Source organism: Desulfosporosinus sp. BICA1-9 (assembly GCF_000802135.1).
In genome coordinates this window covers 57672-100790 of the sequence record NZ_JUEE01000046.1, presented here as the reverse complement: position 1 = coordinate 100790, position 43119 = coordinate 57672, and the positions used below count along the sequence as shown (strand labels likewise).

Below are 43119 nucleotides of genomic sequence, written 5' to 3'. Positions count from 1 at the left end.
GCTTCCCGAATTTTATCTAGATCCCCTTCCTGAAAAGCATAAGCGTCCTCCTGACCTGCCACGACGGGCTCTACCGAGATCTGTTTAATCCCAATATCCGCCATGTGTAAAACATCGCGATCAAAATCCAAATTGAAATGTGTATAGGTGCCGCGAACGTAATAATACGTTCCTAACGCATAGGGAGAACTATCTGGCCGCTTGCTTACAAACTGTTGGATGCGTTGTGTAACGTTAGCATAACTTCCCTGACCACCGGCATAGGGCCGCATCCGATCATGCACTTCCGGGCGGCCATCAAGACTCAAGACCACACTGATCTCCTCTTGTTCGAGAAAACTTTGGACTTTCTCATCCAGTAATACTCCGTTCGTGGTCAGGGTAAATTTAATAGTTTTATCGAGAACCGCCGCTGCCTTTTTACCGTATTCGACTAAGTCCTTTACGACTCCAAAATTAAGTAATGGTTCTCCCCCAAAGAAATCAACTTCACAATGGTCCCTATGCCCCGACGACTCTAAAACAAAATCAATACCCTTTTTACCCGTCTCAAGATTCATCAAAGTTCTACTTCCACCAAAGGCCCCTGTTCCCGCAAAACAATACTTGCAGCGCAAATTGCAGTCATGGGCTACATGAAGGCAGATTGCTTTGACGATCGGCTTCTCAGGGTAATTGGGCTTGATCCCCTCTACCTCGTGTGAAAAAAGGGTCCCCTCCTTATAGAGTTCTTCCAGTTCCTTAAGGATCTCAGCGAGTTCTTCCTTCGTAAGAAGCGACGTTGCAGATTGATCTAGGACCCGGTAAACCTCCTCCGGAGTAATAAGTTCAGCTTTCTCTTGCAAGTTTTCAATAGCCTTTAGAACACGATATGTCCCCTCATCAAGCAAATGTAATGATCCGGAATTGACGTCATGAGCGATAAAAATATCCCCCTGACAATAACTATGAACATTTTTCTTAAGAGAATATCCCTCATGATTTAATAAATTCAGCATCTAGATCCAGACCCTCTCTTTCTTCTCTTCCCAAGCAAATAGAAATAGAACCCAACCCCAACTACGGGGTGGGTTCTGATATCCTATGTTTAACACAATGAATTAACCTTATTTAACACACACTTGGTTACCAACCGTGCAAGAAGTCTTACAGGCAGATTGGCAAGAGGTCTGACATTTGCCACACCCTCCAGTTTTTACGGTAGAACCTAGGTTAGCCTTCACAATAGTCTGAATGTGTTTTGCCATTCAAACACCCTCCTCTCAATACTCACACATTTAATTCAATCACGATTATAACACAAGGACAACGAGAAAGGCAAAGCCTAAGCTTTGCTAAAACCTTCTTATTCCTCTACAAATTTTAATAATTACAACCCCTAGTTTACCTTCAACTACTCTTATGCCAGAAAATACTTTAATTATGTAGCTCTAGGCGGAATTATCATACTAATACATACAGAAAGTAGCGAAATTCTTACGCAAAATGTTGACGAATTTGCTAGATTATACATATAATGAAGTGTCCAAGAAATCTAATCTCCGTTAGGTGAGGCTCCTGCATAAACATAGGCCACTGCCCAGAAATGTCGAGAGACGCCAATTGGGTAGAACAGGTATTGCCGACATAAGGTTTTACTTAAGGTGGCTGAGAAAACTCTACGCTATGCAGTGCTAAAGCTCAACGAGTAGGGAGGTCCAAACATTTGTTGATTGACCTTCTATTTTGTCATAGAGGTCTTTTTATTTTTACCCCTAATGATGTACCTTTGGGTGGTTAAAGGAGGTGGTTCTATGGATTCTGGCCCATATCATTTATGCAAAAACCTAAATTCTATAACGGGCGGAGTCACCTTATCTGCTGGCGCCAGACTCCGTCACTCTAAGGAGGGAAGTAAATGGCCGATCTGAGAGTTTTAGGGGAATTTTATTTTAGTCAACTGCTTAATAAACCAATTCGTGACGCCAAAGGACATCGTGTTGGGAAATTGCTGGATATTGCAATTCGCTGGGACAGTGTCTCTCCACATGTTACAGGTATTCGATACACCAAAGGGCTACATGACCTAATTCCTATTGGATTGGTGACTTCTTGGGATCATGATGGGCTGCGTCTTGATACCAATTTTGATCTCCAACTGACCTGCCCGCTGCACGAAGAAGAAACATTTATAGGCAAATGGCTATTAGATAAACAAATTATTGACTTAGAAGGCTCAAGGTTAGTGCGAGTTAATGATATTTCATTGTCTTGGGTCTCTCATGAAGATCATCAATATCTTGTTTTAGTTGCGGTGGATATCGGTGTACGCGGGCTTTTTCGCCGCTTAGGGGTTGAGTTTTTACTCAGCCGGGTCGAGAATAAATTTGTAGGTTGCCAGTATATCAAACCTTTAGAAAATCGAACCTCAGCTCTCCAACTCACTCGAGAAAAAGAACAACTGCGCCAACTACATCCTGCTGATATTGCAGACATTGTTGAAAACATGGACTATAAACAGCGAGCTAATTTCCTCGATGCCCTTGATTCTCAACAGGCCATCGATGCCCTTGCTGAGATGGAACTGGATACCCAAGTTGAAGTTATTAATCAGATGGATGAGGAGAGAGCTTCTGATATCCTAGAAGAGATGCCTCCTGATGAAGCTGCTGATATTTTAAGTGAGCTGTCCTCTCAGAAATCCGAAGAGCTCTTGAACTTAATGGAGTCCGAGGATGCCGAAGATGTACGAGAATTAATGCAATATGAGGAAGACACCGCTGGCTCGCTTATGACCACGGAATATATCGGTTTACCGTTTTGGCTTACTGCGGAACAAGCGATTAACGAATTAAGACGTTTAGCCCCTGACGCAGAAACTATTTATTATCTCTATGTGGTCGATGAACAGGAAACTCTGGAAGGAGTTCTGTCGCTACGAGAGCTGATCATTGCTTCTCCAGAAACTACCTTAAAAGACTTGATGCATACTAAAATCTTGAGGATCTCGCCGTATGACGATCACGAAAAGGTTGCCGATCTCATCCATAAATATGGTTTATTGGCGGTGCCCGTCGTGAATTCTCAAGATCAAATCCTCGGCATCATCACCGTAGACGATGTCTTAGAACTATTAATGCCGGATCGCCCTCGCGTGGAAATTTACTCCACCTTGATTGCCCGCCGACGCCAAGCTAAAGGAGGGCATAGTGAATGAACCTAAAAACACGTTTTACCCTGTTTTTAGCCATCATGGGGCCAGGAATGGTGACAGCCTTTGCGGATAATGATGCTGGTGGAATTGCCACCTACGCTGCAGCAGGTGCTAAATACGGCTACTCGCTTATTTTCGTTATGCTTATCAGCACTGTCCTTTTAGCCATAGCTCAAGAAATATCTGCGCGCACAGGAGCCGTGACTGGTCGCGGACTCTCTGACTTAATTCGAGAAAACTACGGAGTGAAATGGGCATTTTTTGCGATGAGCGTTCTCATGATTGCTAACCTAGGCACGACCGCTTCTGAGTTTTCGGGGATCGCTACAAGCTTTGAAATTTTTGGTGTGAGTAAATATCTCTCCGTACCGGTCATGGCCTTCATTATTTGGTGGCTGGTCGTTAAGACAGATTATGCCAGAATGGAGAAAATCCTTCTCTTTCTATGTTTAACTTTTTTCAGTTATGTAATCTCTGGGATTATAGTCAAGCCACCCTGGCCTCAAGTCTTCATGGAATCCGTTACTCCCACATTCTCGGGTAGCCCAGCTTTTTTGCTGATGATCGTCGGAGTGATCGGAACTACGATTACCCCCTGGGGACAGTTTTATGTCCAGTCTTCCGTGGTCGATAAAGGTATCACGGCCAAGGACTATCGTTACACACGCTGGGATGTACTAATCGGAACCTTTTTTACGGGATTTATCGCCTTCTTTATTATTGTTTCCACTGCAGCAACCCTCTTCGCCAATAATATCCCGATTGAGACTGCTAAAGATGTTGCTCTCGCGTTAAAACCATTGGCTGGAGAATATGCGAGTTTGCTCTTCGGCTTTGGTTTACTCGGCGCCTCTATGTTGGCTGCGTTTGTCCTGCCCTTAAGTACCGCGTATGCGGTCTGCGAGGCCTTTGGTTTTGAACACGGAATCAGTAAATCCTTTAAGGAAGCCCCCGTATTCTTCGGTCTGTATACAGTCCTCATCGTCTTGGGATCAGCGATCGTCTTGTGGCCTGATTTGTCTTTATATCACGTCATGTTGACAACTCAAGTCGTTAACGGAATCCTTTTACCCCCCATTCTTATCTTCATGGTCCTAATAGCCAGTAAGAAAAGTATTATGGGGGATTATGTCAATTCAAAATTTTTCAATCTTATTTCCTGGACGTTCACGTTAATTTTAGTGCTTCTATCCTTACTGCTGCTTCTATCAACCTTATTCCCGGAGTTTGTCAGTCATCTATTTACAATATAGTTTAAGAGGCTATGCGCATCGAATGAGTAATTAAATAATACTCATTCAATAAGCCGTCTAATCTTTGGCTCAACTCAACAATACTCGGATCTGTTAAGTCTCTATGTCTTGCATTATCATTAAGATTCGTTCGAGCATCTTCGATTAAAAGCATCAGGAAGTCCCTATAAACGTTCAAATTGGCACCTCTTTTTTCTGAATATAGTGTTAACGATGGCTCCTTACAAACTCCTCTAGCGCACCCTTACTTGGAATATATTAGTATAATATTCTAAAGAAATCAAGCTATTTTTTATTAATATATTTCATCATGAAAAGCCCTTGATTTTCCCATAATTCCAGTTAAAGTAATCTTGGCTGGTTCCAACCTCGGCGAAGGCGACCGTCTTCATCACTTATGCTGACTTAAAATCTGTACTTTATGATAAAACAAAGGACAATCTCTATTCTATGAATGAGGTTGTCCTTTGTTAGTGATACCTACGTCGTTTTCACTGGGTTTGAACTCACATAAAAGGTAATAGTCCCAGTCTTAGGTTGTGACCTCTGCTCTTCGCTGGATCAAGAGTTTCGAGCAGTATTCAATCATTTCCCGTCGGCGTACAATTCCTATAAAGATCTGTTGATCGTCCACGACAGGCACAAAATTTTGTACCACCGCTCTTGATATCAAATCCTCTATTTCAGCATCAATTGTTACCGGCAAATTCTGAACATGTTGTTCCACTTCGCTAAGGAATATATCCTCCGTATTTTCAAAGGTGAGACCCGGTGTATTTTTAAGCTTCCACAGCAAATCTCCTTCAGTAATCGTTCCCACATATTTCCCCTCACGATCAATGAGCGGGACTGCAGAATAACTGTGGTACTCCATCCTCTCTAGTGCTTGACGCATTGTCGCATTGTCTTTTAGAAAGACGATGTCCTTCTTGGGTATAAGGAAAAAGGCTACATTCATTACAAATACGCTCCATTTCGTATATTTTTACAAACTGCTAGTAGTGTCAATCAATCCTAACTATATATTTTTTCAAAACACGGGCTACATTTTCCAATATTTCTAGTTACATCTGGTCGGAGTGAGAGAATTAATCTCAAGTCAAAAAAGGCTCCTCTATAAGATATGGGACGGTATCTCCACTATCAAACAAAAAACACCGCAATCCCTTGCGATGTCTAATATTTTTTTATGGAGCGGACGACGAGATTCGAACTCGCGATCCTCGGCTTGGGAAGCCAATGCTCTACCGCTGAGCCACGTCCGCATGATATTACCAAGGGTTTTGTCCAATTAAGCCTCTATAAGACCATCGGCTACCCTTATCCCAACAAAGAAAATTATAAGCGTAAAGATCTAATATGTCAATCTAGATTTATGGAGCTCGATAGGCATCCGCCCAGTTAGCTAACTCCCCACGGAAGTTCTTCGTTAAAGTAACAATCTTGCAATAAGGCTGATCTTTAAAGTGTTCCATATACGGAACGAATCCACTTTTTGATACAGGGATGTCAATTTGCCCCGAATGTCCAATGCATATAATTTTACAGGAATCATGAACACGAGTTAAAATTTTCCTTAACTCTTGAATAGAAAAGTTCTGACACTCATCAATAATAATCGTCATGTCTTTAAGATTTGTCCCTCTAAGGAAGACGGGACTTTTAGGGTAACACCAAACCCCATCCATTGCTCGTTTAATACTTACTTTTCTGCGCATTGCTTCATTAGCCAATGATTCTTCATTATAAATGCATTGAGTCGGATTTTCATTAATTTCTAAGAGAGCATCCACAAGCGGTTGATAGTAAATGCTTTCTTTTTCGGATTGGGTACCAGGTCTGAACCCCATAGAAGATTCTTGAACTGGATTAAAAATATAAGTTAAAGGTTTCTTAATGATTTTTGCGCAAGCGACTGCGAGAGTAGTTTTTCCTGTACCTGCTTTGGCATTTACCATTACTAACTGATTATCAAAAATAGCATTGACGTACTCACGTTGTTCAACGGTTAACCTTGGCTCAAAACCAAACAATAAGTTATTCTCTGGTAGTGGCATAGTACTCACCTAATCCTTGTCGTGTTTATTACTGCTCTAGGCAGAATCAATAAATGATCAATAATCTCACGCTCTTATTATTTCTCTTAAATAGATTTACATTCTACAGTTTAAGCCATTCGGCTACAACAAAAAAAGTCCTGATTTTTCCCTGAAGGAAATCAACAGAACCGATTATATATTTAATTTTTAATAGGTAATATCTAAGGAAATGCGATGTCTAGGTGCTTACTCTTATTATTTAAACTGATTTATTAAATAATAAGTAGTGGTGCCTCAGGACGGAATCGAACCGCCGACACGAGGATTTTCAGTCCTCTGCTCTACCGACTGAGCTACCGAGGCATAATCGATGTTAGATTTTCGAAATTCGATATTCTATCGGGTGTATAACCATCCACGACTTCCATATACGAACTAAGATTAGCAACTTTAATTAATGAGTGCTGGTTGAAATACTTGTCGAACCTCGTGCTTCGAACTTCGTATATCGAGTATGGTGACCCGTACGGGATTCGAACCCGTGTAACCGCCGTGAAAGGGCGGTGTCTTAGACCGCTTGACCAACGGGCCGCTTCAGTGGTCAGTCATCAGATAAATGACACTCACAAATATGAATTCTACACTATCTTTCTAGACATGTCAATACCTTTTAATCTATCTTTGTAAACCTAGTTTTATTTATTATTGCTGCAGGATATTAATTTTCACCGAAGTCGCCTCACCCGAAAGCAATACATGCAACGAAGGAGGCCTCTATCCTTTAAATGAGAAATCCAGATGATCAAAGGTCTTAATGGACATTGGCGTTAGGGGATAGGAACATTAAGATCAACGCCTATCCCTGATAGATTTGTTAGAAATTAAATTTCTTTACTGTTTCTTGCAATTCATTGGCCATCGTTGCTAAAACGTTACTCGAAGAGGCTATTTCCTCAACAGATGCCGATTGTTCCTCTGTCGCGGCAGACACAGTCTGAGTTTGGGTCGTGATTTCTCGACTTGTCTCATAAATATCCGCAATCGATGAAACTATTCTTTCACTCCCCACAGCCATTTGCTGAATTTCCTCAGAAATTTCTTCAATCTGTGAAGAAACCTGGTTAATTAAGCCCGATATTTCATTAAATGCTTGTCCTGCCGTTCCAGCGACCTCTGTCCCTAGCTTAACTTGATGTGTTCCCTCGTTCATCGCTAGCACTGCTTTCTGAGTGTCTTGTTGAATGCTATTAATCAGCAATGCTATCTGTTTCGATGCTTCCTGTGATTGTTCGGCCAATTTTCGGACCTCATCCGCAACAACAGCAAAACCTCTCCCTTGCTCACCGGCTCGCGCCGCTTCGATGGCAGCGTTTAAGGCCAGAAGGTTTGTCTGGGATGCTATACCTGATATGGTATCTACGATCTGCCCGATTTCTTTAGAACGCTCTCCTAAATTCATGACCACATCAGCAGATCCTGTCACTGTCCTTTCGATATTAAGCATTTGTTGCATCGTTTTATCGATTGCCTGACTACCCTCTGCCGCCGAAAGGGCCGTTTTTTCCGAGGACCTAACTACAATTTTGGCGTTTTCCAGCATCTGCTGAATCCCCGCTGACATCTGCTCAACAATTGCCGATGTATCATTAACAGCATTTAGTTGTTTTTCTGCACCAACGGAAACTTCCATGATAGCTATCGCTACTTGTTGTGACGCTTGGGCGGATTGTTCTGCCCCTGCGCTCAATTGTTGAGATGATGCTGCAACTTGCGCTGAGGACGATGACACTTGTTGAACAAGGTTAATTAAATTGTCGGTCATGGTCCGGAAAGCCCTACCAAGATTCCCTATTTCATCTTTAGAATTATTTTCGAATTGTCCTATTCTCAAATTACCTTTGGCAATTTCATCAGCATTTGTTGCCATTTGGGCAATTTGTTTCGAGATTTTATTACTTAGTATTGTTCCTGTCACAAGAGAAACTCCCAGGGCCAGTAAAATAGAGACAATCGTATAAATAATGCTTTGTTTAGTCTTATTTTCATGCTCCATTTGCTTTGCTAAAACCAGTGTATCAATATCATCAACCCAGTTTCCCGTTCCAATCACCCAATTATAGGGCTCAAATAATAAGGTATAACTTCTTTTAGGTAATGCTTCCGTTTGATTTGGCTTTGCAAATCTATAATCCGTATAGCCTCCGCCTGCTTGTTTACCGTTCGCAATAAACGCCTGAACAAAAAGTATACCCTCACTATCCTTGGCCTCATAACGTGATTTCCCTTCAGAAGCTTCTCGCCCTAGCAGAACTACGTTTGTTCCATCGGTCGTATCTATCCAAAAATAGTTTTCTTGGTCGTAACGTAAATTTCTTACAAGATCCGCTGCCGTCTTCTTTGCCTCTTCTGGAGTGTATTCCCCTTTTTTCTGCCTATCATAGATATCTTGAACTAAACTATAAGCAGTTTGGACCTCCAGTTTAACGGTCCGGTCAAACTGTTCATATAACGTATCGCGATATTGTGTAATGTTTGCTTTTTCTGCAACTATCACATTATAGATGTTATAACCACCCAGAATAGAACCCATAATTAAACTCGTCGTTACTAGTAATAAAATAATACGATATTTGATTTTAGTCATCCTTTATCTCCCTTTCTCATACTCTGATTTATGGCCCCAATACATATATAGGTTTTCCAATTGCCCCTTTGACCTCCCGGAAATTAACTACCTGATCGGTTAAAAAACAAAATCGCTCCCCAAAATAGAAAGCGAAATGTTCTAAATTGGTGGCTCGGCTATCATCACCCTAACGTGGAAGACCCGAAGCTTTGCGTCCTCGGTTTTCACCGAGTTTGCCTTTGTCAATTATTATTAGCTTGCAAAAAAGACTTTATTTTTTGAATCATATTGACTATAACATACGTAGAATTAATTTTAAATACATTTTCTTTTCTATTACAACAAATTATTTATTATTCCCCTAAAATATGTTTACAATACCAAAGAAATAAACAGCAAAAAACAGCAACTTAACAATAGTGCCAAATCACTGTCTTCTGCCGTTTATATCTTATGTTTGACAAGTACTACGCCTACAAACACTTTTTTGAAAATGGTGGGCCATCCGCGACTCGAACGCGGGACACCCTGATTAAAAGTCAGGTGCTCTAGCCGACTGAGCTAATGGCCCGAAAGATGTTTTGTACCACGAATTTAGATATTACACTAATCCATCACAAGTGTCAATACTTTTAAAGATTTGTTGTATTAAAAGATTTCTCCGCGCACAATGGTTTGTTCGCGTCCTGGACCTATGGCAACCAACGTAGCCGGAATACCTGAAAGCTCTTCAATTCGAAGAATATAATTTCGGGCTGCTTCAGGAAGGTCTCCAAACTGACGTACATGAGTCACATCTTCTTGCCAACCAGGCATTTCTTCATAAACTGGTTGACATTGCTTAAATATCTTTTGACTTTGGGGAAATTCACGGATGATTTCTCCATTGACGCTATATCCAACGCAGATTTTCAAGGTGTCAAATCCCGTAAGGACATCAAGCTTCGTAATGGCAAAGTCGGAAATTCCACTCACTCGAACAGCATACCGGGCAATGACCGCATCAAACCAACCACAACGACGCGCTCGTCCAGTCGTGGTTCCAAACTCATGTCCATTCTTCTGAATTTCTTCTCCGACCTCGTCCAAAAGTTCTGTTGGGAAAGGACCTTCTCCGACGCGAGTTGTATAGGCCTTGATTACCCCGATTACGCGATTAATACGAGTTGGGCCAATACCTGCACCAATACAAGCCCCTCCAGCTATTGGATGGGAAGATGTCACATAGGGGTAAGTCCCATGGTCAATATCTAGTAAGGTGCCTTGTGCACCCTCAAAGAGCACCTTCTCCCCCGCTTGAATGCTTTGGTCGATTACCAGAGAACTGTCCGTGACCATCGAACGAAGTTGTTCTGCATAGCCAAGGTAAGTTTCATAAATATCCTCAAACTTCAGCGCTTCCTTACCATAGACTTTGACAAACAAATTATTTTTTTCGGTTAAATTTCGTTTGAGTTTGTCAGCAAACTCTTCTTTATCCATCAGATCAATCACACGGATTCCGATCCGTGAAGCTTTATCCATATAGGCCGGACCGATTCCACGCTTCGTTGTGCCAATTTTGTGCTCAGCGCGTACTTCTTCTTCCAAACCATCAAGTACCCTGTGATAGGGCATGATAATATGGGCGTTGCTACTAATAAGGAGCTTACCGATCTTAATGCCTCGTATGGCAAGATAACTGAGTTCTTCTAACAAAACCTGCGGATCAATCACCACACCATTGCCAATGACACAAGTTTTATCCTCGTAAAGGATTCCCGAAGGAATTAGGTGAAGTTTGAACTCTTCTCCGTTCGCCACAACCGTGTGTCCAGCATTATTTCCCCCTTGGTACCTTACAACGACATTGGCTTTTTCGGCTAGAAAATCTGTTATTTTACCTTTACCTTCATCTCCCCATTGAGAACCAATTAACACAACCGCTGCCATATATTTTTCCTCCTTACTTTCTCAAGAGTCCCTTCTCGCCATCACGACACCTTGCCATCGGCATCTAGCTATCACTACACCTTGCCATCCATGGCGGTGTTCTAATCTCGAACATCCCTGTTCGAGTCTTGGCTACAGGGACACTTGGCCATTCTTGGCCAGCGTCCCTTAATCCTGTAGTCCTAGTCGCTTAAAGATATCATCAACGTGTCGCAGGTGATACTTTAAGTCAAACAAACCCTGAATTTTTTCTTTGGTTAAATAGTTTAGAATTCGTGTATCCTCTGTCACAACTTCAATAAAGTCTTGACCATGATCCCAAGCCTGAAAGGCATCCTCTTGAACCCAGGCGTAGGCCTCTTCTCTCATACATCCGTGTTCGACCAAGGCCAAGAGAACACGTTGAGAAGAGGTCAGTCCAAAGGTTTTCTGAAGATTACGTTTCATTTGATCCTCACGAATCTTTAGACCTGTTATTACCTTAGTCATCTGACGGAGCATATGATCCAAGAGAAGGCAACTATCCGGAAGAATTATCCGTTCCACAGAGGAATGGGTCATATCTCGTTCATGCCAAAGCGCTATATTCTCCATGGCTGCTAATGCATTGCCACGTAGAAGCCGTGACATTCCCGCTACCTGTTCACACACAATCGGATTGCGCTTGTGTGGCATCGCCGAGGACCCTTTTTGCCCCTCTGCAAAGGATTCCTCAACCTCCAGGATATCCGTACGTTGTAAATTGCGAATCTCTGTTGCTATCTTTTCGAGTGTCCCTCCGATTAAGGCTAACGTAGACACAAAGTGCGCGTGTCGATCCCGTTGCAATATTTGATTACTAACTAAAGCCGTCTCTAACCCCAAGAGAAGACAGACTTCCTCCTCTACATCAGGCGATACGTTGGCATATGTTCCCACTGCTCCAGAAATCTTTCCAGCACTCACAGAAACAATCGCCTGATCAAGCCGTTCTTCTTGACGATCGATTTCTGCAATCCACAAAGCGAGCTTCAATCCGAAGGTTAGCGGCTCAGCATGAATGCCGTGAGTTCGGCCGACCATCACGGTGTATTTACTTTCAAACGCTCGCTTAGCTAACGACTCTCGCAACGCTATCAAGTCACTCTTCAGTAACCGACCTGAATCTCTTAACACAAGGCTTAACCCGGTATCCTTCACATCTGAAGACGTCAATCCAAGATGAAGGTATTTACCAGCCTCCCCAATCTCTTCAACAACAGCCTGTAAAAAGGCAATCAGATCGTGCCGAACCACAGCCTCAATTTCTAAGACCCGCTTAGGGTTCACTTTAGCCGACTTTCGGATTTCCTCCATGGCTTGCTGAGGTATTTCCCCTCGTTTCGCCATAACCTCAGCGACGGCCAATTCAACGTCTAACCAACGTTCATATTCATATCCATCTTGCCATAGCTTGCCCATTTCAGGGTGAGTATATCTTTCGAGCAAAAAACTTCGCCCCCTGTCATTTCGTAGACTTCAATATCACAAGTACTATTTTTAACCTACCAAAAGCATCAATCCAAAGAGAGAACGTCAAGCAAAATCTTTATGACTTAGCTACGATATCCCGACCCACAACAACACCGGTTGCTGAAGCTTGCATCAAACCTCGGGTTATTCCTGCTCCATCCCCAATCGTATATAAGCGAGGAATTTCTGTTTCAAAGTTTGTTTTTACTTTTACCTTGGAAGAGTAGAACTTAACCTCAACCCCGTATAACAACGTGTTTTTGGCGTACATACCAGGCGCAATTTTATCAAATGCTTTGAGGGTCTCTATTAAAGAAGTTAGGTACCGCTCTGGAAGCGCATAACTGAGGTCTCCAGGAACAGCTGAAAGCAGGGTTGGAATCGTGGTCGACTGGCGCAGACGGCTTTCAGTGGTCCGTCGTCCTTGTAAGAGATCCCCCAAACGCTGAACCATGACTCCACCACCTGATAACATGTTCGCTAGCCGGGCAACATAACGACCATATTCGATCGGTTGGTTAAAAGGCTCAGTAAAACGTGTTGAGACCAATAAAGCAAAGTTAGTGTTCTTTGTTTTCTTCTCAGGATCGGCATAACTATGCCCATTGACCACTGCTATTCCCCCGTCATAGTGTTCCTCAGAAACCACACCACCCGGGTTGACGCAGAAGCTTCGCGTCTTTAAGTCATAAGTATCCGAATAATAGACTAGTTTCGGTTCGTAAAGTTCCCGTGTTAAATGATCCATTATCGAGTTTGGAACTTCAACTCGCACTCCAATATCCACCTCATTGTTTTCCGTCGCTACACCTAAACGAACGGTCTGTTCAGCAAGCCAATTCGCGCCTCCTCTACCTGGGGCAGCAACTACATAACGCGCCGACACTTCATCAATTTCTGGTTCGTCCCGTCGTTGAATGGTCGCCCCTATGACCCCTTCAGGACCGGCCAAGATATTCTTAACCTCCGCCAGTTCCCAAAAAATCGTCTTCGTATTGGTCATAAGATGTTCGTACATACCCTTCAACACATCATAAGCCAACTCAGTTCCCAAATGACGTATCGGACAATGAATCAACTGAATATTATGACGAGAAGCCTCATATTGAATCTCTTCCACCCGGTGGTTATTTAAGCCATAGACGGTTTCTTGCGCTTTGAATTGGCGGTAAATAGAATCTGTGTAGTCAATTAATTCCTGTGCCTGAGCCTCTTTCATATATTCGGTCAATCGACCGCCCACCGCGGGACTCAAAGACAGTTTCCCATCACTAAATGCCCCTGCACCTGACCATCCTCTGGTAATAGCGCATGGATTACATCCAACACAGACGCCCGTTGCACGGGCAGGGCACTTTCGCTTTTCGATGGTTCTTCCGTTATCCACAATAAGAATTTTCAACTCTTGATTATGCTTTGATAGCTCTAAAGCCGTAAAAATACCGGCTGGACCAGCTCCAATAATTAAGACATCGACTTCATGTTTCAACTTTATCTCCTCCTAGAGCCATCTTCGTTCTCAACTAGCAAAGAGTCTCTAGTCGCAAACACTTTTATCTTAACAATCCTCCTTCCCCTTGTCAATCAATATCCGAACATTATACATGAATACATAAAAAACATTCGACAATTTCAGAGGGTTTATGACTTTTGTACAGTGATGCCCCTTTAGAGGAATGGGGGTCTGATAAGTATAAATAAATCCCCCAGCCAAGAGGCCTGGGGGATCTATTTAAGCCATTTGATGTTGTCGATCAAGATTTACAAATTTGGTAAACTCCTTAAGGAAGCCTAATTCTACGGTTCCTACAGGACCATTACGATGTTTGGCGATAATTAACTCTGCAATCCCTTTTTTCTCAGATTCCGAATGATAATACTCATCCCGATAAATAAATGAAATCACATCCGCATCCGCTTCAATGGCCCCCGACTCCAATAAGTCCGACATAATAGGCCGTTTATCCTGACGTTGCTCAACTCCACGATTAAGCTGTGACAAGGCGATGACCGGGACTTTAAGTTCACGGGCAAGCCCTTTAAGAGTTCTCGAGATTTGTGCCACCTCCTGCTGTCGGCTTTCTGTCTTCTTTCCAACCGACAACAACTGAAGGTAGTCAATAACAATCATCCCCAAATTGTGCTCCGTTTTCAATCTACGCACCTTCGAACGCAGCTCTGCTAAGGAAATTCCTACGGTATCATCGATAAAAATTGGGGCATCAGAGAGAGGCCCTACAGCGCGCGTCAATTTCGGCCAATCTGAGTCGAGCAAATCACCAGTCCTGACACGCTGTTGGTCTACCATTGCTTCCCCACACAGCATCCGCTGCACTAATTGTTCCTTGGACATTTCCAAGCTAAAAACGGCAACCGGCACTTTCGCCCTTACTGAAGCATTTTGTGCCATATTTAAAACTAGTGCCGTTTTTCCCATGGATGGCCGGGCAGCAATAATCACTAAATCAGAGGGTTGCCAACCCGAAGTCATGCGGTCCAATTCCGTGAAAAAGGTCGGAACACCCGTAAGATTTCCTTTATGAGCATAGAGATACTCAATTTTCTCAAACGTCTCTAGCAGAACATCGCGAATAAGACTAAATCCATCTTTTACACGCCTTCTAGAAAGATCAAGAATCAGTTTTTCTGCTTCTTCCAGAAGATTACGCGCTTCTTCTCCAGGCTCATATCCCCGTTCTACGATACTATTGGACGCTCGTATTAGCTGACGCAGAAGCGCCTTTTCCGTGACCAATTTGGCATAATAATCGACATTAGCTGCCGAAGGAACAGAACGAGCAATCTCAGAGATTGTCGCAATTCCGCCAACTTGTTCCAGACGGCCCTGCTGGCGCAAGATCTCGGCAACACTGACAAGGTCAATAGGATCTCCCTTTTCAAAGAGTTCCTGAATCGCAGAAAAAATCAAACGATGATTATCCCTATAAAAGTCTTCCGGTTGAAGAATCTCAAAAACAGAACTTCCGGTCTCCGGTTCGAGCATCATCGCCCCTAGGACAGCCTGTTCAGCCTCTAAATTCTGTGGTGGAACTCTCAGTAGTTCCATATCTTCTCTCCTTCTGGCACTTACCTCTCTCTAGCTGTGGTGAACTCGTTCAACTAAAGTTAAACATCGAGTCTTCTCACAATTGGCTGAAAACTTTGCTGAGGTTGACTAGTATTAAAAAACATGGTTCATAGCCTCTTCGATTGTACTGACACCTACCACTTCAATACCCTGTAAACTTCTTGGTACATCTACCATGTTTTCCAAGGGGATCAAAACTTTGCGAACTTCAACCTGTTTTGCGCCAAAAATCTTTTCGTAAATACCACCGACTGGTTTCACCTTGCCTTGAATGGAAATCTCCCCGGTTATGGCAACATCCTGGCGAAGTGGTTTCTTTTTCAGAGCACTATAGATAGCCAGCGTAGTTGCAAGCCCCGCGGAGGGCCCGTCGATTTTTGCTCCGCCTACAATATTTACGTGCACATCATAATTACCTAAATCTTCTCCAGTTAGTTCACGTATGACCGCAGCAGCATTAAATACTGCATCTCTAGCCATACTTCCTGCTGTTTCATTAAATCGAATTGCACCTTTACCATCTCGCCCTGCAAAGGTTATCGCCTCGATCTCCAATACTGAACCTAAAAATCCCGATACACCCAGTCCCAAAATCCTTCCCACTTCAAAGCTTGCTTGGACCTTGCGGACAATAAAGGGAGTTAGTCGCGCCGAACGCAGGACTTCATATACATCAGCACAAGTTACTTTCACGACCGCTTGATCCGGGTTTCGATACCTTGCCAAGCCGTAGGCATCTGTCAAAATACTATTTGCTTTCCGTCCTTCGATCACATATTCACTAATTATCTCAGGGACGTTGTCTTCTAACGTCACTCCAAGCTTTTGGGCAGATTGACGGATAATGTGCTGAACATTTCTTGGCTCAAGAGGGACAAAAAAAACTTCAGAGCAGCGAGAACGAAGGGCCGGACTAAGATCAGCCGGATCCCTTGTCGTAGCTCCAATGAGCACAAAATCAGCAGGTGCTCCTTCATCAAAAAGTTTTTTAATCCACAGTGGAACCTGAGGGTCCCCAGGATCATAATACGACGAGTCGAAGGTCACTTGCTTATCCTCAAGCACTTTGAGCAGCTTATTTAAGAGTAAGGGATCCATTTCTCCAATTTCATCTATGAAAAGAATGCCGCCGTGAGCATCACTCACCAACCCCATTTTTGGTTCCGGTATGCCGGTCTCTGCTAAATCGTGCTTAGCACCTTGGTATATGGGATCATGAACTGATCCCAAAAGAGGATTGGTCACATCACGAGGATCCCACCGAAGCGTTGTACCATCCACTTCAATAAACGGGGCTTCTTTGAGAAAGGGAGAATGTGGATGGCTCTTGACTACTTCTAAAGCAACTCGAGCAGCAGAAGTTTTACCGACTCCGGGTGGACCATAAATCAGCATGTGTTGTGGATAGGGTGTTGCTATCTTTGCAAGAAGAGCTTGTAGAGCGCTTTCCTGTCCTACAATTTCCTCCATAGTCCTGGGTCGTAAGACATCCGATGCTGATGATTTTAAGGAAACTGTTTTCATTTTTTCGAGCACAGCTAACTTCTTGAGGGTTTGAGCATTTTCTGGAGTAGATGACTCCTGAAGTACATGCCTTTTTATTTCTTTGACATAATCCTCATGCCGTTCCTGCATCTTTTCTGTAACCACACGTTCCAACCGTTCTTCTACAGAACGCCGAGCAATAAGGTCCGCTATCTGTTCCTCGATTTCATCTAAGATCTGCGGAATTTCTGACTTATTGGGAAGGGTTTGGTCTGTGGGATCATCTGAAAGGATTTTGCGCAAACCAACAACACGTTCAATTAGTTCATCCGAGCGCATGAGCTTGAGTGCTTCCAATCGACTAGCCTTAAGTACTAGTTTGTCAGTTCCATAATAATTTGAAAGCAATACATAGAGTGCCTCAACTTCTCGACTCCACTCTTCTTCGTCTTGTAACCGCTCACTAAGGTCCTTGTGATTTAACCATTTTGCTAAAATCCCTTTCATCAGGGGTCCCCTTTCGTGGTTCGTAGTACGTTGTTTAAAATACGCCGCCTTAAGATGCGAAACTGCAGAGATCTATCTGAAGCTGAACTCACTTATAATCCAGAAACATGTACCTGAAGCTTAGCTACTACCTCTGGATGCACTTTTACATAAACCTCAAAATTTCCCAATGTCTTAATCGGTTCCTTTATCTCCAACTTACGTTTATCCACTTCGACATTGTGTTGCTTTTTTAAGGCTTCGGCAATTTCCTTACTGGTTACTGAGCCAAACAAGCGCCCTCCTTCTCCAGTTTTCGTCTTCACTTCGATCAGCAAGGCATTAAGTTTATCGCCCAATTTGATAGCATCTTCTTTCTCTTTCTCCTTGCGACGTTGTTCCACTGCTTTCTTATGTGAAACGTCCTGAATATTTCCGGTAGTCGCTTCAATCGCTAATTTCTTAGGAAAAAGAAAATTTCGAGCAAATCCATCAGCGACTTCTAAAATCTGTCCCTTTTTACCTGTTCCCTTTACATCTGTTTGAAGAATAACTTTCATGAAAATTCCTCCTTATAGTTCTTCCGGTAGGCGTCGGAAATTGATCACGAGATCAAAAAGCCCAAACATGATAATGCTGACAATCGTAAAAAAGAAATAAATAAAGCTAGAAATAATGATTAACCATTTAAGGAATCTTGGGATTTTGGGTGATTTTAAGATATGCAGATAGACAGCTGTGCCTAGAACCAACGTTAAAGCGCCGTAAACAACCATGAGATTAATCCCCAGCCCTCGAAAAACCGGCCAAGCAAAGTAATCCCCTAAAAGATAGCAAGCAATACCTAATACCGCACCCCAGACTGCATACCAAGGCAGACGCCAGTGCGTAAACGGGATCCATCCTCCCTCGTCCTTAAGCCATCGTCTCATAATGTAGTATACAAATCCAAACTCAACTATAGCAATTATTGCAGAGATACCTGGGCTGACTAACATATAAAATTGAATTACTTGTTGCAATACATCTCGAATCTGCTCCTCTGTAATCCCTTGTTGTTGCATCAATACCAGTAATCCGGAATCTTGATATTGCTGAACTGTCGAATTAATCAGATCACCAACAGTCTTAGCATCAAATCCTTGCATTACATAGGAGAGAGAAGGTAAAGCTCCTATAATTGCCGCTAAGGCAGCACCCCAAAAAAAAGTTACGCGTACTGGCCAACGCTTCTGCCAACCAAGAACACCCAGCAACCCTGCCAAAGGTACAAATCCCAATTGATTAAGTGCTGATACTCCAAAAACAATTACTGCTGCAAGATAGCCAATCAAGAGAAACCCTACCGCTCTGGGCAACCCTCTACGTAGTCCAACTAAAAATACTGCGAGTAACATCAGTGCTTCCCAAAGAAATCCCCAGGTTCCCAAAACAATCCCCACCCAAGGAAATGTCAATAGAATCGCCCCTGCCAAATAATCCTGAGCCAATTCATCACTAATAAACATTTTTTCCGATCTCCTATATGCTTAATCTTCAGGGGCAAGGTAACTCAAAAGCAAGCTGAAATCTCCCCACTGCTTTTCAAGGTTCATTTCATCGGTGTTTTTTAGACCCTCTAAGCGTTGGAGAAGCATGCGATCGAGTCGTGAAAAGTCAAACCCCAATCGCCTTGCTAGCAAATAACTCATTCCTACTAGATCCGCCAGACCCTGAATCATCTCATCCTCTGAGCCACTCAGAGTCCCATGTTGGATAAGCCACTGAGCCTGAATTAAATTTACCTTAAGTTCATCAATGGCCCTTAGACCCTTAACGACATCAACTTCAATATTTTCCAGGAATGACCCCTCCTAAACTCTATTATTTATCTCCACTCATGATCTTAAAAAATTGGCTACACTATCAGACTACTGTTCGTGATTACCATACCATTCTCCTGCACCTTCGTCCTATGAAAATTTAACCATGGACGACCTTGCCCAAAATTTATACGTTCTACTTCGAAAAATAGCTCATTTTCATCCATAAGTGGTCCGCGGATCGGAAAATAGAAAAAGGGAGCTTTGCTCCCTTTTTCTTACTCTACGCTATATGGTAACAAGGCTATGCTACGAGCACGTTTGATGGCCAAGGTCACTTGGCGCTGATGCATTGCGCAGTTTCCAGAAATTCGACGTGGTAATATCTTGCCACGATCTGTAACATACTTTCGCACTTTATGTGTCTCTTTGTAATCCATAGACACAACTTTATCGACACAAAAACTACATACCCGCTTACGAGGGCGACGTCCGCGTTCACGTTTCATACTAATTCTCCCCTTCCCCTATTAGAATGGGATGTCATCATCCAAATTTACTTCATGTCCAAACGAGCTGTTTCCGCCTGGAGATTTTGATTCTGTGTTTACGCCTCCACCGTCTTTCGGACTTAAGAAGCGAACATCTTCAGCAATAACCTCTGTAACCCAGCGTTTTTGACCGTCTTGTCCAGTATACGAACGTACTTGAATTCGACCATCTGCAGCCGCGAGTTTCCCCTTCGACAAAAAATTGGCACAGAGTTCGGCAAGCTGCCGATAAACTACGCAATTTATAAAGTCGGTATCTCTTTCTCCTTGGGCATTTTTATAATTGCGGTCGATCGCTAACGTAAAATTAGCGACCGCTACACCATTTGGCGTGTAGCGCAATTCGGGGTCCTTCGTTAAACGGCCTATCAAAACGACACGATTCAACATATGCGCCCCTCCGTCCTTCTAGTCATCTTTTCTAACGGTTAGGAAACGGATTACATCATCAGAAATCTTCATAACCCGTTCAATTTCTTGGGATGTACGACCTTCGCCATCAAAGTTCATCAGGATATACTGGCCTTCTTTGTAATCTTCAATTTCATAGGCCAATCGACGCTTGCCCCACTTTTCTACCTTTAAGTTTTCTCCGCCATTGCTGGCTACGAGCCCACCTAAACGTTCTACCAGTGCAGTAGTTGTCTCTTCATCCAGATCTGGTCGGATGATATACAGTATTTCATACGCTTTCATATTTGCACCTCCCCTCGGACTAAGCGGCCCCGATCAACGGAGCAGGGATATTTATACTAACAAGCTAAAATTATACCATTGTGTTCCTTAAAATGCAAGCTTTAAACATTAAAACGAAAGTGGACAATATCACCATCATTCATAATATACTCTTTACCTTCCAAGCGAACTAATCCTTTATCCTTAGCACCGCTCATACCGTTGAATTCTACGAAGTCCTTATACGAAACCACTTCAGCTCGAATAAATCCATGTTCAAAATCTGTATGGATGGTCCCGGCTGCTCGAGGCGCCTTAGTCCCTTGATAAATTGTCCATGCTTTTACCTCTATCGGACCCGCAGTAAAGAACGTCATAAGGCCCAATAAATGGAAGGCAACCCGAATCAAACGATCTAGTCCTGACTCCTCGAGTCCTAAATCCTGTAAAAATCCTTCTTTTTCATCTGGCTCAAGTTCGGCAATCTCAGCCTCAATCTGCGCACAAACTACGACGACTTCGGCACCCTCTTCAGACGCTATCTCTTTAACCTGTTGAACGTAAGGATTGTCAGAGGCTGTGGAAAGACCATTTTCACTGACATTGGCAACATAAAGCACTGGTTTCAAGGTTAAAAGCGAAAACCCCTTTAGAATCTCTTGTTCCTCATCCGAAAAGGTCAACGAACGAGCCCCTTTTCCTTGATTAAAGACCACCTTTAAGCGCTCCAAAAGGGCCACTTCAAGATGGGCCTTTTTATCACCCGTCTTCAAGAGTTTCGAAGTACGTTCTGCCCGTTTCTCCACACTCTCCATGTCTGCCAAGACCAGCTCTAAGTCTATTGTCTCGATATCTCGCTTAGGGTTAACATTACCCTCAACATGGATTACGTTCTCATCTTCAAAACATCGGACGACATGCACAATGGCATCCACTTCTCGGATATGGGATAAGAACTTGTTACCTAGCCCCTCGCCTTTGCTCGCTCCCTTGACAAGACCAGCAATGTCAACAAACTCAACGGTTGCCGGAACAATCTTTTTAGGATTTACCATATCGGCAAGTTTTTGCAAACGGGAATCAGGCACTTCAACCATCCCAACATTTGGATCAATCGTGCAAAATGGGTAATTTGCCGCTTCTGCACCCGCTTGAGTGATTGCATTAAACAGCGTTGATTTACCGACATTTGGCAAACCAACGATTCCTGCATGTAATGTCATGGTGTTACCTAGTTAAGAAAACCTGGACAAACCTAACCTTATCCTTTCACACTTTTTTTGTATATTCTCCAAGTTTTAAGGCTCTTATCATTAGATATTAAGCACTATTTTATATAGACAAGCTACCTCACCGATTATAAGTGATTTTCTCCCATTAATCCAGATTATTTTCATCTACCCGATGTAAAATCTCCTTTAAATTGCGTTCGAGTTTGACTCTAGGAATCCAAGCTTGATGTTGACAGCCTAAACATTGGATCCGAAAATCCATCCCCGTCCGCATTACTTTCCAATCTAGGCTTCCACAAGGGTGCGGTTTACGCAGACGAACAATATCCCCTACTTTCAATGGAATCATCGGTTGCTACCTCCCTCTTAATCGATGCGCGAAGTTCGAGGTTCGAAGGTTCGAAGCCCGACTATTGCTCATCACGTCAGACTTCGCATGTCGCACATTACTTAGACCCAACTTCAATAGTTTGTTAATTATAAGGCCATTACTTCATAGGATCCGTCAAAATAAAATTGTTTAGGTTTGGAGTCCGAATTCCTTCTTTCAAAAACTCCCTATGTATTTGAAGGCGAAGTTCTCGTTCCAAGCTCCATTGTTCATTGGGCTGGGTATAAGCAATAACTCGCAAGACGGCAGTTCGTTCCCCGAACTGAATTACTCCCTGAACAGAAGGAGCATCAATAATCTTCTCCCCGAACTCTATACTAACCTTCTCACAGACTGAATGCATTACTTCCATTGCTCGATCATAGTCTTCATCATAAGGCATCTGAATGTCAACTAATGCCCTCATTTTACCACGGCTGAAATTGGTGACGGCGGTTATACTGCCATTGGGAATTATGTGCAGTTCGCCACCCCAGTCTCTGAGGTGTGTCGCCCTGATTCCTGTCTCTTCGACAATTCCAGAGAATTCTCCGGCCTTTACATATTCACCAACGGAGAACTGATCTTCGAATAGGATAAAGAAACCGCCGATCACGTCTTTAACCAAACTTTGCGATCCAAATCCTAAGGCAACTCCCAAAACACTTGCCGAGGCTAAGATTGTCCCGGTATCAAAGTTAAAAAGACGTTTAAGGCTGTGCAACAATACCGTAAAAGTGATCAAATAAAAGGACATACTTCGGAGAAGGGAAAATATCGTATTCGCTTTACGCTCATCCAGAAGATGTTTCCCTTTTCTCTCAACCAGTAGACGACGAAACGTATAAATTAATAAAGCGTAGATCAAACGAGCAAAGATCAATATTGTTACAATATATACCAAGGTGTTAAACGCTGTTGTACCTAATCCATGCCAGTCATAATAGCCGATTTTTTCCTGTATCCACGTAACATTCATAATAGTAGTCGTCCTTTACAAAAAATCTATCGCTTACTTTAGATCGTTCAATTGCAAGATCAGTTGTTGTAGTTTTCTTCTTCTAAGATTGAATTATGTGCTAAAACCAATCTCCTTTGTCCAATGTTAGAGGATCAAGTAAATTTTGACGGAGTTGAGCCGAAAATATTTGATCTAATCCATTGAAAATTCCCACTAAATATGGATAAAAGTATGAGTTTTGAATCAGCACATTATAGCTTTGTCCTACACCCAAATTCAAGAGAGGAGAGAACAATCCTGCCAAAACAGACAAACCAATCAAAGAACCTAACCCACCGAACAATAGTCCTCCTCCGCGATTTAAAGACCCTCTCCAGCTGCCAAATGGACGAAGTAAAATTGCGCACCCTAGTTGAAATATAAGTACAACGGTGTAAAAAACAACTCCAAAAGCGATCAGATTTAAAATTCGCTCAGTAAGCACCCCCGCCAAATGATGGCTTACTTGTTCTATTGTTTGTGGCATTGGTAGACTTGGAAGATTCGATGAGGAAAAGAAACTACGTAATTCTGGGGGTAATGAGCTCAAGATACTTCCTAAAAACTGTTGTTGAAGTGTATCAGCTTTAGACTGAACAGCGGGGAGGACCACTCGAAAAATTACAGGTTCGAGCCATTGTTGAAGGGGAAAATATTGCTCTACCCAACGAAGAGCGGCTTTGTATTGCCAAACGGCGACTAAAAATCCAGCTATACCACTCAGGAAGTTGACAATGCTAGTCAGTAAACCCCTTTGATAGCCTCGTAGAGCACCTAACAAAATAAACCCGAGAATGAGAACATCTAGAAGATTCATGTAGTCCCCCCTAATAACGATGTACGAAGTTCGAGGATCGATGCCAGAATTGAAAGTTTAGCCTCCGGCTAAAAAGATAAGTGGTTTAAAGATTTTTGCTTTGACTTCAATCCATTGTCCAGTATTTCTTCAAACCATTTAGAATAATCATATTCGGGTTAGACCCCCAGAAATCCTGCTGGATAAGTCGTTCGCCGTGTTAACTGTCTCAAAGCATCCCAATATGTCAAAAGGCAGCTTCACGCTGCCTAGAATAAACAAATAAAACTTATTTTTAGATTAAATTTCATAAACCTATTTACTGATCAGACCCGAAATGTACGCTTCGCCATATTCGAACCTCGAACCTCGAACCTCGAACCTCGATTTTGGCGGGGATGCGTGAGAATCGAACACACCTCGGAACGTTCTGCGTCCCGACACGCGGATTTGAAGTCCGGGAGCAGCACCAGCCACCATCCATCCCCATTCAATTAATAATATATTAACACATTCATTATAATTATGGAAGTAAATACAGTCAAAATATAATCTAAACAATAAATTGTGCATAGATTGCTATCCAATTGTACAGAATATTAATGTTACATAATTTTTGTTAAATAAATGAGTATGTCCCAGAAAGGAGAATACCAAATGGATACTTCTAAGATTAAATTTTCTAATTTAACAAACGATCAACTTCAAGAAATTCAAGCCCTAGAATCAAGAATCAATTTATCTAAAACTGAGGGGCCAGAAACGATTTTAATCGCTTATGCAACTCCCAAATAAATTCACTATTAAAAACTAATATGTTCCCTTAATCTATTTGGTATAGTGTAAGCAGCTTCCATCTAAGAATTGTTCAACCATATTATTTAATTCTTCCTCTCGCATAGTTAACTGTAGAAATTGATATTGAGCTTGCATTAACCCTTTAGCGCATTCAATTGCGAGGTCCGTTAAATGTGTGCAGCCCTCTTTTAGTCCGACCGCCATTTGTATTTGTTTGCGAACATTTTTATTTAGGTTAATGCCGATAAGTTTTTTTATGTGTTCTTTTGTCAACGCACAATCTGTATGCGGAAAACGTCGAAAATCACCATCAGCTGAAGTAATGGTATTGCTCTCTATGTTTACTTTGATCGATAAACAGAGTTCATGATGACTGTCTAGAAAAAATCCATCCACCATTAGCGTTGTTCCCTCATCTACTAAGCGGACATTCACAGATATAGATCGATTAAAAAGGTACATTATATCCCCTCGTTTTCCTAGCATACCGAATACTATAGTTGTCTTGTATTATTATATCTCAATCTACCAATAAAGAAAGTCCGTGAATTATCATTCAGGACTTTCTTTATTAGCTGATATCCTATACTTAGGGCAACTAGGTCAAATAACAATCCCTAACCCGGAAAAGCGCTTTAACCTTGAGTTAGGCTATAACCTAATTATTAATTCTTAATGTTATATCCTTTTTCTTCTAACGACACTTTTGCCTCGTTTACTTGTTCTCCATTAAGGTGAACGAGAAACTGTATATGATTATCTTTTTGATGATAAAAAGCAAAACTAGTTACATCGACGTCAAAATGCTTTATTGTAGTGGCGATGTCTAACAAAACTCCGATTTTGTCTTTTGCTTCAATTACAACACGTTCACCAGGACTTCGTGATCCCATGATATCTAAAAATGCACCCAAAATATCATATCCCGTGATAATACCTACCAGTTTACCCTCTTCAAGCACTGGTAATCCTCCGATTTTATGTTCCCGCATTAATAAGGCTGCATCCTCAATCCGCGTGTCTGGGTGACAGGTCACTACTTTTTTCACCGCTACTTCACGAATTGGGGTTTTAGCTATGAGGTAATTAAGTTCAAAGATACTTAGAGTCGTTGCTGGTGAAGGTGAGACCTCCCGTAAATCCCCATCTGTTACAAAGCCCACTAGTTTGCCCTTTTCCAGAACCGGTAATCGGTCGATCTTTTTCTCTCGCATGAGGGCTAGAGTATCTGCGATCGACTCATCCGGGGACACCGTAAAAACCTGAGATGTCATAAATTGGCGAACATACATTTTTTCCTTACCCCTTTCTCCATCAAAGTTAAGCCTATAAAGTAAACTAGGTTGGCGCTAGGAGGGAGAAAAGCTGCCAATATGGCCAACCAAAGCTCTACTTACTGAATACACATGTCTCAGAAATATATGCCTTATCCCCGGTCTGCAGACCTCCTACCCTTTCAGGGGCGAGGTCTTATCTCCGGTCTGCGGACCTCCTACCCTTTCAAGGGCGAGATCTTATCTCCGGTCTGCGGACCTCCTACCCTTTCAGGGGCGGGATCTTATCCCCCTAGGTAGGCCTTTCGAACTTCTTCGCTGGCCGCTAATTGTTTTGAATCTCCAGAAAGAACTATCTTTCCTGTCTCCAATACATAAGCCCTATTGGCGATTGATAAGGCCATATGAGCATTCTGCTCCACTAGTAAAATTGTTGTTCCGCTTGCATTAATCTCTTTGATAATTGAAAAGATCTGTTTAACTAAAATAGGTGCTAATCCCATTGAAGGCTCATCGAGAAGCAGGAGCTGAGGCTTGGACATCAGAGCCCTCCCCATGGCAAGCATTTGCTGCTCTCCGCCTGACAGTGTACCTGAAATCTGACTTTTACGCTCTCCAAGGCGAGGGAACAAACCATAGACACGTTCAATATCTTGTTTGATACCCGCATTATCTTTACGCAAATAGGCTCCCAGTTCTAAGTTTTCAATGACGGTCATATTAGCAAAGACACGTCGACCTTCAGGAACCTGTGATATTCCTTTGGCCACAATGGATTGGGGAGGTATGCTTGCTAAATTCTCTCCATTAAAGGTTAATTTACCCGTTTTTGAGCGCAACAATCCGGAGATCGTCTTGAGACTTGTGCTTTTCCCTGCGCCATTTGAGCCAATAAGGGTTACAATCTCTCCCTGATTTACCTGGAAGGAAATTCCTTTAAGGGCATGAATGGCTCCATAATAAACATTAACATCTTCAAGTACAAGCATCAGACGACAACCTCCTCTCCTAGGTAAGCCTCAATGACTTTAGGATTATTCTTTATTTCATCAGGTACCCCCTGCGCGATAATCATGCCATAATCTAAAACGTATATGCGTTCACAGACACCCATGACTAAGGACATATCATGTTCAATTAAGAGGATCGTTAACTTAAACTCCTCCCGAATCCACCGAATAAGATTCATAAGGTCATTCGTCTCCTGGGGATTCATGCCGGCTGCCGGCTCATCTAATAAGAGAAGCTTTGGCTCAGTTCCTAAGGCGCGGGCTATCTCTAAGCGACGTTGCTCTCCATACGGTAGATTCTTCGCCGTCTCTTCTGCTTTATCTTCAAGATGGAAAATTCTCAACAAATCCATGGCTTTTTTCTGTATCGTTTTTTCACCCATGTAGAAACTAGGAAGTCTTAGTAGCGCACTAGTCGTGCTATACGCAGCACGTTGGTGGTATGCAATTTTTACATTATCAATAACACTTAAATCGCTAAAGAGACGGATATTTTGAAACGTCCGTGCCATTCCCAGATGAGTAACCTGATAAGGTTTAAGTCCACTCACCTCTTTACCCTGAAAAATCAAGTTTCCTTCGGTCTTGTCATAAACACCCGTCAGTAAATTGAAGACTGTAGTTTTTCCTGCACCATTAGGGCCAATTAAACCAACTAATTCTCCTTCATTAATCTCAATATTTAAATTTGATACCGCTTTTAAACCGCCAAAAGACTTAGAAAGATTATCAATTTTCAGAAGCGGCATTATTTATCACCCTTCTTTCCCAGGAAATTCAAGCTGAATTCTTTCGTGCCGAATAATCCGGTCGGTCTAAAGATCATCATCCCTATCAATAGTACGGCTATTATAACCATACGCCATTCCGGAACACCTGCTAGAAGTGCCGAAACCAAGGTCATAACAATCGCTCCCGCAATACCTCCCGTAATGCTCCCCAAGCCACCGAGGACTACCATAACTAAAATATCAATCGACTTTAAAAACGAAAAGGTCATGGGTTGAATGATATACATGTAATTCGCGTAAATTCCGCCAGCTACACCGGCAAAAAAGGCTCCCATTGTAAAAGCCATAACTTTATATTTTGTGGTATTGATGCCCATAGATTCCGCGGCGATCTCATTCTCCCGAATAGAGATACATGCTCTACCGTGAGTGGAGCCCACAAAGTTTTTCATTAAAAGGACACTCAAGACCATCAATACAAAAGCCCAAGTCCAGGTTATTCTACTCGGTAAAGTGAATCCGGATGCTCCACCAACCAATTCCATATTTAGAAAAACAATCCGCACAATTTCTCCGAACCCTAATGTTGCAATAGCAAGATAGTCCCCTTTAAGGCGTAGCGTAGGTAGCCCAACTAGGAGACCCACCAAGGCAGCCACAATCGCTCCAGCTAAAATGCCTAAAATCAACGGCCCATGCATGATTGCAGTAATAATCGCCGAAACATACGCCCCAACAGCCATAAACCCAGCATGTCCAATCGAAAATTGACCGGTTATTCCGTTGATCAGATTTAAGCTAGTAGAAAGAATAATATAGATACACATGAGGATTAACGTCAACTTATAGAACGGAGGCATAATATCTGTCATAATCAGCCCTTGAACAACAGCATATATAAGAACAATCCCTAACAACATCACTAGATTTTTGCGGTTGAACCAGTTGCGCATTTTCCTCACCTACACTTTCTCACGTACATTTTTACCGAAAAGTCCGCTGGGTTTAATAATTAGGACAAGTATTAAGATTAGGAATGCAACGGCGTCCCGCCAAGTTGAAGCGCCTAAACCACTCACAATTGACTCGATTAGACCCAACATCAAGCCTCCGACCATCGCGCCAGGGATAATCCCAATTCCCCCTAATACTGCTGCTACAAAGGCTTTCAGACCAGGAACAAGTCCCATTAAAGGATCGATCGTATTAAAATAGACACCCATTAGGACACCGGCAGCAGCCGCTAAGGCCGAACCAATGGCAAATGTGAACGAAATTATATTATTCGTGTTAATACCCATTAACAAGGCTGCATCTTTATCGAAGGATACTGCCCGCATTGCCTTACCCATTTTCGTATATTGAACCGTGAAATGCAGGAGACCCATGAGTATAATGGAAGTCAATAGCATAACAATATCACCATATTTAAAAATAACTCCGTAGACAGAATACATGGTTTCTGGAAAGACTGGGGGATAGGTACGGACTTGAGCAGATACAACTAACATGCCCCCATACTGTAAAAATAACGAAACTCCAATTGCTGTTATCAAAGCCGCAATACGAGTAGCATTGCGCAAGGGTTTATACGCAATACGTTCTATGACAACTCCCAAAATGGCAGCTACAATCATTGCAAAAAGCAGCGCTGGTAAAAACGGCAAATGCAAGACACTGGTCGCAAACCATCCAGCATACGCTCCTACCATCATAATTTCTCCATGCGCAAAATTGATTAATTTAATAATTCCGTAGACCATCGTATATCCCAAAGCAATGAGAGCGTAGATACTTCCTAACGACAATCCATTAATAATTTGCTGAAATATCTGTTGAATAATACTCTCCATGATCTCACTCCCTTTTCTGCTAAAACTTTCCAACATAGAAGAGAGAGGGTAAAACTGCTCCCTCTCTCTTTTTTACGGGATGGCCTAATAATAATCTAGACCGCAAAATAACTTATTCTTAGTTAAGATTAATGCTTTCCAAAGGTTGTGTAGGGTTTATTTCCCCTGATAACACATGCTTACGTTACTTGAATTTCGCCTAGTAATCGTCTTTGCCAATTATTACCATACCCAGATCCTTGGTTGTAAGATTGATCTACACGATTGTGTATTGTTAAACGACTATACTTTAACTAAAATCCTCTTTCTCTATTAAAGCCCCAGTCAAGGCTATATTGTAGCGACTGGGGCTCTATACTTATTAAAAACTGTCTTAAATTAGCTCTATGCTTATCTTAGCTATTGTACTAGTTTTAGTCAATACCTTGCCAAGCAACAATGCTATACATTTGTCTCCAGATTATGGATTTACATGTGTTAGCAGTGTTTTCTTACCATCGACCATTTTAATGATAACCGCACTTTTTACTGGGTTGTGAGTTGCAGGATCAACCGTGATGATACCCGTTACCCCATTAAAGTCCTTAGTATTTTCCAAAGCAGTTCTTAACTTTTCAGGATCGGTACTACCCGCCTTTTCGATTGCTGCAATAAGCAATTTAGCTGCATCATATCCGAGAGCTGCTAGAGCATCTGGCTCAGCATTAAACTTTGCTTTATAAGCCTCAACAAATGGCTTTGTGGCTGGATCTTCTGCCCACATGTGATTAACGAAATAAGTATCGTTGAGGTTTGCAGCACCAGCTAACTCTGGTAATTTCGCAGAATCCCAGCCATCTCCTCCGACAAAGGGAACTTTAATTCCTAATTCTCGTGCTTGCTTGACTATCAATCCGACTTCGTTGTAGTAACCTGGCACAAATACGACTTCTGGGTTACTTGCTTTGATCCGAGTTAGGGTAGATTTAAAATCTTTGTCCCCGCCGACATATTGTACAGTTTCGGTGATGCTTCCCCCAGCACCCTCAAGAACTTTTTTGAATTCCGCGGCTAAACCTTTAGAATAATCATCTTTCTGATCGATAAATAAGGCAGCCTTATTTACTTTGAGAGTGTTCAATACGAAATTAGCTGCAACTTTTCCTTGGAAAGGATCTAGAAAACAACTTCTGAAGACCCATTTATTGAGTGAACCATCTTTATTAATGGTAACTTCTGAATTTGTAGCCGTTGGTGTAATTAGAGGAATCTTGTTATCTGCTGAAACAGGTACTGCAGCCTTTGTATTTGAACTGGTAACAGCACCAAGAACAGCTACAACTTTATCTTGCGTAATAAGTTTGGTGATTGCAGCAGTTGACTCTCCAGCCTCAGATTTGTTATCTGCAGTGACGAATTTGAGCTGTTTTCCTAGGACTCCACCTTTTTTGTTTTGATCTTCAAAGGCTAAAGTGACAGAGTTTAAAACCGACTGTCCATAGGTAGCTACTCCACCGGATAACTCTAAGTTACCACCAATTTTAATTTCTGCAGACTCCTTCGGTGCTCCAGCACTACCACAACCTGAAACCAAACCCAACATTAGTAAAGCTGCACCTATTAATAACTTACTTTTTCTCATCTTTATTCCCCCACTTTTCTAAATTAGTTTAAAAACTATGTTCTTAATAATTCGTCAAAAACTTCTCTCTAATACACCTCCGATTTAAACAGAATCCAATGACCCAGACAACAAAAAAGCCCGGCATTGATACCCGGTTGACCCCAATGCACAGTTGTATAACAGTTGAGTGTCAGTTATGTGACAGTTATATGTCAGTTTTTGAAACAACTCCATTTCTGTTTATTCATTTTATAACTGTTGCACCATTGTGTCAATTAGGAAATTCTGTAGCATTACATTAATTAGATTTTAGTATTTCTTTCTCTTATCGCCGATTCGCCTCGTTATTTTCTGATTGTCAAAAAACTCAAGCAGTGGAACAGCATACTTTCGTGAAACACCCCACATTTCTCGCACTTCAGCCACTCCAACCTCGTTATGTGTCTGTAGAAACTCGATTAGACTATTTTTAGCCTGGTTAAGATCAGTATGCCTAAAATAGAATTGATCTATGTGTTCCCATTCTCCGATATCACACAAATATTGGGCATATTCTGGGGCTTGTACTTTTGTAATCCCACAGGCCTCTGCTGTTGTGCTGAGGTCAGGGGGTATGAGTGTTACACTTTGCCACTTTTTGCGTAAGGCATCTAAATCCTTAAGGATATGGGGAGGGATTTTTACCCCTTCATTGGTTTGGACCTTACTGCCGATAATTCGATAAAAACCTCGTACACTGCCAAGCTCTAGAATTGTTTGCCAACGTCTATTTTTCCAACTGATTCCCAGACGTGTTTTTAATTCTTCCCTGCTGATTCCTCCACGCAATGGGTTTGCAGCTTCGTGTTTTTTTACTACGTCGATTAATTTTAGACGCCATCCCTCTGCTGCTACCTTTCCCCAATAGAGAGGGGTATCATCTTCTTGCCATACTTCTAATCGGTTTGATTCCTCTAAAGATCTTAGACTTTCCTCCAATTCTAAAGGATTGACATGTAAGCGAGTTGCTAAATCTGCTCTAGTACGAGGTTCGTCCATTTCTCTTTCTAACAGATCAAGTGGATCCCCTTCGTCTTTAACTCTCATTTGGGCTAGTACGTTTTCCTTGAAACGTTTCTGCTTGAATTCTGCTATACCGAGTACTTTCCCACCGGCAATCGTATGGGGTGGAGAATAGAACCTCAGCACAAACCGATCCCCTGGTGCAGCTAAAACTTGTTCTTCCAAAAGAATCTGTGCAAACCCTTCTTTTCCTGGGGCCAGTTCCTTCTGATCTAGAAGATGTAACCTTCCGAGGATCTCCGTTGTTCCGAGATGAAATCGTACTCGTTGCCGTTGAGTTAAAGGTCTCTCTGCTGAAGGGAGGTTTGTAACCTTTAAATCCAAGATCTGTCCAACCTTAAAGGTGTTCGGCGTTACCAGCACTGAACCTCGCTCTATTTCTGTAACATCTACACCTGCAACATTGACTGCCACTCTTTGACCAGCGCCTGCAGACTTTGTTTTATTGTTATAGACTTGGATCGATCGAATTTTCGCTAAAATATGGTTGGGCTCAATTGCCAGCTCTTGTCCTAGCATTACTGTTCCACTATGAAGTGTTCCTGTCACAACCGTTCCGAACCCCTGGATACTAAAGATTCTGTCTAGTGGCATTCTGACCGGACCAATCGATTTCTTACTCTCTACCTCCGAGAGCAAATCATCAATCGTTTGACGAAGAACGGCAATTCCTTCCCCAGTCAGTGCGGAAACCGGACAAATTTTTGCCTTACTAAAAGCAGTCTCTTTCAGTCCTTCACGCACTTCCTCTTCCATCAGATCAAGCCAATCTTGATCTACGATATCAGCCTTATTTAACACAACAATCCCTCTGGGTATTCCTAGTAATGTCAAAATGTCTATATGTTCTTGGGTTTGTGGCATAATTCCTTCATCCGCAGCAATGACGAGTAATACAACGTCCATTCCACTGGCTCCTGCTAGCATCTGGCGTACAAACCGTTCATGGCCTGGAACATCCACGATTCCAACTTGTCGCCCACTGGGTAATGTCATATGAGCAAATCCCAGTTCGATAGAGATCCCTCGCTGCTTCTCTTCTTTTAGCCTATCCGTTTCAATGCCTGATAGAGCCCTAATTAGTTCAGTTTTTCCATGATCCACATGTCCTGCTGTACCTACTAAATAGTGTCGTTCATCCATTTTTGTTCCCCTTATTAACCTGGTCTTAACCAGAATTTGTTTGTCGACCTCATCTTGGAGTTCCTCTAGACTCTACGCCAATAATAAAAGATTGTTGGTAAAAAGATTAGTCCTAAATAGCCAAACAATGGATAGATAAGTTGTACAATCTGCGAGAATTTTACCCCTGCTAATGGCAAAAGTAGAATTAGGAGAATAACTGTTGCATACCCATAACTTATTTTTCCCGAATCCGCGATTCGACTGACAAGACCAAAGCCATTTCCTACTGCGGCTGTGATCATTGCCAACCATAGTACGACTACGTAGAAAAACCCAGGCCATTCTCCTAACTTACCTGCAATAGCAACCATCGGAATTTCCAAAACCCAGATGTCCGGAAACCGAAGTAATGACATTCCTATAGCAAAGGCAAATAACCCGAGTGCAACCCCGCCTAAAACTGCACCTAAACGTGCACCCCTCTTCTGAATCTCTCGTCCAAGGGAAGCGAATACCACCATCGCTAACGTTGCATTAAATGAAACATATAGAACTGCCGAGAGAGCCCAATTTTTGATTATAGGATGCGGCAACATCGAAACGTGCTCATTATCTCCAGAAGAGATCAAAAGAATTGATGCAGCTGTAATACCTAGGCAAAAGACAAATTTCAAGGGTATAAGAACAGAATTGATCCACAATACTCCTTCGCCACGGTACCATAAGGCTAATGCGATGATTAAGCCTGTTAAGAAGATTCCTAACCATTTGGAAAATCTAAAATACTCATAAAACAACGCACCACTACCTGATATCATGGCCATCATACCTACAAACAGTAAGATGCTAACCAGCCAATCAGCCCAACGCCCCAACTTAGGGCCGAGGAGACGATCAAAAAACTCGTTATAGGACGAAACCTTCCATCTTTCCTGCAATTCTAGCGTGCCCCACCCTAGAAGAGAAAACAGAACTGAACTTAGGATTATTCCCACTAAGCCCCAATGCCCAAACCGTACAAAAAATTGCTGGATTTCTTGACCAGAGGCAAAACCAGCTCCCATGACTGCACCGACGTATGTAGCGGCAACCTGAAATGTTGTTTTCCATTGCATTTGAACTCCCTCCTCGCCATCATGCATATGGCTTGAATAGGGATTTCATGCATAAAAAGGATAGTATTTGGAAAAAATTATACTACGTACTAGATTTGATCATTACATGTTAGGGGGCAGCTTGTGAGTTTATTTTCTATATTAACTGAAACTCAAAAAATTAAAGCCCATGTTGATGACTGCGCTGCTAAGGTAAAACTTGAAACGCGTCTATCTGATCTTTTTATATCCACAAGGAAACGCCCTGCTGTCATACTATGTATTGGGACTGATCGCTCAACAGGAGATGCATTAGGTCCCTTAATTGGGACGCATTTAACACGACAGACCCTACCACAACTTCATGTTTATGGGACCTTGGATGAACCCGTACATGCAACTAATCTTGAAGAGACTATCCGTTTTATTGAGCAAACCTACCAGAATCCATTTATAATTGCTGTTGATGCCTGTTTGGGACGAATGGATTCTGTAGGTTGTATTACCTTAGCTGATGGTCCCCTAAAACCAGGTGCAGGAGTTCATAAGCAATTACCCAAAGTGGGAGAAGCGCATATAACAGGGATTGTAAATGTGGGAGGGTTTATGGAATATATGGTTCTGCAAAATACTCGACTGAACATTGTCTGGCGGATGTCTGAAAATATTAGTACACTAATTACTCAATCCTATCTCAGAGTACGACGCATCTAGACTACTAAATCTTTACGCCTTGCATGGCCTTAGTTATGACTTCTTTCTCCTCATCTGAAAGAGAATAAACAGAATGGCCTCCTACAATTGGTTTTGCGTAAACCCTTGCCTCTTCACGATTATGAATTGAACTAAGTACGATTCCATTTCCCTCTTGACTAATCAGCGCACATGCAAAACTCAGGTCACTTCCCACATTTTCGAATGCTCTAAATCTGAGCAACTCTGCTCTATCTACACTAGCACGCAGTTTCAATTCTACAGGGTTTAACCTAGCCTTACATTTTTCAATTTCTTGTTCAAGCTTACGCATTTTTTGATTACTTTCATCTAACAATATATCCATTTGATTGCCCGACATAAATGTTTGCAAAGATACATAGGCAGATTCAAATCGTTTCATGCGTCGATACAGTAAAAGGGATATCAGAACAGAAATTACAAGGATTACTCCTAATCCACTTATACCCCACCAAATCCAAGGAATTAACTCTTCTAGCATTGTCAATAATCTTTCCTCCTCTGCTAGTCATACAACTTATGAATTGTACATAACTAAGCTATTACATACCGAGATGCATTCTAGTGAACAAAAAGGTTATGGGAACCGCCAAGAAGATCCCTAATATTAGATTACCCACTTTGATCTCTTTTATTTCTAAAATATTAATTCCAATGCCTACAATAAGTAATCCGCCTGTTGCACCCATTTCAACAATCACTTGTGGGGAAAGAATCCCCTGAAGCATACCGGCTGCCATAGTAATTGCACCTTGGTATAAAAATACTGGAACTGCTGATACTAAAACACCAATTCCCATAGAAGAAGCAAATACAATTGCTGAAATTCCATCTAACATCGATTTAGCATAGAGTATGTTATGATTGCCACTTAGCCCACTTTCTAACGAACCCATTATAGCCATCGCGCCAACACAGTATATTAAACTGGCAGTGACAAATGCTTTTGTAAATCCGGCACCTTTTCCATTTTTCGAAAACTTTCGTTCTAGCCACTGACCAAGGTGTTGTAAACGCAGCTCAATATCTATCCGCTCACCCATAATACCCCCCAATACTAGACTTGAAATGATTACTAAGGGGTTCTTTGTTTGTAGTGCCATGCTACCACCGATCAGTAAGACTGATAATCCAATCCCTTGGATTACAGTTCTTTTAATTTTATCCGGCAGAGTCTGTCCGAATAACAAACCCAGTACTCCACCCAATAAAATAGCTAGAGTATTCACTATAGTTCCTAACACCTTAACAGTTACCTACCTTTCATAGTCCTTAATGCTCTCGGAACGGTGCCAGAACAACCGATTATATACTCCGCGCAATTAAGCCTTAACTTTTTAGAGTTTATAATACTTCTTAAGCCGATAATCGCTATTACGATAGTTTAAAATGTTCCACGTGGAACATTATTTCTATTTACAAGGTCAGATTTCAATACAAGTGCTCACTAAAACCACATATACTATGGATACTTCTACGCAAAATTACAGGCTGCTAAAGTACAGTCTGGCACAATCGGAAGTATCGGTTTTAAAGGTCTTCGTATGAGTATCAGTATCTTGACCTACAAACTGAACCTTATCATCAATTGAGGACATATATATCCTTCAACATTACCGTTACCGCAAACTTCAAAATATGTGATGTGTTTTGTGTAACAAGTCTGATGTTCAACGAACATATGATAATTTCTTCAACATTATCGCAGTGTTGGTCATAGTGGAATGTACTCGGTTTATTGTTTAGCGACCATCAAGTACATTTACACTAACCATATTATTCACATATCTAAGAATGTTTTTAAAAGTTATGCACATCTTCAAGTAATTTAATTCTCTTGAAGTAAGAAAGTAGCTACTTATAACGATTAATCGAATGGAAAATAGCAGTATTATCTAATATATCTTACTTTAAATGATAAACCGGTATTGCATATAGCCATTTACCCTAACTCTTATAAACGCTTATATTATATAGCTTAATAATTGATGATCAATGAAAAACTTTTCGTGGGCGAGCTTCTTGATCACTAATGTCGCCAAGAACGTTTGATGTTGTCTCTAAAGCACCTAATAATACTGAGTTTAATATTTCTCGAAATTACTATGTTTTTTAAAAAGAATGTTCCACGTGGAACATCAGATTCTAAGGAACTAGTTAGAAATAATAAATTAATTAAATAACAAGTACCAAAATAGGAAATTTGAAGTTGTTTAGCAAATGGCAGAAATCAACTTGCCTAAACATGATAGTTCATAGAGATAATTGTTCCACGTGGAACATTATTCAATCGATACGAACGTTCCATAATTCTAGAAGTCGATTCAGTTCATCCTCTGAGAAATATTGAATCTCAATCTTCCCGCGTTTAAAGTCTCCCTTTACATGAACCTTTGTTTGAAAGCTAGATCTCAGACGATCCTCAACATTACGCAGTAGAGGAGGGTACTCCGGAGAGGACCTAACCTTTTGAGCTTTATCAGTTGTCTTCTCAGACAGTTTATTGATAAGAAACTCTGTCTCGCGTACAGATAACTGTTCCTGAGCTGCTTTTTGGGCGATCAATACTTGAATAGAGGGGTCATTAACTCCTAATAAGACTTTAGCATGGCCTAGAGAAATAGTGTTAACCCTTAGAAGCTCAAGTATCGCTTTAGGCAATTGTATGACTCTTAATAAATTAGCAACAGTAGTCCGTGCTTTACCAACCCGTTGGGCAATCTGATCTTGAGTCATACCATATTCCTCGATAAGTCGTTTATACGCTAAACCCTCTTCAACGGGAGATAAATCAGCACGTTGGATATTCTCAATAAGTGCTCTTTCAGCCATTTCTTGATCACTGCATTCCTGAACAATGCAGGCCACTTTATTAAAACCCGCAATCTGTGCAGCTCTTAAACGCCGCTCCCCTGCAATAACGCAATAATGTTCTCCGTCAGGTCTCACTAATATAGGCTGAAGTAAACCATGTAAGCGCAGTGAATCTGCTAAATCATTGATTGAATCCTGATCAAACTCTTTTCTCGGTTGATCAGGATTTCGTTTTAGTTCAGAAATAAGGATTTCCTTAATACAAGGGTCGTCCCCACGTTCATCGGATAACAGCGCTTGAAGACCACGGCCAAGTCCTTTTTTAGACACGCTCTAAAACCTCCTTCGCCAAGTCACTATAAACCTCCGCACCCCTTGAACGAGAATCATAACTATTGATTGCCTTTCCATGACTAGGGGCTTCACTGAGACGGACATTGCGTGGAATTATAGTACGGAATACTTTCTGTGGGAAATACTTCTTCACCTCATCGACCACTTGTATGGCTAAGTTAGTTCGTGCATCGAACATAGTTAAGAGGGCTCCAATAATATTTAAAGAAGGGTTAACGTGTTTTCTGACTCTATCTAAAGTACTCATTAAGAGGGTCAATCCCTCTAAGGCATAGTACTCACATTGAATAGGAATTAAAACATCAGATGCGGCAGTTAAGGCATTTAGGGTGAGAAGACCCAGTGACGGAGGACAATCAATTAAAACGAAGTCATAATTTTGTTTTACACTGTCAATCGAGGATTTCAATTTACCTTCACGTGAAATCTGGGAGACTAATTCTATTTCTGCACCTGCCAACTCAATTCGAGCAGGCACAACAAAAAGATTCTTTTGATATGATTTTTGAATTACATGTTCAAGAGGAATATCATTGATTAAGACATCATAAATGCAAGAAGTCAATTTATGCTTTACAATTCCCATTCCACTTGTAGCGTTTCCCTGTGGGTCTAAATCAATGAGCAGAACACGTTTGCCCAATTCTGCTAAACAGGCACTAAGATTTATTGCTGTCGTGGTCTTGGCGACACCGCCTTTTTGATTAGCAATAGCAATCACTTTAGTCATCAATAAAGCTCACCTCCCTTTTTCTGTCTTAAATAACTGCAAAATACCCATACTCTAGATACTATCAAACCCCTCTCAATAAAAAAAGCGCTTTTAACGCTTTTTATGATAAATATTAAATATATATAGTTTTATGCCCCAATTGCAGTAATTTTAGGCAATGGCTGATACCGACTTTTTTTGAGTGGTTCAGCTTTTATAACTTGTCCATTAACTTTAACTGTTCGAGTAGTGTTAACAATATATCCTTGCTGTCCTTCTTGTTTAACAAGAGTCTGACCGCGTGCCAGTGTCTCATCAACAAGTCGTTCCTCGACAAAAGGAATAACAGACTCTATCGTATTTGCAATAACCACCTCTTGACCGGGATTGACCTTTCCATAGAGTTCTATCGTAATTGTGTTATTACCGAGTTTAGTTCGAACTAAAAGATATCCACCAGTGTTATTTAAAAACTTAAGATCAAGATCCGGAAAAGCAACTGTTGCATCCTGCCCTAGAGGAACATAAGAAATAGCCAGATCATGATTACTTCGCTGAGTAACAGAAAGGTTAGCTAGAATCCCAGTATTATATAAGGTACTAGATACCTGACATATTCCTCCAGCCAGACCCGGCACAAATTGTCCGTTGACAATAATGTAGGCGTCCAAATACCCAGCCTCAACAGTTCTTTCACCCACAATTTGATTGAACGATAATGTACCGTCCGGCTTAATAATCGCTCCATCTAAAGCCTTCGCAGCTAGGCGAACATTTTCAGATCTTGCAGTTTGTGAAGAATCAAATCGGGTTGTATAAGTGGAGAGTAAGCCCGTGATTTTTTGTTCTTCAAGCTGAGACGCAGTTAGTAGAGGAGTTTTACTTTTGAATTCGAGTCTAATCTCAGGTCCTGGTTTATAGACGTTAATACCTTTGATCTTTTGAATTAATGCCTCAGTATTGATCATTCTTCCGACTTGTTCACCCTTAATAAGCATTGTATTTTGAGGAGTAATCATAAATGAAGCATCCGTCGCAAGCTTATTAAACTCAGCAAAGTTCTTGTTGATCGTTTCGACTAATTTAGTTTCATTCCAATCCTGTTCTAAATCTAACTCTATGCCATTCGAAGCTGACATCTTACTAAAAACTTTGTCCTTTAATGAGCCACTCCTACCATAATCATAGGCCAGCTTAAGTGCCGATTCGGCCGATACAATGAGTCCCAATTCTTCTAAGGTTACTTCATGTGAAAATTCATCGAGCTCCAGTTGTATAGTTTGATTCTTTAAGCGATGGATTTCTTTGTCCATTGCCTCTCTGGCAAGTTTTTCGGATAAGTTACTCACGTTAACTCCAGATATCTTTACTCCTTCGACAATCAAGTGATGATCCCATGAATAGAAAAGTAAGTAAAGGCCTGCCGAACCAAATAATATGAATAGCAATCCAAGCGTTATCTTTACTGCTTTTATTCTAAATAGTCGACTGATACTATTCCGAAAGCTCTTTCCTAGACTCTGATTTCTCTCATAAACTTCACTTACAGCAACTTCTTCATGACTCCTGGCTCTTTGATGTTGTGATTCTTTCAAAATGCCCCCCCTAGGGTCAACCTCAATCGACCAAATTATATACTAGTTCTTTAATTCGACGTTCATTCTAGATATCCTTTACTATTTTGTATAAAAAAGAGCCTCACTTTCTCAAGTAACGCCCTATTTAAACAATTAATTTCATTTAATAGGTTTTTTTGCAGGTGTACCAGCCTGGCGGGGATAAATTGAAGCGGTTTGCTGAATCTTGCGAATCAGAATGACAGCCCTATGTTCAACACCCTCTCCAAAGTTAAAATGTATAATATCCTCAAATTTACCACCTACAACACTTAGGGCCTTTTGAGATTCAGCCAATTCTTCCTCTGCCTGTAATCCCTTTGGAGCTAGAAAGAGTCCATTCACCTTCAGAACAGGAAGGGCATATTCTAGCAAGACTGGAAGACGAGCCACCGCACGAGAGCTAACAGTATCGAAGGAGCCTCGGAATCGACCGTCTCTGCCGAAATCTTCTATTCGAGCATGAACAGTTTTAATACCCTGTAAAGCTAACTCCTCGATGACAATGTCGAGAAAGTCTAATCGTTTTTTCAAAGAATCCAATAAAACAACCTTTAAATCAGGGCGTAGGATCTTAAGCGGAATACCAGGAAACCCAGCTCCAGTTCCTAAATCCGCAAAGGATTTACCTTCAATAAATTTTGAAAGAACCATAGAATCTATAAAATGCTTTAAAATGACTTCTTTAGGTTCAATAATTCTCGTTAAATTGAGTTGCTCGTTCCATTCAAGTAGAAGGTCACCGAATCTACAGAGTTGAGTCAACTGCACTTCTGTTAATTTTAACCCAATATGCTCATAGGTTAACCCTTTAATTAAAGACGCATGCTCATCAAACATCCGTTAGTTGTTACCTCCCCTACGTCGTTGTTCTAAAAAAACGAGTAAGACAGAAATATCAGCTGGACTAACACCCGTAATTCTAGAAGCCTGCCCTAAGTTTTGAGGGTGGACTTCTAAAAGCCTTTGTCTACCTTCAGTTGATAATCCGCGGATCTCCCCATAAGCAAGGCCTAATGGAAGTGAGCGTTCTTCAAGCTTCGAAAATTTCTCGATATCAGCCCACTGCTTTTCAATATACCCCGAATATTTTGTTTCCGTCTCTACCTCTTCTAACACTTCCTGATCAAAAGCCTTTAACTCAGGAATAAGCCTTTCTAAATGGGAAAAGGTAATTTCTGGTCTTCGAATTAAATCTTGAGCACTAATTCCGCCCCTCGTCGGAGTTGATTTAGCTTCAGCCATTACTTGCTGCAAGTCTTCTCGCAGAGGGGAAAAAACCGTTGATTTCAAGAGCTCTTTCACATGTTCGTAATTCTTCTTCTTATCCTGAAAACGCTTCCAGCGCTCATCATCAACTAATCCTATCGATCTTCCAATTTCTGTTAACCTTAGATCAGCATTATCCTGACGCAGAACAAGCCTATATTCCGCTCGTGACGTTAAAAGACGATAGGGTTCCTTCACTCCTTTTGTCACTAAATCATCAATTAAGACACCGAGATAAGCATCTGATCGACGCAAAGTAAACGGCTCTTTACCTAAAGATCGAAGTGCAGCATTAATTCCAGCAATTAATCCTTGTGCTGCAGCCTCCTCATAGCCTGATGTTCCATTTAATTGCCCTGCAGTAAATAACCCTGATATCTGGCGCACCTCTAAACCAAGAGAAAGTTGATGGGGTAAAACGTAATCATACTCAATTGCATATCCAGGCCGTAGCATACGGACATTTTCCAATCCGGGTATACTCTGTAATATTTGAACCTGAACTTCCTCAGGCATACTGGTTGATAATCCAGCCATATAAAGCTCGTCACTTTGCCAGCCCTCGGGTTCTAAGAATATTTGATGAGCATCACGTTGAGCAAAACGAACGACTTTGTCCTCAATTGATGGACAATAACGGGGACCAATACCTTCAATCTTTCCAGAATACATAGGTGCACGATAAAGATTGTTGCGAATAATCTCATGGGTTTGGGTTCCAGTATATCCTAACCAACAGGATACTTGCTTTGAAGGGTCTTGATGCCAAAACTGACTCTCTGTAGGCATAAAGGAAAAGCGCCAAGGGGTATCATCCCCTGGTTGAATGCGAAACTTTGTATAATCAACAAACTGGCGATGAATCCGAGGGGGTGTACCTGTCTTAAACCTACCCAGTTCAATTCCACACTCTCTAAGTGAATCTGAAAGAGACATGGCAGGCATCTGTCCATTCGGTCCGCCTTGGTGCATAGCAGCACCGATGATAATTCGTCCTCTTAAATATGTGCCACTTGTTAATACAACGCTGGCAGATTCAAATCGAGCTCC

Annotated in this window: 41 protein-coding genes, 5 tRNA genes and 2 riboswitches (1 of these 48 cut by a window edge); of the genes, 4 read left to right on the top strand and 42 right to left on the bottom strand. The window is 41.6% G+C overall.

Annotation, left to right across the window (positions count from 1 at the left end; genetic code table 11):
* Positions 1-998: radical SAM protein (locus JL57_RS06375; RefSeq protein WP_034141212.1), on the bottom strand; the 998-nt coding region annotated here is incomplete at its 3' end.
* 108 nt (positions 999-1106) lie between these two features.
* The gene (gene scfA, locus JL57_RS33685; RefSeq protein ID WP_291299768.1) at positions 1107-1247 is read right to left on the bottom strand and encodes a six-cysteine ranthipeptide SCIFF; all 141 of its coding nucleotides are present in this window, start codon (positions 1245-1247) and stop codon (positions 1107-1109) included.
* A 286-nt stretch (positions 1248-1533) separates the two neighbouring features.
* Positions 1534-1701, top strand: a riboswitch (M-box (ykoK) riboswitch).
* A 196-nt stretch (positions 1702-1897) separates the two neighbouring features.
* Here scfA and JL57_RS06370 point away from each other — a divergent pair.
* Positions 1898-3196, top strand: a complete 1299-nt coding sequence (locus tag JL57_RS06370; RefSeq protein ID WP_034141211.1) for a magnesium transporter — start codon at positions 1898-1900, stop codon at positions 3194-3196.
* Entirely contained in the window at positions 3193-4446 is a 1254-nt protein-coding gene (locus tag JL57_RS06365) for an Nramp family divalent metal transporter (RefSeq protein WP_034141210.1), read from the top strand. Before JL57_RS06370 ends, JL57_RS06365 begins: the two co-directional genes overlap by 4 nt.
* Before the next feature lies 1 nt (position 4447).
* Here the strand turns inward: JL57_RS06365 and JL57_RS06360 are convergent, their stop codons facing one another.
* From JL57_RS06360 to JL57_RS33680, 24 genes are all read right to left on the bottom strand, one after another.
* Entirely contained in the window at positions 4448-4624 is a 177-nt protein-coding gene (locus JL57_RS06360; protein ID WP_291299767.1) for an aspartyl-phosphate phosphatase Spo0E family protein, read from the bottom strand.
* A 354-nt stretch (positions 4625-4978) separates the two neighbouring features.
* Positions 4979-5404, bottom strand: coding sequence for a CBS domain-containing protein (locus tag JL57_RS06355; protein WP_034141209.1), 426 nt, complete (start codon positions 5402-5404; stop codon positions 4979-4981).
* Between the two features lie 232 nt (positions 5405-5636).
* A tRNA-Gly gene (locus JL57_RS06350) sits at positions 5637-5711 on the bottom strand.
* A 108-nt stretch (positions 5712-5819) separates the two neighbouring features.
* A complete protein-coding gene (locus JL57_RS06345; protein ID WP_291299766.1) occupies positions 5820-6479 on the bottom strand; it encodes a PhoH family protein in 660 nt (219 codons plus the stop codon).
* 293 nt (positions 6480-6772) lie between these two features.
* Positions 6773-6848, bottom strand: a tRNA-Phe gene (locus JL57_RS06340).
* A 152-nt stretch (positions 6849-7000) separates the two neighbouring features.
* Positions 7001-7076 (bottom strand) — tRNA-Glu (locus tag JL57_RS06335).
* A gap of 283 nt (positions 7077-7359) precedes the next feature.
* Positions 7360-9129: a methyl-accepting chemotaxis protein gene (locus JL57_RS06330; RefSeq protein WP_034141207.1), complete on the bottom strand. Its 1770-nt coding sequence runs from the start codon at positions 9127-9129 to the stop codon at positions 7360-7362.
* A 145-nt stretch (positions 9130-9274) separates the two neighbouring features.
* Positions 9275-9359: riboswitch (cyclic di-GMP riboswitch) on the bottom strand.
* A 246-nt stretch (positions 9360-9605) separates the two neighbouring features.
* Positions 9606-9682: transfer RNA gene (locus JL57_RS06325), tRNA-Lys, on the bottom strand.
* A gap of 77 nt (positions 9683-9759) precedes the next feature.
* On the bottom strand, positions 9760-11043 hold the full coding sequence (locus tag JL57_RS06320) for an adenylosuccinate synthase (protein WP_034141206.1): 1284 nt from the start codon (positions 11041-11043) through the stop codon (positions 9760-9762).
* A gap of 168 nt (positions 11044-11211) precedes the next feature.
* Positions 11212-12510 carry an adenylosuccinate lyase gene (gene purB, locus JL57_RS06315; RefSeq protein ID WP_291299765.1) on the bottom strand — a complete coding sequence of 433 codons (1299 nt, stop codon included), beginning with the start codon at positions 12508-12510 and terminating at the stop codon, positions 11212-11214.
* Positions 12511-12610: 100 nt separating this feature from the next.
* The gene (locus JL57_RS06310) at positions 12611-14023 is read right to left on the bottom strand and encodes an NAD(P)/FAD-dependent oxidoreductase (protein ID WP_034141205.1); all 1413 of its coding nucleotides are present in this window, start codon (positions 14021-14023) and stop codon (positions 12611-12613) included.
* 243 nt (positions 14024-14266) lie between these two features.
* Positions 14267-15601, bottom strand: a complete 1335-nt coding sequence (gene dnaB / locus JL57_RS06305) for a replicative DNA helicase (protein ID WP_034141204.1) — start codon at positions 15599-15601, stop codon at positions 14267-14269.
* Between the two features lie 114 nt (positions 15602-15715).
* On the bottom strand, positions 15716-17614 hold the full coding sequence (lonC, locus tag JL57_RS06300; RefSeq protein WP_034141203.1) for a Lon family ATP-dependent protease: 1899 nt from the start codon (positions 17612-17614) through the stop codon (positions 15716-15718).
* A gap of 92 nt (positions 17615-17706) precedes the next feature.
* A complete protein-coding gene (rplI, locus tag JL57_RS06295) occupies positions 17707-18153 on the bottom strand; it encodes a 50S ribosomal protein L9 (protein WP_034141202.1) in 447 nt (148 codons plus the stop codon).
* 12 nt (positions 18154-18165) lie between these two features.
* Positions 18166-19101, bottom strand: a complete 936-nt coding sequence (locus JL57_RS06290) for a DUF2232 domain-containing protein (RefSeq protein WP_034141201.1) — start codon at positions 19099-19101, stop codon at positions 18166-18168.
* Positions 19102-19122: 21 nt separating this feature from the next.
* On the bottom strand, positions 19123-19434 hold the full coding sequence (locus tag JL57_RS06285) for a MazG-like family protein (RefSeq protein ID WP_034141200.1): 312 nt from the start codon (positions 19432-19434) through the stop codon (positions 19123-19125).
* Positions 19435-19673: 239 nt separating this feature from the next.
* Positions 19674-19904 carry a 30S ribosomal protein S18 gene (rpsR, locus tag JL57_RS06280; protein WP_034141199.1) on the bottom strand — a complete coding sequence of 77 codons (231 nt, stop codon included), beginning with the start codon at positions 19902-19904 and terminating at the stop codon, positions 19674-19676.
* Between the two features lie 21 nt (positions 19905-19925).
* Positions 19926-20336 carry a single-stranded DNA-binding protein gene (gene ssb, locus JL57_RS06275; protein ID WP_034141198.1) on the bottom strand — a complete coding sequence of 137 codons (411 nt, stop codon included), beginning with the start codon at positions 20334-20336 and terminating at the stop codon, positions 19926-19928.
* An 18-nt stretch (positions 20337-20354) separates the two neighbouring features.
* Entirely contained in the window at positions 20355-20642 is a 288-nt protein-coding gene (rpsF, locus tag JL57_RS06270) for a 30S ribosomal protein S6 (protein WP_034141197.1), read from the bottom strand.
* A gap of 101 nt (positions 20643-20743) precedes the next feature.
* Positions 20744-21844: a redox-regulated ATPase YchF gene (gene ychF, locus JL57_RS06265; protein WP_034141196.1), complete on the bottom strand. Its 1101-nt coding sequence runs from the start codon at positions 21842-21844 to the stop codon at positions 20744-20746.
* Positions 21845-21998: 154 nt separating this feature from the next.
* Positions 21999-22202, bottom strand: a complete 204-nt coding sequence (locus JL57_RS06260) for a DUF951 domain-containing protein (protein WP_034141195.1) — start codon at positions 22200-22202, stop codon at positions 21999-22001.
* Between the two features lie 139 nt (positions 22203-22341).
* Positions 22342-23202 carry a mechanosensitive ion channel family protein gene (locus JL57_RS06255; RefSeq protein WP_034141194.1) on the bottom strand — a complete coding sequence of 287 codons (861 nt, stop codon included), beginning with the start codon at positions 23200-23202 and terminating at the stop codon, positions 22342-22344.
* A 100-nt stretch (positions 23203-23302) separates the two neighbouring features.
* Positions 23303-24040, bottom strand: a complete 738-nt coding sequence (locus tag JL57_RS06250) for a CvpA family protein (RefSeq protein WP_034141193.1) — start codon at positions 24038-24040, stop codon at positions 23303-23305.
* A gap of 369 nt (positions 24041-24409) precedes the next feature.
* Positions 24410-24507: transfer RNA gene (locus tag JL57_RS33680), tRNA-Sec, on the bottom strand.
* A gap of 169 nt (positions 24508-24676) precedes the next feature.
* Here JL57_RS33680 and JL57_RS33675 point away from each other — a divergent pair.
* A complete protein-coding gene (locus JL57_RS33675; RefSeq protein ID WP_291299764.1) occupies positions 24677-24814 on the top strand; it encodes a hypothetical protein in 138 nt (45 codons plus the stop codon).
* 33 nt (positions 24815-24847) lie between these two features.
* On the opposite strand, the gene JL57_RS06245 is transcribed toward JL57_RS33675, so the two are convergent.
* The 9 genes from JL57_RS06245 to JL57_RS06205 form a co-directional block, all read right to left on the bottom strand.
* Positions 24848-25279, bottom strand: a complete 432-nt coding sequence (locus JL57_RS06245) for a DUF2889 domain-containing protein (RefSeq protein ID WP_034141192.1) — start codon at positions 25277-25279, stop codon at positions 24848-24850.
* 203 nt (positions 25280-25482) lie between these two features.
* Positions 25483-26109 (bottom strand): CBS domain-containing protein, encoded by a 627-nt coding sequence (locus JL57_RS06240; RefSeq protein ID WP_034141191.1) that lies wholly within the window; start codon positions 26107-26109, stop codon positions 25483-25485.
* Positions 26110-26375: 266 nt separating this feature from the next.
* Entirely contained in the window at positions 26376-27080 is a 705-nt protein-coding gene (locus JL57_RS06235) for an ABC transporter ATP-binding protein (protein ID WP_034141190.1), read from the bottom strand.
* The gene (locus JL57_RS06230; RefSeq protein ID WP_034141189.1) at positions 27080-27850 is read right to left on the bottom strand and encodes an ABC transporter ATP-binding protein; all 771 of its coding nucleotides are present in this window, start codon (positions 27848-27850) and stop codon (positions 27080-27082) included. Before JL57_RS06230 ends, JL57_RS06235 begins: the two co-directional genes overlap by 1 nt.
* Positions 27850-28785 (bottom strand): branched-chain amino acid ABC transporter permease, encoded by a 936-nt coding sequence (locus JL57_RS06225; protein WP_034141188.1) that lies wholly within the window; start codon positions 28783-28785, stop codon positions 27850-27852. The genes JL57_RS06230 and JL57_RS06225 overlap by 1 nt, the downstream gene beginning before the upstream one ends.
* A gap of 9 nt (positions 28786-28794) precedes the next feature.
* Positions 28795-29685: a branched-chain amino acid ABC transporter permease gene (locus JL57_RS06220; protein ID WP_034141187.1), complete on the bottom strand. Its 891-nt coding sequence runs from the start codon at positions 29683-29685 to the stop codon at positions 28795-28797.
* Positions 29686-30145: 460 nt separating this feature from the next.
* Entirely contained in the window at positions 30146-31306 is a 1161-nt protein-coding gene (locus JL57_RS06215; RefSeq protein ID WP_034141186.1) for an ABC transporter substrate-binding protein, read from the bottom strand.
* A 291-nt stretch (positions 31307-31597) separates the two neighbouring features.
* Entirely contained in the window at positions 31598-33493 is a 1896-nt protein-coding gene (gene selB, locus JL57_RS06210) for a selenocysteine-specific translation elongation factor (protein ID WP_034141185.1), read from the bottom strand.
* A gap of 65 nt (positions 33494-33558) precedes the next feature.
* Positions 33559-34590, bottom strand: a complete 1032-nt coding sequence (locus JL57_RS06205; protein WP_034141184.1) for a membrane protein — start codon at positions 34588-34590, stop codon at positions 33559-33561.
* 123 nt (positions 34591-34713) lie between these two features.
* Between JL57_RS06205 and yyaC the strand changes: the two genes are divergently transcribed.
* The gene (yyaC, locus tag JL57_RS06200) at positions 34714-35283 is read left to right on the top strand and encodes a spore protease YyaC (RefSeq protein WP_034141183.1); all 570 of its coding nucleotides are present in this window, start codon (positions 34714-34716) and stop codon (positions 35281-35283) included.
* A gap of 4 nt (positions 35284-35287) precedes the next feature.
* Here the strand turns inward: yyaC and JL57_RS06195 are convergent, their stop codons facing one another.
* From JL57_RS06195 to mnmG, 7 genes are all read right to left on the bottom strand, one after another.
* Positions 35288-35785 (bottom strand): DUF4446 family protein, encoded by a 498-nt coding sequence (locus tag JL57_RS06195; RefSeq protein ID WP_034141220.1) that lies wholly within the window; start codon positions 35783-35785, stop codon positions 35288-35290.
* Between the two features lie 61 nt (positions 35786-35846).
* Complete coding sequence (locus JL57_RS06190) at positions 35847-36548, bottom strand: DUF554 domain-containing protein (RefSeq protein WP_034141182.1); 702 nt, start codon at positions 36546-36548, stop codon at positions 35847-35849.
* 1042 nt (positions 36549-37590) lie between these two features.
* On the bottom strand, positions 37591-38448 hold the full coding sequence (locus JL57_RS06185; RefSeq protein WP_034141181.1) for a ParB/RepB/Spo0J family partition protein: 858 nt from the start codon (positions 38446-38448) through the stop codon (positions 37591-37593).
* Positions 38441-39202, bottom strand: coding sequence for a ParA family protein (locus JL57_RS06180; RefSeq protein ID WP_034141180.1), 762 nt, complete (start codon positions 39200-39202; stop codon positions 38441-38443). The genes JL57_RS06185 and JL57_RS06180 overlap by 8 nt, the downstream gene beginning before the upstream one ends.
* Before the next feature lie 131 nt (positions 39203-39333).
* Positions 39334-40779 carry a VanW family protein gene (locus tag JL57_RS06175; RefSeq protein ID WP_291299763.1) on the bottom strand — a complete coding sequence of 482 codons (1446 nt, stop codon included), beginning with the start codon at positions 40777-40779 and terminating at the stop codon, positions 39334-39336.
* 141 nt (positions 40780-40920) lie between these two features.
* Positions 40921-41640 carry a 16S rRNA (guanine(527)-N(7))-methyltransferase RsmG gene (gene rsmG / locus JL57_RS06170; RefSeq protein ID WP_034141179.1) on the bottom strand — a complete coding sequence of 240 codons (720 nt, stop codon included), beginning with the start codon at positions 41638-41640 and terminating at the stop codon, positions 40921-40923.
* A gap of 3 nt (positions 41641-41643) precedes the next feature.
* Positions 41644-43119: the 3' portion of a tRNA uridine-5-carboxymethylaminomethyl(34) synthesis enzyme MnmG gene (gene mnmG, locus JL57_RS06165; protein ID WP_034141178.1), read on the bottom strand. The gene runs 429 nt beyond the window's last position; only the last 1476 of its 1905 coding nucleotides appear in the window; the start codon falls outside the window, past its right edge; the stop codon is at positions 41644-41646.

Coding starts and splice junctions, on each gene's coding strand:
- scfA (WP_291299768.1), bottom strand. CDS start 1,247: ATGGCAAAACACATTCAGACTATTGTGAAGGCTAACCTAGGTTCTACC.
- JL57_RS06370 (WP_034141211.1), top strand. CDS start 1,898: ATGGCCGATCTGAGAGTTTTAGGGGAATTTTATTTTAGTCAACTGCTT.
- JL57_RS06365 (WP_034141210.1), top strand. CDS start 3,193: ATGAACCTAAAAACACGTTTTACCCTGTTTTTAGCCATCATGGGGCCA.
- JL57_RS06355 (WP_034141209.1), bottom strand. CDS start 5,404: ATGAATGTAGCCTTTTTCCTTATACCCAAGAAGGACATCGTCTTTCTA.
- JL57_RS06330 (WP_034141207.1), bottom strand. CDS start 9,129: ATGACTAAAATCAAATATCGTATTATTTTATTACTAGTAACGACGAGT.
- JL57_RS06320 (WP_034141206.1), bottom strand. CDS start 11,043: ATGGCAGCGGTTGTGTTAATTGGTTCTCAATGGGGAGATGAAGGTAAA.
- dnaB (WP_034141204.1), bottom strand. CDS start 15,601: ATGGAACTACTGAGAGTTCCACCACAGAATTTAGAGGCTGAACAGGCT.
- lonC (WP_034141203.1), bottom strand. CDS start 17,614: ATGAAAGGGATTTTAGCAAAATGGTTAAATCACAAGGACCTTAGTGAG.
- rplI (WP_034141202.1), bottom strand. CDS start 18,153: ATGAAAGTTATTCTTCAAACAGATGTAAAGGGAACAGGTAAAAAGGGA.
- JL57_RS06290 (WP_034141201.1), bottom strand. CDS start 19,101: ATGTTTATTAGTGATGAATTGGCTCAGGATTATTTGGCAGGGGCGATT.
- rpsR (WP_034141199.1), bottom strand. CDS start 19,904: ATGAAACGTGAACGCGGACGTCGCCCTCGTAAGCGGGTATGTAGTTTT.
- ssb (WP_034141198.1), bottom strand. CDS start 20,336: ATGTTGAATCGTGTCGTTTTGATAGGCCGTTTAACGAAGGACCCCGAA.
- rpsF (WP_034141197.1), bottom strand. CDS start 20,642: ATGAAAGCGTATGAAATACTGTATATCATCCGACCAGATCTGGATGAA.
- ychF (WP_034141196.1), bottom strand. CDS start 21,844: ATGACATTACATGCAGGAATCGTTGGTTTGCCAAATGTCGGTAAATCA.
- JL57_RS06260 (WP_034141195.1), bottom strand. CDS start 22,202: ATGATTCCATTGAAAGTAGGGGATATTGTTCGTCTGCGTAAACCGCAC.
- JL57_RS06255 (WP_034141194.1), bottom strand. CDS start 23,202: ATGAATGTTACGTGGATACAGGAAAAAATCGGCTATTATGACTGGCAT.
- JL57_RS06250 (WP_034141193.1), bottom strand. CDS start 24,040: ATGAATCTTCTAGATGTTCTCATTCTCGGGTTTATTTTGTTAGGTGCT.
- JL57_RS33675 (WP_291299764.1), top strand. CDS start 24,677: ATGGATACTTCTAAGATTAAATTTTCTAATTTAACAAACGATCAACTT.
- JL57_RS06245 (WP_034141192.1), bottom strand. CDS start 25,279: ATGTACCTTTTTAATCGATCTATATCTGTGAATGTCCGCTTAGTAGAT.
- JL57_RS06240 (WP_034141191.1), bottom strand. CDS start 26,109: ATGTATGTTCGCCAATTTATGACATCTCAGGTTTTTACGGTGTCCCCG.
- JL57_RS06235 (WP_034141190.1), bottom strand. CDS start 27,080: ATGCTTGTACTTGAAGATGTTAATGTTTATTATGGAGCCATTCATGCC.
- JL57_RS06230 (WP_034141189.1), bottom strand. CDS start 27,850: ATGCCGCTTCTGAAAATTGATAATCTTTCTAAGTCTTTTGGCGGTTTA.
- JL57_RS06225 (WP_034141188.1), bottom strand. CDS start 28,785: ATGCGCAACTGGTTCAACCGCAAAAATCTAGTGATGTTGTTAGGGATT.
- JL57_RS06220 (WP_034141187.1), bottom strand. CDS start 29,685: ATGGAGAGTATTATTCAACAGATATTTCAGCAAATTATTAATGGATTG.
- JL57_RS06215 (WP_034141186.1), bottom strand. CDS start 31,306: ATGAGAAAAAGTAAGTTATTAATAGGTGCAGCTTTACTAATGTTGGGT.
- selB (WP_034141185.1), bottom strand. CDS start 33,493: ATGGATGAACGACACTATTTAGTAGGTACAGCAGGACATGTGGATCAT.
- JL57_RS06205 (WP_034141184.1), bottom strand. CDS start 34,590: ATGCAATGGAAAACAACATTTCAGGTTGCCGCTACATACGTCGGTGCA.
- JL57_RS06195 (WP_034141220.1), bottom strand. CDS start 35,785: ATGCTAGAAGAGTTAATTCCTTGGATTTGGTGGGGTATAAGTGGATTA.
- JL57_RS06180 (WP_034141180.1), bottom strand. CDS start 39,202: ATGACTAAAGTGATTGCTATTGCTAATCAAAAAGGCGGTGTCGCCAAG.
- rsmG (WP_034141179.1), bottom strand. CDS start 41,640: ATGTTTGATGAGCATGCGTCTTTAATTAAAGGGTTAACCTATGAGCAT.